A 56,812-nucleotide genomic window follows, 5' to 3' on the forward strand; every position below is an offset into this window, starting at 1 on the left:
CATGTCCCCGGCCATGTCCCCCGCGATGTGCCGGCGACGTCCGGCCGACACCGCCCGGGGCGTGAGCCGCGCCACCGGCGGGAACCGATCATCGGCGCGGGGCGTCGCTCCGGGTATGGGAAGCCCCAGCGACTGCCTCTCCGTGCTCCCTGCCGACCTGTACTCCGAACGTGCCGTCTCCCCGAGCCTGCTCCCGGAGCAAGGCATCCTCGATCATGTGTCCACCACCCTCGGCCTCGACATCGAGGACGCCGGCAGCACCGTGACCGTCCGGCTGCGCGGGGAGCTCGACCTCGCGACCAGCGGCCTGCTGCAGGGCGTCCTCGACCGGCTGCTGCGCCACCGGCGCGCCCCGCGGGTCGAGAGGCTGGTGGTCGACACGGCGCAGGTGTCCTTCGTCGACGCCGCCGGCGTCTCCCCGCTCCTGCACGCCCGCGCGGTCCTCACCCGCCGCGGCGGCGTCCTCGAGCTGCCCGACGCGAGCCACTCGGTGACCCGGCTGCTGAGCCTGCTGGGGCTCGGCGGCCTGCTGCTCGCCCCTGCGGCCGAGCCCGCAGACGGGGCGCGCCGGCCCGGGCGCGGCTGACCTCGTGCAGCCCGTGCCGGCGGGGCCGCCCGAGGTGCGGGCCGTGCCATCGGGGCCGCCCGGGCCGCCGCTTCCCGCTCCTCGCGAGCCGGGCGGCTACCGTGGCGCCCCGTGCGTCTCGTCATCGCCCGCTGCAGCGTCGACTACGTCGGCCGCCTGACCGCTCACCTGCCCAGCGCCCCGCGCCTGCTGCTGCTCAAGTCCGACGGCTCGGTGTCCGTGCACGCGGACGACCGGGCGTACAAGCCGCTCAACTGGATGAGCCCGCCCTGCACCCTGCGCCAGGAGGTCCGGGACGACGGGACCGGCACCTGGACGGTCGAGAACAAGGCCGGCGAGCGCCTCGTGATCACGGTCGAGGAGGTGCTGCACGACAGCTCGCACGAGCTCGGCATCGACCCCGGGCTCACCAAGGACGGCGTCGAGGCCCACCTGCAGGAACTGCTCGCCGACTCCCCCGAGGTGCTGGGCGACGGCTGGCGGCTGGTGCGCCGCGAGTACCCGACGGCGATCGGCCCGGTCGACCTGCTCTGCCGCGACGCGGACGGCGGCACCGTCGCGGTGGAGATCAAACGCCGCGGGGAGATCGACGGGGTCGAGCAGCTGACCCGCTACCTCGACCTGCTCAACCGCGACCCGCTGCTGGCGCCCGTCCGCGGGGTGTTCGCCGCCCAGGAGATCAAGCCGCAGGCGCGGGTGCTGGCGACCGACCGCGGCATCTCGTGCGTGGTGCTCGACTACGACCTGCTGCGCGGGATGGACGACCCGAGCTCGCGGCTGTTCTGAGCCGCGGGCCCGCGTCAGCTGACCACCTCGTCGGCGTAGCACCAGCGCCAGTCCTCCCCGGGCTCGAACGAGCGGATCACCGGGTGCCCGTCAGCCTGCCAGTGCCGCGTCGCGTGCCGCCGGGGCGAGGAGTCGCAGCAGCCGACGTGGCCGCAGCCGAGGCAGAGCCGCAGGTGCACCCAGGCCGTCCCCTCCCGCAGGCAGTCCTCGCACCCCTGGGTGGTGGACGGCGAGGTGTCGGCCGGCGCGCTCGCCAGGTGCTCGCAGGCGTTCCTCAGCACCGTGGACTCCTGCCGGCTGCCGCCCCTGCGCTCGTCCACCCCGCTGAGCAGCGTCTCCTCCAGGTCGAGGTCGCGCAGCACGGCCTGCATCACCTCGTGGTCGATCCGCCCCTCGTCCCGGGCCTTGACCAGCACGTCCCGCTCCGCGACGAGCATGGCGTGCCGCACCCGGCGGTACGCCTCGGACGGCGTCTCGGCAGCCGTCTCCCCCGACGCGTGCGAGCCGCCGCCGACGCCGAGCCGCTCCCAGGCCGCCATCGCCCGGTGGTCGGCGCCCTGGCGCAGCCGCTCCTCCACACCGTGCGGCAACGGGTGCTCGGCGACGAGCCGGTCCAGCGCCTCCTCGGCGGCCCGGACGGCGTCCTGCTTGACCGACGCCTCCTGCAGCGCGTCCTGCACCGGGTCCGGCCCCTCGATGCGCAGCATGCGGATCAGCAGCGGGAGCGTCGACCCCTGCCCGATGAGGGTCACGGCGATCACGACGAACGTCACGAAGACCAGAAGCTCGCGGTGCGGCGTCTCCTCGCTCAGCGACAGCGCGGCGGCGAGCGAGACCGCCCCGCGCATCCCCGCCCAGGAGATGACCGCCGGGAACTTCACCGTCGGCGGCGGGTCGCTGTGGCGTATCCGGGGGACCAGCCGGGTCAGGTAGGTGGCCGGGAAGACCCAGACCGGGCGTGCGACCACGACGACCGCGACCACCACGGCGGTGGCGGTCAGGACCGTGGGCAGGTCCTCGTCCAGCTCCTCGACCAGGAGCGGCAGCTGCAGCCCGACGAGCGCGAACAGCACCCCCTGGAGCAGGAACTCGATCGTCTCCCAGATCGCCCGCTGCTGCAGGCGCGCCTCCGCCGAGAGCAGGCGCGGCGACTTGTGCCCGAGGATGAGCCCGGCGACGACGACGGCCAGCACCCCGGAGGAGTGGATCTCCTCGGCCAGCGCCCACGCCGCGAACGGCGTCAGCAGCGACAGCGTGGAGCTCATGAGCGGCTCGTCGACGTGCCGGCGCACCAGGGCGACGACGTACGCCACCGCGACCCCCACCGCTGTCCCGCCGACGCTGGCGACGAGGAACTCGCCCGCGACGTCGACCGGCCCGGGCGTCCCCGGGTCCGCGATCGCCGCCGTCGCGACGCTGAGGATCGTCAGCGCGGTCGCGTCGTTGACCAGGCTCTCGCCCTCGAGCAGGCTGACCAGCCGGCGCGGCAGCCCGGTCCGGCGGGCGACAGCGGTGGCGGCGACGGCGTCGGGCGGGGCGACGACGGCGCCCAGGGCGAGCGCCGCGGCCAGCGGGATCTCCGGGAGCACCCAGTGCAGGGTGAACCCGACGGCCAGGGTGGTGAAGACGACGAGGCCCACCGCGAGCAGCCCGATGGGGCGCAGGTTGCGCGTGAAGCCCGGCAGGGAGGTGGAGATCGCCGCGGCGTAGAGCAGCGGCGGCAGGAAGAGCGCGAGGACGACCTCGGGCTCGAGGTGGTACTCCGGGACGCCCGGGACGTACGACGCGACGACGCCGACCACGGTCAGCAGCAGCGGGGGCAGCACTCCCACCCGTCGCGCCAGCCCGTACGCGGCGGCCACGCCGACCACCAGCAGCAGAACGTCGCTGTGCGCACCCATCCCGACCTCCCCGCGCGGCCGTCCGGCCGGCCGCGCCCGGGGGCATCCTGCCCGAGGGGTGTCCCGCAGCCCAGGCGGGAGCGCCGGGAGTGCCCGGCGGGTCAGGTCAGGGCGTAGTCGGCCACGCGCAGGATGCGGTGCAGGCGGGTGGCCCGGAGCAGCCGCTGCAGGCGGGGCGGGACGCCGCGCAGCACGAGCGAGCGCTCGAGCCGCTCCGCCTTGCGGTGGGCACCGACCAGCACGCCGAGCCCCGTCGCGTCCGCGACCTCGACCTCGGTCACGTCCACCACGAACTGGCCCGTACCCGCGTCGAGCGCCCGGTGCAGCGCGGTGCGCACGTCCCCGACGGTGGAGACGTCGAGGCGGCCGGCCAGCACGACCTCGCTGCCGGTGCAGACCCGGATCTGCATGCTCGCTCCTCGCCGCTCTCCCACACCTGATAGACGCGCCGGGGGCACGTGAGGTTGCATTCGACGGTACGCCGGGTGCGCCCACATCCGTCCCACCGCGCCTCACGGCGTGTCGCGCGACGCCCGGCCGCGGTTCCGGTAAGCGCTCCGGGCCTACCGGGGCGACAATGTGGGCGTGCCGGCATGGCAGAGCTACTCGTTCCTCTTCGGCCCCGTGATGTCGTTCGTCGTCGTCGGGATCCTCGCGCTGCTGCTGCGCTGGGCCTTCGGCCGCGGCAAGTCCGTCGTGGCCCGCCCCGCGCGCCCCGGTGCCGCGGGCGACTACGGCCTGCTCGTCGCGGTCGCGGCGCCGCAGACCTACGTCGAGGGCGAGATGCTGCGGCGCACGCTCGACGACGCCGGGCTGCGGGCGACGCTGGCCACGACGACCGACGGGCCGCGGCTCATGGTCTTCGCCACCGACGAGCGCACGGCCCGCCGCGTGCTGGCCGGGCTGTCGAACTGACGCGCCGGCCCGGGCGGCTCAGCCCTCGAGCATCGCGTCCGGGTCGGGCTCCCGGCTGACGTCGACGCCGAGCGAGCGCAGCTGGTCGGTGAACCCGGGGTAGCCGCGGTCGACGTGGTACGCGTCGCTGACCGTCGTCACGCCGTCCGCGACCAGCCCGGCCATGATCAGCCCGGCGCCGGCGCGGATGTCGTGGGCGCGCACGGGGGCGCCGGAGAGGCGCTCCTTGCCGCGTACGACGCAGTGGTGGCCGTCGGTGCGGACGTCGGCCCCGAGGCGGGCCAGCTCGTCGACGAACATGAACCGCGCCTCGAAGACGTTCTCCGTCACCATCGCCGCGCCGTCGGCGACGCTGTTGAGCGCCAGCACCATCGGCAGCAGGTCGGTGGCGAACCCCGGGAACGGCAGGGTCACCACGTCGACGGCCTTGGGGCGCTGCTCCATGCGTACGCGGAAGCCGCCCTCGCCGCCCCCCTCGGCGGCGACCCGCTCGACCGTCGCGCCGGAGCGGACGAGCTTGTCGAGCGCAATCTCCAGGTGCTCGGCCCGGCCGTTGCGCACGAGCACGTCGCCCCGCGTCATCGCCGCGGCGTACGCCCAGGTCCCGGCCACGATGCGGTCCGGCACGCTCACGTGCGTGGTCGGCGTCAGCCGGTCGACGCCCTCGATCTCCAGCGTGGACGTGCCGGCGCCGCCGATCCGCGCGCCCATCTGCTCGAGCATCAGGCAGAGGTCGACGATCTCCGGCTCGCGCGCCGCGTTGTCGATGACCGTCGTCCCTCTGGCCAGGACGGCGGCCATGAGGATGTTCTCGGTGGCGCCGACGCTGGGGAAGTCGAGCCACACCTGCGCGCCCGTCAGCCCGTGGGGCGCCTTGGCCACGATGAAGCCGTGCTCGGTCTCCACCGTCGCGCCGAGCCGCTCCAGGCCGGAGATGTGCATGTCCAGCGGGCGGGAGCCGATGTTGTCACCGCCCGGCCGCGCGACGCTCACCTGGCCGCAGCGGGCCAGCAGCGGCCCGAGCACGCAGATGGAGGCACGCATGCGACGGACGAGGTCGTAGTCCGCCTCGTGCCCCGGCACGTCCGGCACGTCGATCCGCACCGTCGACGCCGCCGTCTCGTGCACCACGCCACAGCCCAGCCGGCGCAGCAGCTCGGCCATGATCTCGGTGTCGAGGATCGCGGGGACGTCCACGATCGTCGACTCGCCCTCGGCGAGCAGCGCGGCCGCCATCAGCTTGAGGACGCTGTTCTTCGCCCCGGTCACGCGGACCTCGCCCTGCAGCCGGCCGCCGCCTTCAACCCGGAAGCGTTCCACGCCCGGCATCGTAGGCTCCCGTCCGTGGTGCACCTGACGCGGATCTACACCCGGACCGGCGACACCGGCACGACGGCGCTCGGCGACGGCACGCGGGTCGCGAAGACCGACCCGCGGCTGACGGCGTTCGCGGACGTCGACGAGGCGAACAGCGCCCTCGGCGTGGCGCTGGCCCTCGGCGGGCTCTCCCCTGACGTCGTCGAGCTGCTGACGGCCGTGCAGAACGACCTGTTCGACGTCGGGGCGGACCTGTGCCGCCCGCTGTCGGACCCCGAGCCGGCCGACGGTGACCCTGCCGCGCCGCTGCGGGTGCGGGCGGCGTACGTCTCCGCGCTCGAGGAGGCCTGCGACCGCTACAACGAGCCGCTGCCGCCGCTGCGGTCCTTCGTCCTTCCCGGAGGCACCTCCGGGGCCGCCCTGCTGCACGTGGCCCGCACCGTCGTCCGGCGGGCCGAGCGCTCGACGTGGGCCGCGATCGAGGTCCACGGGACGGGGGCCGACGGCGTGTCACACCTGGTGGCGCAGTACCTCAACCGGCTGTCCGACCTGCTGTTCATCCTCGCCCGCCACGCGAACCTCGAGCGCGGGGACGTGCTCTGGACGCCGGGCGGCTGAGCCCGCCGCCCCGCTCGCCGCGGAGTCTGTGCAGCAGGGCTCCCCCTCGCGCACCCTTTGGCAGCAGGACGCGCACGGCGTCGGAGACGATGCCGGGCGCGCCGTCGGCGCCGGCGGCCCGGGGTGGCGCGCTCTCCTGGTCTCGTGCGGTCCCGTGGGGACGTCGCACGAGGCCGGGCACGGTGTGCCGTCGCCCTCGCGCGGCGTGAATGCGGCACCGGCCCGGCCTGTACCAGCGCGAGGCGGCACGCGCGGCCGTAGTCAGCGTGCTTGCGGCGCTCAGTCGGGGTGAACGCGGCACGCGCTCAACCGCCGTCAGCGTGAATGCGGCATCGTGCCGATAGGTCCGCACCCATGCCACATCGTGGCAGTGGAGCGACGGCACGCCGCACGTGGCCGCGCGTGAGGACGAGCCGGGGCGCCGCAGGTCAGGCGACGACGGGGTGCTGGCCGGGCGGGGCCGCCTCCAGCCAGGCGAGGAACCCGGTGAGCGCGTCGGGGCTCATGCCGAGCTCGAGGACCTCTCCCCCGGAGCTGCACTCGACGATGACCGCGCCCGGCAGCAGGGCGAGCGCCTCTGCGGCGTCCGGTGCGCGGCGGGACAGGACGACGAGGTCGCGGCGCTGGACCACCTGGCGGGGGCGCGGTGAGTAGCTGAAGACGCGGTACCACTCCACCGTGTCCGTGGCGTAGCGGCCGACACCGAGCATCCATCCCTTGGGGGCGGAGCGCGAACGGTTGCGCAGCGAGCAGTCGAACGTGCCGCCGCGGCGTTGGATCACCCGGCGGCGGACGGCCAGGGCGGCCAGGCCGAGGACGGCGAGGAGCAGACAGGCCCCGAGGACGTCGAGTACGAGGAGAAGGCTCACGTCCCGCGTCCTTCCAGCCCTTCCCCAGAACGCCTAGTCGTCGCGCCTCAGGCCGCGCCCGAGGCGGCGGCGATCAGCGCCCGCGCCCGGTCCGCGGCGTCCGCGTCGCCGGACTGCTCGGCGTCGCGCAGCTCGGACTGGGCCGTGGCCAGGTCGACCTCGTCCGCGGGCTGGGACCACTCGGCGAGGATCGACACCCGGTCGTCCGCGACGCTCAGGAAGCCGCCGAGGACGACGGCGCGTACCTCCGGGCCGTTGTCGGCCACGATGCGCACCAGCCCGTTGGACAGCACGGCGAGCAGCGGGGCGTGGCCGGGCAGGACGCCGATGTCACCCTCGATCGTGCGGGTGATGACGCGGGACGCCTCGCCGGACCAGATCGATCGTTCGGGCGAGACGAGCTCGACGTACAGGGCCACGACAGCTCCTTCAGCGGTGTCGGAGTGGATCGCAGCCTACCCGGGCCGGGATGCGGCGCGCCGAGGGTAGGCGGCATTGATGTAGTGGTCGCAACTACACCGAGCGCCGGCTTCCGGCCCGCCGTAGGGAAGGGCGGGCCGGGAGCCGGCGCGTCGGGGCCGGGTGGGCGAAGGCCGTCAGGCCTTCTTCAGCTGGTCGGCGTTGCGCTGCAGGTCCTCGAGGCCACCGCAGAGGAAGAACGCCTGCTCCGGCACGTCGTCGAAGTCGCCGTCGGCGATCCGGGTGAACGCCTCGATTGTCTCCGAGATGGGCACGAACGAGCCCTCGAGGCCGGTGAACGCCTTGGCCACGAAGGTGTTCTGCGACAGGAAGCGCTGGATCCGGCGGGCCCGGTTGACGAGCAGCCGGTCCTCCTCGGACAGCTCGTCGATACCGAGGATCGCGATGATGTCCTGGAGGTCCTTGTAACGCTGCAGGATCTCCTTGACGCGCTGCGCGGTGTTGTAGTGCTCGTCACCGACGTAGCGCGGGTCGAGGATCCGGCTGGTGGAGTCCAGCGGGTCCACGGCCGGGTAGATGCCCAGCTCGGAGATCGGGCGCGAGAGCACCGTCGTCGCGTCGAGGTGCGCGAAGGTCGTGTGCGGCGCCGGGTCGGTGATGTCGTCGGCGGGGACGTAGATCGCCTGCAGCGAGGTGATCGAGTGGCCGCGCGTGGAGGTGATGCGCTCCTGGAGCACGCCCATCTCGTCGGCCAGCGTCGGCTGGTAGCCCACCGCGCTCGGCATGCGGCCGAGCAGCGTCGACACCTCCGAGCCCGCCTGGGTGAAGCGGAAGATGTTGTCGATGAAGAGCAGGACGTCCTGCTCCTGCACGTCGCGGAAGTACTCCGCCATCGTCAGCGCCGACAGCGCCACGCGGAGGCGGGTGCCCGGCGGCTCGTCCATCTGGCCGAAGACGAGCGCGGTCTGGTTGATGACCCCGGTCTCGGTCATCTCACCGATCAGGTCGTTGCCCTCACGGGTGCGCTCGCCGACGCCGGCGAACACCGACACGCCCGAGTGGTTGTTGGCGACGCGGTAGATCATCTCCTGGATGAGCACCGTCTTGCCGACGCCCGCACCACCGAACAGTCCGATCTTGCCGCCCTGGACGTACGGGGTGAGCAGGTCGATGACCTTGATGCCGGTCTCGAACATCTGGGTCTTGGACTCGAGCTGGTCGAACGCGGGCGCGTGACGGTGGATCGGCCAGCGCTCGGTGACGTTCAGCGACGCCTTGGGGACGTCGAGCGGCTCGCCCAGCGCGTTGAACACGTGGCCCTTGGTCACGTCGCCGACGGGCACCGAGATCGGGCCTCCGGTGTCGGTCACCGCGGCACCGCGGACGAGCCCGTCCGTCGGCTGCATGGCGATGGCGCGGACCAGGTTGTCGCCGATGTGCTGCGCGACCTCGAGCGTGAGCGTCTTGGACAGCTCGCCCAGGGTCACGTCGACCTGCAGCGCGTTGTAGATGTCCGGCATCGTGTCGGCGGAGAACTCCACGTCGACGACAGGGCCGATGACTCGGGAGACGCGCCCGGTGGCTCCGCCGGTGGCAGAGCCCGTCGGCGCATCGAGGGTGGCTGTCATGGGGGTGTCCGTCCTCTTCTTCCTGCGCTCTACTTGGCGGCCGTCGCGTCGGCGAGCGCGTTGGCGCCGCCCACGATCTCGCTGATCTCCTGGGTGATCGCCGCCTGCCGCGCGGCGTTGGCCTCGCGCGTGTAGGCCTTGACCAGTTCCTCGGCGTTGTCCGTCGCCGCCTTCATGGCGCGCCGGCGTGCGGCGTGCTCGGAGGCGGCCGACTGCAGAAGGGCGTCGAAGACACGGCTGACGACGTACTTCGGCAGCAGTGCGTCGAGGACCCGCTCGGCCGAGGGCTCGAACTCGTACAGCGGCATCGGCTGGTCCGGGGCCTCGGTCGTCTCCTCGACGACCAGCGGCAGGATGCGGCGGGCGACCGCCTGCTGCGTGCCCATGTTGACGAACTCGGTGAAGACGATGTGGACCTCGTCGACCCCGCCCTCCTCGGTCGGCGCGAGGAAGCGCTCGACCGCCGCGTCCGCGACCTCACGGGCGTTCGCGTAGTGCGGGTTGTCCGAGAACCCGGACCACTCGCCACCGATCTCGCGGTTGCGGAAGCGGTAGAAGGACACTCCCTTGCGCCCGATGAGGAACGGGACGACGTCCTTGCCCTCGCTGCGCAGCAGCCCGGCCAGCCCCTCGCCCTCGCGGATCGCCGTCGAGGAGTACGCGCCGGCCAGCCCGCGGTCCGAGGTCACCACGATCATGATCGCCCGCTTGGCCGAGGCGTGCTCGGTCGTCAGCGGGTGGTCCACCGTGGCCTTGGACGCCGCGGCCGTCAGCGCGCGGGTCAGCTCGTCCGCGTACGGACGGGCCTCGTTCACGCGGGCCTGCGCCTTGACGATCCGCGACGCGGAGATGAGCTCCATGGCGCGGGTGATCTTCTTGGTCGCCTGGACGGAGCGGATCCGCCTCCGGAGGACGCGTACCTGTGCGGGCATGCGATCAGCCCGGCGTGATCTCGGAGCCGCCGCGGCCGACCGGGCCGGAGGCCTGGCGGACCTGCTCCTCGGTGCGGACGTGGCGCTTCACGCCCTCGCGCGAGACGTCGCCCGCGCCCAACGGGGTGACCGGCTCGTCCTTGACCAGCTGCTCGCCCGAAGAGGTCGTGAACTGCTTCTTGAAGTCCCCGACCGCCCGCTCGAGCAGGTTGACGGTGTCGTCGGACAGCTCACGGGTCTGCGTCAGCGAGTCGAAGATCTCCTTGCGCTCGCGGCCCACGAACTCGAGCAGCTCGCTCTCGAAGCGGCGGATGTCCTCCACCGGCACGTCGTCGAGCTTGCCGGTGGTGCCGGCCCAGATCGAGACGACCTGCTGCTCCATGGAGAACGGGGAGTACTGCGGCTGCTTGAGCAGCTCGACCATGCGGGAGCCGCGGGCCAGCTGGGCCTTGGAGGCCGCGTCCAGGTCCGAGCCGAAGGCGGCGAAGGCCTCGAGCTCGCGGTACTGGGCGAGGTCGACGCGCAGTCGGCCGGCGATCTTCTTCATCGCCTTGGTCTGCGCGGAGCCACCGACGCGGGAGACCGAGATGCCGACGTTGATCGCCGGGCGGACGCCCTGGTTGAACAGGTCGGTCTCGAGGAAGCACTGGCCGTCGGTGATCGAGATGACGTTGGTCGGGATGAACGCCGAGACGTCGTTGCCCTTGGTCTCGATGATCGGCAGACCGGTCAGCGAGCCGCCGCCGAGCTCGTCGGAGAGCTTGGCGCAGCGCTCGAGAAGGCGCGAGTGCAGGTAGAAGACGTCGCCGGGGTAGGCCTCGCGGCCCGGCGGGCGACGCAGCAGGAGCGACACGGCGCGGTAGGCGTCGGCCTGCTTGGACAGGTCGTCGAAGACGATGAGCGACGCGTCGCCCTTGTACATCCAGTGCTGGCCGATGGCCGAGCCGGTGTAGGGCGCCAGGTACTTGAAGCCCGCCGGGTCGGACGCGGGAGCCGCGACGATGGTGGTGTACTCCAGGGCGCCGGCAGCCTCGAGGGCGCTGCGCACCTGCGAGATCGTCGAGCCCTTCTGGCCGATCGCGACGTAGATGCACTTGACGCGGGCCTTCTGGTCACCGGCCCGCCAGGCCTCGCCCTGGTTGATGATCGCGTCGATCGCCACCGCGGTCTTGCCGGTCTGGCGGTCGCCGATGATGAGCTGACGCTGGCCGCGGCCGATCGCGGTCATCGCGTCGATGGCCTTGATGCCGGTCTGCAGCGGCTCCTTGACCTCCTTGCGCTGCACGACCGTCGGGGCCTGCAGCTCGAGCGCGCGGCGCCCCTCGGCCTCGATCGGGCCGAGGCCGTCGATCGGGTTGCCGAGCGGGTCCACCACGCGGCCGAGGAAGCCGTCACCGACCGGTACGGACAGGATCTCGCCCGTCCGCTTGACCGGCTGGCCGGCCTCGATGCCGGCGAACTCGCCGAGCACCACGACGCCGATCTCGCGCTCGTCGAGGTTCAGCGCCAGGCCGAGCGTGCCGTCCTCGAACTGCAGCAGCTCGTTGGCCATGACCGAGGGCAGCCCCTCGACGCGCGCGATGCCGTCGCCGGCCTCGATGACCGTGCCGACCTCCTCGCGCGTCGTCTCCGGCGCGTACGCCGAAAGGGTGCGCTCGATCGCGTCCCGGATCTCCTCCGGCCGGATCGTCAGCTCCGTCATCGGTGTTGCTCCCGTTTTCTTCGGTGCGAAAGGGGTCGGCGGTACTTCTACGTCAGGTCCGGCAGGCCCGGAGGCCTACCTCGTGAACGCCCGGCGGGCCTGGTCCAGCCGGTGCAGGACGGTCCCGTCGACGACCTCGTCGCCGACGCGTACGACCACCCCGCCCAGGACGGACGGGTCGACCTCCACCTGCAGGCGCACGGCGCGCCCGTAGATGCGGGCGAGGACAGCGGTGAGGCGGGCCTCCTGCTCCGCGGTGAGCGGGGCGGCGACCGTCGCCTCGGCCACGACCTCGGAGCGCCGCGCCGCGGCGAGCTCGACCAGCGTGTCGAGCGCCTCCTCGATGCGTCGCCCTCGCAACGAGCCTACGACGTGTTCGAGCAGTGCCGTGGTGGTCGGCGTGGAGCGCGACCCGAGCAGGTCGCGCACCAGGGCGACGCGCCCCTCGACGGGGAGCGTCCCCCCGCTCAGGGTGCGTCGCAGCTGGGCTTCGCCGACGACCAGCCGGGAGAAGCGGAACAGCTCCTCCTCGACCCGGTCGAGGGTCCCGGCCGACTCGGCCTCGGCGAACGCGGCCTCGGCGCCCAGCGCCTCGAGCGCGTCCGGCAGGTCGGCAGCGCGCGACCACCGGGAACGGGCGGCAGCCCGTGTGGTGTCGAGCGCGACCGGCCCGAGCCGGCCGCCGAGCAGCGCGTCGACCAGCCCGGCCTTTGCGTCGGCGTCGGCCGACGGGTCGGACAGGGTGGCGCGCAGCGCCGTCTCGCGGCCGAGCAGCGCGGCGACCGCGAGCAGCTCGCGCGACGCCGTGGCGCGGTCCTCCCCGGGGAGCCGCCCCTGCAGCTGCTCGCGCAGCTGCTCGAGGGCGGCCCGGCTGGTGCTCAGCACGTCAGGCCTTCCCGAGCGAGGTCGTGCCCTCGGCCCGCTCCTCGAGGTCGGCGATGAAGCGGTCGACGGTCCGCGTCGCGGCGTCGGAGCCGGCGAGGGTCTCCCCCACGATCCGGCTCGCCAGCTCGACGGCGAGCTCGCCCACCTGGCGCGAGAGCTCGCCGCGCGCCTGTGCCACCTCGGCGGCCAGCTGCGCCCGGCCTCGCTCGGTCTCCCGGGCCGCCGCTTCCGCGGCCTCGGCCCGGGCGGCCTCGACGATGGCCTTGCGCTCGGACTGCGCCTCGGCACGGATCCGCGCCGCCTCCCCGCGGGCCTCGGCCAGCTGGGAGCTGTACTGCGCACGGGCCTGCTGGGCCTCGGCCTGGGCCTGCTCGGCCTTGGCGATGCCGCCTTCGATCGCCTCCGAGCGCTCCTTGTAGAGCTTCTCGAAGGAGGGAACGACCTTCTTCGCCACGACCCAGTAGAGGACCGCGAAGGCGAGGAGGCCGACGATCAGCTCCGCGGGGTGCGGGATGATCGGGTAGGCGTCCTCCCAGAAGCCGCCGTCCTCGCCGCTCTCTTCGGAGGCGGCGAGCAGCGTGGTCGCCAGGAACATCTGTCTCTCCCGGGGTCCGGCGGAGTAGGGGCGTCGGTCAGCGGAAGACGAAGGCGAGCGCGAGACCGAAGATCGCGAGCGCTTCGGCGAGCGCGAAGCCGAGGAACGCGATCGGCTGGAGCAGGCCGCGCGCCTCGGGCTGGCGGGCGACACCGTTGATGTAGGCGGCGAAGATCAGGCCGACGCCGATGCCCGGGCCAATGGCCGAAAGGCCGTAGCCGAGGATCGCGATGTTGCCTTCCATGAACCTGGGTTCCTCTCGATCGGACGCTTTGCGTCGCTGCGGTCGGGGGGGTGGGTCAGTGCTCGTCGGCGAGGCTGCCGGCGATGTATAGGGCCGTCAGCAGGGTGAAGATATAGGCCTGCAGAACCTCGACCAACAGCTCGAACGCGGTCATCACGAACGAGCCGGCGAAGGAGCCGACGGACAGCACCTGCAGGACGGGGGCGTCACTGTGCAGGAGCATGTACTCGCCGCCGAGGGTGAACAGCAGCAGGAGCAGGTGTCCGGCGAACATGTTGCCGAAAAGACGGAGGGCGAGCGTCACCGGGCGGGTGAAGAAGTACGTCACCAGCTCGAGCAGGAAGATGAACGGCACGAGCCAGCCCGGCAGGCCGGGCGGGACCAGCGACTTCAGGTAGGGCACGAAGCCCTTCTTCTTGATCGCCACGTAGTGGAAGACCACGAAGACCACGAGCGCGAGCGCGGCGGGGAAGCCGACGCGGCTCATGGTGGGGAACTGGATCACCGGCACGATCGCGAACACGTTGTTCACGATGATGAGGAAGAACAGCGTGACCAGCAGCGGCAGGAACCGGAGGAAGTCCGGGCTGCCGATGACCTCGCGGCCGAGGCCGTTGCGGACGAGGTTGTAGCCCGCCTCCGCGGCGAACTGGGCCTTGCCCGGCACGACGGTCAGCTTGCGCGCCACGGCCGTCATCACCCAGGCGAGGAGCACGACGCTCAGCACCATGAGGAAGCTGGCGCGGGTGATCGCCCAGGCGCCCTCACCGATCAGCGGCTGCCAGAAGTCGGTGACCCCGGGGGACTCGAAGCCCTCCCCCGACGACGCCGCGAGCGGCACGGACGACGGGTTGCTCCCGGCCGACTGCCCGAGGGCCATGGCGAGGAGGCTCATCGGCGGTCCTTTCGCGGTCGTGGTTCGAGCGGTCGTGGTTCGAGCGGTGCGGTGCAGAAGTGCCACGCGGACGCGGTCACGGCGGTCACGGCGGGTCTGGTGGCCCCGGTGCCCGGTTGTAGCGCGCGTAGATCGTGACGATCGACAGCGCAGAGCCGCCGATCATGCCGACGGGCAGCAGGAACGCCGTCCCGAGCAGCCGGTCGCCCAGCCATCCGAGGCCGCCGAAGAGGAAGACCCCGGTGAGCAAGGTCGACAGGACCCCCCAGCCGTCGCCGACCGGGACCTGCGGTGATTCCTGTGCCATGGCGCGGCGCACGATAGCAGCACGTCACGACGGTCCCGACACCCGCGCGCCGGGGACCGAGGGGACCGGGTCCACGGAGAACAGCCGGAGCCGGGAGAACACCCGGACCCGTGCCGACAGCCACGTGGTCGTCACGGCGAAGACCGTGACCCCGAAGACGGTGCCGTCCAGCGTGGAGCTGCTGCCCACGAGCACCAGGAGCAGCCCGAGGGCGAGCACCTTGGCGGCGTAGGTCACGAGCGCGATCGCCATGACGGCGCTCGGCGCCACGTCCCCCAGCCGGCTGGACACCAGGTGCCCGAGGCCGAAGTAGGCCGTGACCACTGCACCGGCAGCCAGCGCGCTCCCCGCCCCGTCCGCGCCGCCGGCCAGGCCGGCGAGCAGCGCCGCCCCGACGGTGACCGCGCCCGCAGGCAGCGCCGCGCCGCGGAACTGCTCCGCGTCGTGCGTCTGCATCGGGCCGTCCTGCTCGTCGGTAGGGCGTCAACGGGGAAGAAGTTGCGCTGGCGTACAGGTACGCGCGGCCCGGGTCCGGGCCGCGCGGGGATGCCGGAACGTTAACAGGTCTTTGCGGCGACGCGAGCCGCGGAGTTGCCCGAAACGGACAGGGGCGGCGTGGATGTGCCCAGGCTCACCCGGGCGCGCTCACCCGCCGCGGCGTACCCAGCGCCGCCGGTCCAGGCCGAGCGTGGCGGCGAGGGCCAGGGCGAGCACGACCCCGACGGACACCTTCGGCCAGGGGCCGTCGATCAGGCTCAGCACGACGACGCCGAAGGCGACGAGCGCCGACCAGGCGTACATGATCGTCACGGCCCGCCGGTGCGAGTGGCCGATCTCGAGCAGCCGGTGGTGCAGGTGCTGCTTGTCCGGCGCCCACGGGTTGCGCCCCGCGCGGGTACGCCGCACGACGGCGAGCGAGAGGTCGAGCAGCGGCACGAGGATCACCACCACCGGCAGGACCAGCGGCAGCACCGCCGGGCCGAGCTGGCTGGCGCTCACGACGCCGGGCTCGACCTGCCCGGTCAGGCTCACCACCGAGGCGGCCAGGAGCAGCCCGAGCAGCATCGAGCCGGTGTCCCCCATGAACACCCGGGCCGGGTGGAAGTTGTGCGGGAGGAACCCCGCGCAGACGCCCACGAGCGCAGCGGTCGTCAGGGTGGACGTCCCCGCGCGCTGCACCCCCTCCTCGACCCACAGCAGGTACGAGAAGACGAAGAACGCGCCGGCGGCGATGAGCACGATCCCGGCCGCCAGGCCGTCCAGGCCGTCGACGAAGTTGACCGCATTGACCATGACGAGCACGACGAGGACGGTGTAGATCGCCGCCTCGTCAGGGCGCAGCACGTAGGTCGTGCCGTTGGGCAGCGGCAGCCACTCCAGCTCCACGCCCTGCATCACCATCACCCCGGCCGCGAGGCACTGGCCCGCCAGCTTGGTGAGCGGGTCCAGTCCCCAGCGGTCGTCGACGGCTCCCAGCACGCAGATCAGCACGGCTCCGCTGAGCAGCGCCTGGGGGTCGCTGGAGCTGGTGAAGACCTCTCCGGTGAGCGGCAGCCGCTGGGCGACCAGCAGGGCCGCCGCGAACCCGGCGAGCATCGCCGCCCCGCCCATCCGCGGGATCGGGGTCGCGTGGACGTCCCGGTCGCGGACCGGCGTCATGACCTTGCCCCGGACCGCCAGCCGTCGGACGGGCGGGACGAGCAGGTACGTGACGGCGGCCGCGACCAGGACCGTCAGCAGGTAGGCGCGCACTCCGCGGGCGCTGCCGCCGCCGGCCTACGCCCGCGGGTAGGCCGGGCGCCGCTCCACGAGCGCGCGGACGCCGGCGCGGATCTCCGCGCTGGCGCTGCCGTCGGTGTCGCGCACGGCACGGCCGATGAGCGACGCGATCTCCTTCATGTCGCCTTCGACCAGCCCCTGGGTCGTCACCGCGGCGGTGCCGACGCGGATGCCCGACGCGACCATCGGGGGGCGCGGGTCGTAGGGGATGGCGTTCTTGTTCAGCGAGATGCCGGCCGCGTCGCAGCGCGCCTCGGCCTCGGCGCCGGTGGCACCGGTCTGGCTGAGGTCGAGCAGCGCGAGGTGGTTGTCGGTGCCGCCGGAGGTCGGTCGCATCCCCTCTGCGGCGAGCGCCTCGGCCAGCGCCTGGGAGTTGGCGATGACCTGGCGGGAGTACTGCTGGTAGGCGGGGCTCGCCGCCTCCTTGAGCGCCACGGCCTTCGCCGCCACGGCGTGCATCAACGGCCCGCCCTGCGCGAACGGGAACACCGCCTTGTCGATGCGCTGGGCGAGCTCCTGCTTGCAGACGATCATGCCGCCGCGCGGGCCGCGCAGCACCTTGTGGGTGGTGAAGCTGACGACGTCGGCGTAGGGCACCGGCGACGGGATCGCGCCACCGGCCACCAGGCCGATGAAGTGCGCGGCGTCGACCATGAGCCAGGCCCCGACCTCGTCGGCGATCTCGCGGAACTTCGCGAAGTCGATGAGCCGCGGGTACGCCGTGGCGCCGGCGATGATCATCTGCGGGCGGTGCTCGCGGGCGAGGTCACGGACCTCGTCGTAGTCGATGAGCTCGGTGTCCTTGCGGACGGTGTAGGGCACCGGCTCGAACCACTTGCCGGAGAAGTTGACCTTCGAGCCGTGGGTGAGGTGGCCGCCGTGCGGGAGCGACATCGCGAGCACCTTGTCGCCGGGCTTGAGCAGCGCGGCGTAGACGGCGAAGTTGGCCTGTGCGCCGGAGTGCGGCTGCAGGTTGGCGTGCTCGGCGCCGAAGAGCTCCTTCGCGCGGGCGATGCCGATCTCCTCGGCGCGGTCCACGACCTCGCAGCCGCCGTAGTAGCGCTTGCCGGGGTAGCCCTCGGCGTACTTGTTCGAGAGGGTCGACCCCAGCGCCGCGAGCACCGCCGGGGAGGTGAAGTTCTCGCTCGCGATGAGCTGCAGGCCCTCACGCTGGCGGTCGAGCTCGTCGAGGAGGACCTGCGCGATGTCGGGGTCGGTCTGCTGCAGCGACCCGAAGTCGGGCCCGTAGAACGGCTCCCCGCTGGTTGCCTGCGATGCGGTCGCGTCGGTCATGGTGTCCTCCTCGTACGGCCCCCAACAGCAGGGGCAACCCTAACGGCGCCGCCGGCAGCTGCCTGCCTCGCGACGGTGGCGGTGCTGCGTGGAGCGGTCAGAACCGCTCGATGCCCAGCGTCGAGACCGGGGCGAGGTCGACGTCGGCGCCCGCGTGCACGTAGTCCCACGAGGCCAGCGCGATCATTGCCGCGTTGTCGGTGGACCACTTGAGCGGGGGGAGGCTCAGCCGGACGCCGAGGCCGTCGCACATCCGCCCTGCCCGCTCGCGCAGTTGCGGGCTTGCCGAGACGCCGCCGACGACGACGAGCGACTCGGAGGGGTACGCCGTGAGCGCGGCCTCCGCCTTCGCCAGCAGCACGTCCATGCAGGCCTCGACGAAGGACGCGGCCACGTCCTCCGGCTTGGCGTCCGGCTCGGCGGCCAGGAGCATGCGGACGGCCGTCTTGAGCCCGGAGAAGGAGAAGGTGAACCCCTCGCGCAGCATCGGGCGCGGCAGCGGGTAGCGCGCGGTGCCGGTCTTGGCCAGCCGGTCGATGACCGGGCCGCCGGGGTAGCCGAGCCCCAGCATGCGCGCGACCTTGTCGTACGCCTCGCCCACCGAGTCGTCGCGCGTGGACCCGATCTGCTCGATCTGCTCCGGCGAGGTCATCCGGGCCAGGAAGGTGTGGCCGCCGGAGACGAGCAGGATCATCGCGGGGTACTCGACCCGGCGCTCGTTGAGGTCCGCGCTGCGCAGGTGCCCGCGCAGGTGGTTGACGCCGCGGACGGGCAGCCCCCAGCCGTCGGCCAGCCCACGGGCGGTGTCGACGCCGACCATGAGCGAGCCGATGAGCCCCGGCCCGCGGGTGACGCCGATCGAGTGCAGGTCCGCCGGGCGGATCCCTGCGTCCTCGAGGGCGATGCGGATCGCCGGGATGACCTTGTCGATGTGCGCCCGGCTCGCGAGCTCGGGCCAGACGCCGCCGTAGCGGTTGTGGATCTCGGCCTGCGAGACGATCACGGAGGACAGCACCGTGCCGTCCTCGGCGACGACCGCGGCGGCGGTGTCGTCGCAGGAGGACTCGATGCCGAGAATCAGCTCACGCGCCATGGAGGATCCTTTCGACCGTCTCCGGTGCGGCCGCGCCGACGCGCTCGACGACCGGGGGGACGGGACGGCAGTTGACGAGCGTGGACGGCGTCGAGGAGAGCTGCCCGCCGTCCAGGACGAGGTCAGGGGCCTGCAGCAGCGAGGCGAGGATGGCCTCGAGGTTCTCCCCCGTGGGCTCCCCGCTGCGGTTGGCGCTGGTGACGAGCAGGGGGCCGGTACGCCGCAGCAGCCCACGCAGCAGCTCGTGGGCGGGGATGCGGACGGCGACCTCCTCGCGGCCGTCGAGCCACGCCGGCCGCAAGGCGCCCTCGCGGAAGCCGAAGGCGATCGTGAGCGGGCCCGGCACGAGCTCGGAGTCGAGCAGCCGGCGGGCGGACTCGTTGATGTCGACGCCGAGCGCGGCGATCGCGCCGGGGTCGCCGACCATGACCGGCAGGCTCTTGCTCCCCGGCCGGCCCTTCATGACGAAGATGCGGTCGACGGCCGCGGGGGTGAGCGGGGACGCCGCGAGGCCGTAGACCGTGTCGGTGGGGACGAGCGCGACCCCGCCGCCCAGCAGGACGTCGGCCGCCTCGTCCATGCGGTCCTGCGTGATGACCGTCGTCACGACGGGCCCTCCAATCGAGCCTGCTCAGGCGGCGCCGGCGAAGGGCGCCGACTCCTCGGTGACCGGGGCGACGGGCCCGTCCGCCGCGCGTAGCCGGCCCTGCTCCAGCATCGCGGCGAGCCCCTCAGAGGTCGGCGCGTCGACGCCCGAGTCGTGCAGCGCGGGGCCGTCCAGCCCCTCGAGCGCGAACCGCCGGTTGGCCCCCGCCACCACCAGCTCGGTGATCCCGGCGAGGCGCTCAACCGCCTGCTCGACCGGCCCGAACCAGAGCTCCGGCGCGGCGCCCGGGGTGAACAGGCCGAGGTAGCTGACCGGGCTCTGCGCGCCGCGGGCCGGGTGCGCGGCCAGCACCGGCCGGCCCGCCGCCACGTCCGCGGCGAGGAAGGCCAGCACCTCCAGCGTCGAGGCGTGGTGCACCGCGATGCCCGTGGCGAACGCCAGCCCGTTGACGTAGGACAGGCCGGCGCGGACCGAGGTGAGGTTGCCGGGGCCGGCGTTCACCGCGATCGCGTCGACCTCGGCCACCGGGCACCCGGCGGCCGCGAGAACGCGGCGCACGAGGCCCGAGATGCCGTCGAAGTCGGCGTCGAACCTGCTGGTGCTGTCGGTCCGCAGGGTTCCCGCGCGCGCGACGGTGACGGTGTAGGTCGAGCGGGAGGTCTCGACCGCCAGCACGGTGCGACCGCTCACGGCGTCACCTGCAGGGTGCTGCCGTCGAGGTCGGCGAGCCCGTCGAGCAGGGCCGCCCAGCGCGGGGCCGCCGACGAGAGCGTGAAGACGCGGGCGTCGTCGGCGTCGGGCACGAGGGCCAGCTCGACGAGCAGGTGCCCCGGGTACTCCTCCGCGACCAGGTCGCCCCACTCGACGACCGTCACGCTGCGCTCGGCGTAGTCCACGAGGCCGAGGTCGCGGAACTCCCCGACGCTCTCGAGACGGTAGGCGTCGATGTGCAGCACGGTCACCGTGGGGCTCTCGTAGAAGTTCGCCAGCGTGAACGTCGGGCTGGTCACCGGCCCCTCGTGCCCGAGTGCCGTCGCCAGGTCCTGGACGAGCGCGGTCTTGCCCGAGCCGAGCGTCCCGCGCAGCAGCACCGCGTCGCCGTCGCGCAGCTCGGGCGCGAGGCGGGCCGCCAGCCGGGTGGTGCCGGCACGGTCGGCGACCCGGTAGGTCAGCTCGTGCACCCCAGCTCCTGCATGCCGTCGTCGTCCGGGACCCGCCCGGCCAGCCCGGGCCGGAGCGCGCCGAAGTCTACCGCCGGCCGTGCGGGCCACCGCGTACGCGAGGTCAGACCGCCGCGCCGATGTGCGGGACGACCTCCTGGAGGAGCTCGACCGGGAGCGCGCCCTCGCGCAGCACGCGCGGCACCACGCCGGTGACGTCGACGATGGTGGAGGGGACCGACTGCTCGCTGCGGCCGGCGTCCAGCACGACCGCGACCGAGTTCCCGAGCTGCTCGCGGGCGTCGTCGGCGGTCAGCGGCGCGGGCATCCCGGGGCCGTTCGCAGCCGTGACGGCCATCGGCCCGACGGCCGTCAGCAGCTCGATCGCCACCGGGTGCAGCGGCATGCGGACCTGCACGGTGCCGCCGGTGTCGCCGAGGTCCCACTGCAGCGACGGCTGGGCGGTGCAGACGAGCGTGAGCGCGCCGGGCCAGAACGCGGCGACGAGGTCGCGCGCGACGGGGCGCAGGCCGTACGCGATGCCGTCGAGCGCCTTGGGCCCGGAGACGAGCACCGGCAGCGGCATGTCCCGCCCACGCCCCTTGGCCTCGCGCAGCTTGGCCACCCCGTCGAAGGAGAACGCGTCGCAGCCGACGCCGTAGACGGTGTCGGTGGGCAGCACGACGAGGTCCCCGCGCTTGACGGCGGCCGACGCGGCGTCGAGCCCGCGCTTGCGCATGCCCGCGTCGTCGGTGTGGAAGCGGCGGCTCACCGCTCGCTCCCGGGCTGCTCGGCGCGGCGGGCGCGGACGTAGCGCGGGCGGCCCGTGAGGTCGGGAAGGTCGGTCACGTCGCGCCATGCTGCCGTAGCCCGCAGCACGGCGGGCGCCGACTCCCCCTGGCTGTCGGCGTGCTCGATGACCAGCAGGCCGCCGGGCCGCAGCAGCCGGCGTGCTGTCCGCTCCACGGCGCGCAGCGCGTCGAGGCCGTCCTCCCCGCCGCCGTAGAGCGCCAGCTCCGGGTCGTGGTCGCGGACCTCGGGGTCGATCGGGGCCGCGTCCGGCGGAATGTACGGCGGGTTGCTGACCACCACGTCCACCTCGCCGTCGAGGTCGGCGAAGGCGTCGGCCAGGTCGCCAAGCCGTAGCTCGACGCCCGTGCCCTCGACGTTGCGCGCGGCCCACGCGTGGGCGTCCGGGCCCTTCTCGACCGCGAGCACGCGGGCGCCGGGGGCCTCGGTCGCCACGGCCGCCGCGATCGCGCCGGAGCCGGTGCCGAGGTCGACCACGACGGGGCGGCCGCCGTCGCGTACCAGCCGAAGGGCCTCGTCGACCGCCTCCTGGGCCACGACCTCGGTCTCGGGGCGGGGCACGAACACCCCCGGCCCGACGGCGAGCTCGAGGTGGCGGAACCAGGCGCGGCCGGTGAGGTGCTGCAGCGGGACGCGGCTCGACCGCTCGGCCACGAGCTCGCGGTACGCCGCCTCCCCGGGCACCTTGTCACCCGCGCCCAGCGTGAGCAGGCGAGCCCGCTCGAGCCCGCTCGCGTGCAGGAGCAAAGCCTCGGCGTCGTGGCGCGCCGAGGCCACCCCCGCGTCGGCCAGCAGGGAAGTGCCCCACCGGAGCAGGTCCCGGGCCGAGCTGCCGGTGGGGGTCATGCTCCGGCCGCGGCCAGCTTGGCGTTGGTGTCGGCGTCGACGAGCGCCTGCACCACGCCGTCGAGGTCCCCGTCGAGCACCGCGTCGAGGTTGTGCGCCTTGTAGCCCACCCGGTGGTCGGAGATCCGGTTCTCCGGGAAGTTGTACGTGCGCACCCGCTCGGAGCGGTCGACCGTGCGCACCTGGCTCTTGCGCTCCGCGGACGCGGCCGCGTCCGCCTCCGCCTTGGCCTTGTCCAGCAGGCGGGCGCGCAGGATGCGCAGCGCCTGCTCCTTGTTCTGCAGCTGGGACTTCTCGTTCTGGCAGCTGGCGACGACGCCGGTCGGCAGGTGGGTGATGCGGACCGCGGAGTCGGTCGTGTTGACGCTCTGCCCGCCCGGGCCGGAGGACCGGTAGACGTCGATCCGCAGGTCGTTCATGTCGACGTCCACGTCGACGTCCTCGGCCTCCGGGAGCACGAGGACGCCCGCGGCCGAGGTGTGGATGCGGCCCTGGGACTCGGTGACGGGGACGCGCTGGACGCGGTGGACACCGGCCTCGTACTTCAGCCGCGCCCACACGCCCGCGCCGGGCTCGACCTGGCCGCGCGACTTCACCGCGACCTTGACGTCCTTGTAGCCGCCGAGGTCGCTCTCCTCCGAGTCGATGAGCTCGGCCTTCCAGCCCTGCCGCTCGGCGTAGCGCAGGTACATCCGCAGCAGGTCGCCGGCGAAGAGCGCGGACTCCTGCCCGCCCTCCCCCGCCTTGATCTCGAGGATGACGTCGCGGTCGTCGTCGGGGTCGCGCGGGAGCAGCAGGTGACGCAGCCGCTCCTCGGTCTCGACGCGGCGCTGCTCGAGCTCGACCGCCTCCTGGGCGAACGCCGGGTCCTCGGAGGCCAGCTCCCGGGCGGTGGCGAGGTCGTCCTCGATGCCGGACAGCTGTCGCATCGCCTCGACGACGGGGCTGAGCTCGGCGTAGCGCCGCCCGAGCCGGCGCGCCTCGGCCTGGTCCGCGTGCACGGCAGGGTCGGCCAGCCGCTTCTCCAGCTCGGCGTGCTCGAACGCGAGCGCGTCCAGCGATGCCGGGGCCGCGGTGTCGCTCACGGGAAGCGCCTCCTCCGTAACAGGGACAGCTGGATACAGCGTCGCACCGGCGCCGGAGTGCCGGTCGGGGCACCGGCGGGTGCGGGCATGCGAACGGCGCCGGCCGGGCGGGCTGCTGCCCGCCTGACCGGCGCCGTGGTGTCGCTACTTCGAGGGGGCCTGGGCGCCCTTGCCGCTCTTGCCGAAGCGCTGCTCGAAGCGGGCCACGCGGCCGCCGGTGTCGAGGATGCGCTGCTTGCCGGTGTAGAACGGGTGGCAGGCCGAGCAGGTGTCGGCGTTGATCGCGCCGTTCTTCGCCGTGCTGCGTGTCTGGAACGTGTTGCCACACGTACAGGTCACGGTGGTCACGTTGTACTCGGGGTGGATGTCGGGCTTCATGGCCGGACCGCCTCTCTAGGGTTGGGGTCGCCGGGTCGGCGGGTGTGACCGGCGCGCTCCTCGCGCCGCCTCGCCGTGGACCGGAACCGTCAGCACAGTGTGCCAGACGACTCAACACGACCGCCGGGGTGACGATTCCCGGGCCGTCCGGGCTCGGCCGCGGCGTCGTCGGGGCGGCCGCCGCGGCTCAGCGTCACTGCTCGGACGCCCTCTCGTCACCGGTGCGCCGCGGGCGCCCGCGGCGCGGCACCGGGCGTACGTCTCCCGGCAGCCGGCCGGCCTCGCCGAGGGCGCGGCGCAGCAGCAGCTCGATCTGGGCGTTGACGCTGCGCAGCTCGTCCCCCGCCCAGCGCACGAGCGCCTCGTGGACGGCCGGGTCGAGCCGGAGCAGCACGCTGTGGCGCGGCCTGGGCCGCTGCCGGCCGGCCCCCTCCGGGGACGGCCCGCTCTCCTGCTCGGCCACGGTCAGGAGTAGAGGGTGCCCGTGTTCACGACCGGGGTGGCCCGGCTGTCACCGCAGAGCACGACGAGCAGGTTCGACACCATCGCGGCCTTCCGCTCGTCGTCGAGGTCGACGATGGCCTCGTCGGCGAGCTTGTCCAGCGCCATGCGGACCATCCCGACCGCGCCGTCGACGATCCGCTCCCGAGCGGCGACGATCGCCCCCGCCTGCTGGCGCTGCAGCATCGCCTGCGCGACCTCCTGGGCGTACGCGAGGTGGCTGATGCGCACCTCGAGGATCTCCACGCCGGCGACGGCCACCCGCTCGGCGACCTCGACCGCGAGCTCGCCGGCCACCTCGTCGGTCGAGCCGCGCAGCGACGTGGCGGCCGGGTCACCGCTGTCGTACGGGTGCGTCGTGGCCACGTGGCGCAGGGCGGCCTCGGCCTGGATCTCGACGAACGCCGTGTAGTCCTCGACCGCGAACGTCGCCTTGGCGGTGTCGGCCACCTGCCAGACCACGATGGCGGCGATGTCGACCGGGTTGCCGTCGGCGTCGTTGACCTTGAGGTGGCTCGTCTCGAAGTTGCGCACGCGCACGCTCATCCCCCGCCGGGTGGTCAGCGGCAGCAGCCAGACCAGCCCGGTGCGCCGCGCGGTCCCGACATAGCGGCCGAAGAACTGCACGACGTTCGTGCGGCCGGGCGCGACCACGGTCAGCGAGCCGAGGACGAGGAGCGCGAGCAGGCCGCACACACCGGCGAGGACCGCCGCCGGCACGACGTTCGACGGGGTCTGCTCCTCGAGGCTGACGATCCGGATCACCTGCCAGGCCGCGACCCCGGCCAAGGCGGAAGCGCCGAGCAGGGCCCACAGCCCGCTCACCTGCCAGGCGGTGTGCTCGTCGATCTCGACCCGGGTGCCCGCATGCCCGACGGGACGGTCCTTGGGTGGCGCGGCGACGGGCGGGACGCTCCCCTGGCCGGCCGGAGCGGGACTGGTGGCGGTCATCGACTACCCCTCTGCGGTCGTACGGCTTCGATAGCAAAGTGATATCACTTTTTGCCCGCCGACGCATCCGCTCCCGTCACCCACGCAGGCGCGCTCCCGCGCGCGACGTCCCCCGAGCGCCGACCAGCGCCGACCCGCACCAACCCGCACCAACCCGCACCGCACGCGGAACGGCCGGGTCCCCCGTCATGGGGGACCCGGCCGTCCGGTGCCGCAGTGGCGCGTCAGTCGTGGTCGGCGCCCGGCGTCGTCTTCTGGATCTGCAGGAGGAACTCTGCGTTGCTCTTGGTCTCGCGCAGCTTGCCGATGACGAGCTCGAGGGCCTGCTGCTGCTCCAGGGCCGACAGGACCCGGCGCAGCTTCCAGACGATCTGCAGCTCGTCGCGGCCCATGAGGATCTCCTCACGGCGGGTGCCGGAGGCGTCGACGTCGACGGCGGGGAAGAGCCGCTTGTCCGCGAGCTTGCGGTCGAGCTTGAGCTCCATGTTCCCGGTGCCCTTGAACTCCTCGAAGATGACCTCGTCCATGCGGGACCCGGTCTCCACGAGCGCCGTGGCGAGAATCGTCAGCGAGCCGCCGTTCTCGATGTTGCGCGCCGCGCCGAAGAACCGCTTCGGCGGGTAGAGCGCCGCGGAGTCGACACCACCGGACAGGATCCGGCCGCTGGCGGGAGCCGCGAGGTTGTACGCCCGCCCGAGGCGGGTGATCGAGTCGAGCAGGACGACGACGTCGTGGCCCATCTCGACCAGGCGCTTCGCCCGCTCGATCGCCAGTTCCGCCACCGTGGTGTGGTCGTCGGCCGGCCGGTCGAACGTCGAGGCGATGACCTCGCCCTTGACCGAGCGCTGCATGTCCGTGACCTCTTCGGGGCGCTCGTCGACGAGCACGACCATGAGGTGGACCTCGGGGTTGTTCACCGCGATCGCGTTCGCGATCGACTGCAGCACCATCGTCTTGCCGGCCTTCGGCGGGGAGACGATGAGCCCGCGCTGGCCCTTCCCGATGGGCGCGACGAGGTCGATGATCCGGGTCGTGAAGACGCTCGGGTCGGTCTCGAGGCGCAGCCTCTCCTGCGGGTAGAGCGGCGTCAGCTTGTTGAACTCGACACGGGCCCGCGCCTTCTCCGGGTCGCCACCGTTGACGGTGTCGAGCCGGACCAGAGCGTTGAACTTCTCGCGGCGGGCCTCGCCGTCGCGCTGCTGGCGGACGGCGCCGGTGACGGCGTCGCCCTTGCGCAGGCCGTGCCGGCGCACCTGGGCGAGCGAGACGTAGACGTCGTTCGGGCCCGGCAGGTAGCCGCTGGTACGCAGGAAGGCGTAGTTGTCGAGGATGTCGACGACGCCGGCCACGGGGACGAGGACGTCGTCCTCGCCGACCTCGGGCTCGGGGCTGTCGAGCAGCTGGCCGTCGCGGCCGCGCCGCCGCCCACCGCGGTCGCGGTACCGGCCGCGCCGGCGACGCCCGCGCCCACCGTCGAGGTCGTCGTCGTCGTCGTCCACGGCCGGGCCGCGGTCGTTCCGGTCCCCGCGCGGCTGGCGGTCCTGCCGGTCGCCACGGTCCTGCCGGTCGCCACGGTCCTGCCGGTCGGAACGGTCGGCGCGGTCACCGCGGTCGGCTCGCTCACCGCGGTCGGCTCGCTCACCGCGCTCCTGGCGGTCACCGCGCTCCTGGCGGTCACCGCGCTCACCGCGCTCACCGCGGTCGGAACGGTCACCGCGCTCACCGCGGTCGGCACGGTCACCGCGCTCCTGGCGGTCACCGCGCTCACCGCGGTCGGAACGGTCACCGCGCTCCTGGCGGTCACCGCGCTCCTGGCGGTCGCCGCGCTCACCGCGGTCGGAACGGTCACCGCGGTCGGAACGGTCACCGCGCTCACCGCGGTCCGAACGCTCACCACGGTCGGCGCGCGGGGCGGCCTGCTGCGGCTCCTGCGCCGGCGCCGCCTCGACGTCGGCGGCTCGGGCGGTCTGCGCCGTGCCGCCCTCGTCGCCGTCAGCGGGCGCGGACGGCGTCTCGACGGCGGGCACGCTGTCGGTCGTGCCGTTCGACAGGTCCAGAGCAGGCTGCTCGGCGGCACGGTCGCCGCGAGCACGCCGGGCACGGGTCCCGCGGGTGGGCGCGGCCGTCTCGGTCGAGGCGGCTGCCTCACCGGTCGCCGAGCCGGCGTCCGCGGCGGCCGGGGCCTGGGCGCCGTTCGCGCCCGAGGCCTGCCGCTCACGGATGGCCTCGATCAGCTGCGGCTTGCGCATCCGGGCGGTCCCACCGATGCCGAGCTCGGCCGCCAGCGACTGGAGCTCGGGAAGCACCATCCCGGCGAGCCCGGGGGCGCGGCGACGGCCGCGAGCGGCGGGCTGCGCGGGGACGTCGGCGTCGGATGCGGGTGCGGAGCCGGCCGGGGCCTGTGCTCCGCGGGGCTCCTCGGCGCGCTCACCATCGGGCGCTGTGAGGAGATCGACTGTGTCGCTCACGAAGGGTCCTTCCCTTGACGAGCTCGGCCGGGAATGGCGTCCCTGCCCCTGGCGGGGAGGGTCCCGGTCAGCGGCCCCGGGGTTTGCGGGGCATTCCCGCCGGGATCGGCGGGCTGATGTGGGGGTGAAACCGTCGCCGGACAGCGACGACGGGTCGAAGGGCTCGCGGCTTCCGCGGACGAGAAGCGAGCGACAGCCCGGGGGGCGGCACGGGCCAACAGCACACTTGAGACCAGTGTGTCGCGAGCGTCACACCAGGGCGGAAGCCGTCGAGACGGTCGAATACACCGGGAGCCCGAAGGTCGATCGGTGCACAACGACTATAACGCGGAGGAGCCGCGTCATCTGCCGTGACACGAGGATACCGTGTCGCGCCGACTACCGGTCGGTGCTCGCGGCGCTCAGCGTCCGTCGTGGCGCACGCGGGCACCCTGCCGCTCGAGCGGCAGCACCAGCGCACGGAAGCCGGGCTCGCCCTCGGCAGCCAGGGCGGCGGCGGCGGAGGGGGGCACGAGCGCGAGGACGGTCGGGCCTGCACCGGAGATCACGGCCGGGACGCCCGCGGACCGCAGCCGGGCGACCAGCGCGGCCGAGCGCGGCATCGCCGGCTCCCGGTAGCCCTGGTGGAGCCGGTCCTCGGTCGCGGTCAGCAGCAGCCCCGGGTCCGCGGTGAGGGCGTGCACGAGCAGCGCGGCGCGGCCGGCGTTGCGGGCGGCGTCCGGGTGCGGCACCGCAGCGGGGAGCAGCGAGCGCGCGTACTCCGTCGCGACCGGCTCGCTGGGGACGTACGCGACGGCGGCGAGGCCCTCGACGGGCTCGAGCCGGACGGCTCGGCTGCGGCCGTGCTCCTGCCAGGCCACCGTGAAGCCGCCGAGCAGGCAGGGGGCGACGTTGTCGGGGTGCCCCTCGAGCCGGGCGGCGACCTCCAGCGCCGCCGCGTCGGGAAGCCGGTCGCTGCCGTCGGTGACGAGCGCGCGCGCCGCCAGCACTCCCGCGACGATCGCCGCCGACGACGAGCCGAGGCCTCGCCCGTGCGGGATGCGGTTGACGCAGGTGAGCGCGACGCCGGGCATGCGGACGCCCATGGCGTCGAACGTCTCCGCCATGGCCCGGACGATGAGGTGCCGCTCGTCACGGGGCACGTCGACGGCGCCCTCCCCCTCGACCTGCACCTGGACGCCCGTCTCGAGCGCCTGCACGGTGACCTCGTCGTGGAGGCCGACGGCGAGGCCGAACGCGTCGAAGCCGGGACCCAGGTTCGCGCTGGTGGCCGGCACCTGCAGCGCGACGGCGCCGCGGACGAGGGACGCCTCGGCCGGGGTCTCCCCCACCCGGGTCAGGCCAGCCCGAGCGCGGCCGCGGCCGCGGACGCGTCGACCGGCACGGCGACCGGCGCGACGCCCTCGGGCATCGCCCACTGCGGGTCCTTGAGGCCGTGGCCGGTGACCGTGCAGACGATGCGCTGGCCCGGGTCGACCTCGCCGCGCTCGGCCCGGGCGAGCAGGCCGGCGACGCCGGCGGCCGAGGCCGGCTCGACGAAGACCCCTTCGCGGTCGGCCAGCAGGCGCTGGGCCGCGAGGATCTGCTGGTCGGTGACCGCCTCGACGACGCCACCGGACTCGTCGCGCGCGGCGACGGCGAGCGCCCAGGAGGCCGGGTTGCCGATGCGGATGGCGGTGGCGATGGTCTCCGGGTTCGGCACCGGCTGGCCCGACACCAGCGGTGCGGCGCCGGCGGCCTGGAAGCCCCACATGCGCGGGCGCTGCGTCGCGTTGCCGGCCGCCTGCTCCTCCGTGTAGCCGATCCAGTACGCGGAGACGTTGCCGGCGTTGCCGACCGGCAGGCAGTGGATGTCGGGGGCGTCGCCGAGCGCGCCGACGACCTCGAACGCCGCCGTCTTCTGCCCCTGCAGGCGGACGGGGTTCACCGAGTTGACCAGCGCGACGGGAAAGCGCTCGGACAGGTCGCGGGCGAGGACGAGGCACTCGTCGAACCCGCCGTCGGTGACCTGCAGGATCGTCGCCCCGTGGATCACGGCCTGCGCGAGCTTGCCGGTCGCGATCTTGCCCTGCGGCACCAGGACGGCGCTGCGGACGCCGGCCCGGGCGGCGTACGCGGCGGCCGACGCGCTGGTGTTGCCCGTGGAGGCGCAGATGACCGCCTTGGCGCCCTCCCCGATCGCCACGCTCATCGCCACGGTCATGCCGCGGTCCTTGAACGACCCGGTCGGGTTCGCGCCCTCGACCTTGAGGTGGACGTCGCACCCGGTGCGGGCGGACAGCTCACCGGCGGGGACGAGCGGCGTGTTGCCCTCGAGGAGGGTGACGACCGGGGTGTCGGCGGTGACGGGCAGGCGGTCGCGGAACTCCTCCACGACACCCCGCCACGGGGCGGTGCGCGCGCTCACGCGGGCCTCCAGATGCGTGGGGATGCGGACAAGCGTAGGGGACGGGAGCCGCCGGGCCCCCGCTTCTGACGAGGTTGACCGGCAGGTGAGACGCCGGGTCAGGCCCCTTCGACCCGCATGACGCTCGTGACGTCACGGACGATCTCGAGCGCGCGCAGCTCCTCGACGGTGGCTGCGAGGTCGGCGTCGCGCGCGGTGTGCGTCACGAGGACGAGCACCGCGTCGTCCGCGTGCCCCTCCTGCCGCACGGTCTGGATCGAGACGCCGTGGCGGGCGAAAGCCGTCGCCACGGCGGCGAGCACACCCGGTCGGTCGTCGACGTCGAGGCTCACGTGGTAGCGGGTGAGCGTCTCGCCCATCGGGCGCACCGGCAGGGCCGCATACGCCGACTCCCCCGGGCCGAGCGCGTCGCCCGTGCGGTGGCGGGCCACCGCGACCAGGTCGCCGAGCACCGCGCTCGCCGTCGGCGCACCGCCGGCGCCGCGGCCGTAGAACATGAGCTCCCCGGCCGCCTCGGACTGGACGAAGACGGCGTTGAACGCGTCGCGCACACCGGCAAGCGGGTGCTCGCGCGGGATCATGGCCGGGTGGACGCGGACGGCGACCGCCCCGTCCACGAGCTCGGCGATGGCGAGCAGCTTGACCACGTGCCCCATCGCCTTCGCGCTGGCCACGTCCGCTGCGGTCACCTCGGTGATGCCCTCGCGGTGCACCGCGCCGAGCGGGACCCGGGTGTGGAACGCGAGCGAGGCGAGGATCGCCGCCTTGGCCGCGGCGTCGAAGCCCTCGACGTCCGCCGTGGGGTCGGCCTCGGCGTACCCGAGCGCAGTCGCCTCGTCGAGCGCCTCGGCGAAGCCGGCCCCGGACTCGTCCATGCTCGAAAGGATGAAGTTGGTCGTGCCATTCACGATTCCCAAGACGCGCTGCACGTGATCGCCGACGAGCGACTCGCGCAGTGGGCGCAGGATCGGGATGGCACCGGCGACGGCGGCCTCGTAGTAGAGGTCCACGCCGTGCTCCTCGGCCGCCGCGAAGAGGGTCGAGCCGTCCTCGGCGAGCAGCGCCTTGTTGGCGCTGACGACCGACGCGCCGTTCTTCATCGCCGCGAGGATGAGCGACCGTGCGGGCTCGATCCCGCCGATCACCTCGACGACGATGTCCACGTCGTCGCGCGTCACCAGGCCCATGGCGTCGGTGGTGAACAGCTCCGGGTCGACGGGGAGGCCGGGGCGCTCGCGCTTGCGGCGTACGGCGATCCCGGCGAGCTCGATCGGGCGGCCGACGCGGGCGGCCAGGTCGTCGGCGCTCTGGACGAGCAGGCGCGCGACCTCGCTCCCGACGACGCCGCATCCCAGCAGAGCGACACGCAACGGCGATTCCACGTCAGGCCCCTTCTTCCGTGCCGGCGCCCCCGGAGGGCAGCCCCGTGTCGAAGCGCAGCAGGTCCTGCTCGGTCTCGCGGCGGATCAGCACCCGCGCGGCGCCGTCGCGCACGGCCACCACGGGCGGACGCGGGACGTGGTTGTAGTTGCTCGCCATCGAGCGGCAGTAGGCGCCCGTCCCCGGGACGGCGATCAGGTCGCCGGGGCGCACGTCCGCCGGGAGGTACTCGTCCTTGACGACGACGTCGCCGCTCTCGCAGTGCTTGCCGACGACCCGCGAGAGGACCGGCCCGGCGTCGGAGCTGCGGGAGGCCAGGGTCGCCGAGTAGCTCGCGTCGTACAGCGCCGTGCGGATGTTGTCGCTCATGCCGCCGTCGACGGCGACGTAGGCGCGCCGGCGGCCGCCGTCGAGCGCGACGTCCTTGACCGTGCCGACCTCGTAGAGCGTGAAGGTGGTCGGCCCGGCGATGGCGCGCCCGGGCTCGATCGACAGGTGCGGCACGTCCATGCCCAGGGCGGCGCACTCGCGCTCGACGATCGCGCGCATGCTCTTCGCGAGCACCGCGGGCGGCTGCGGGTCGTCCTGGGTGGTGTAGGCGATGCCGAACCCGCCGCCCAGGTCCACCTCGGGCAGCTCGATCCCGTGCTCCTGGCGGAGGCTGTGCAGCAGGCCGAGCATGCGGCGCGCGGCGATCTCGAAGCCCGCCGTGTCGAAGATCTGCGAGCCGATGTGGCTGTGCAGGCCGACCAGCTCCAGGGACGGCGCGGCGAGGATGCGGCGTACGGCCTCGTGGGCAGCGCCGCTCGCGAGGGACAGGCCGAACTTCTGGTCCTCGTGGGCCGTCGCGATGAACTCGTGGGTGTGGGCCTCGACCCCGACGGTCACGCGGACGATCACCCGCTGGCGGATGCCGCGCTCGGCCGCGACCCGCGCCACGCGCTCGATCTCGTCGTAGGAGTCGACCACGATGCGCGCGATACCGGCGTCCATCGCCCGGCCCAGCTCGCCCACCGAGCGGTTGTTGCCGTGGAAGACGAGCCGATCCCCGGGCACGCCCGCGGCCAGGGCGACGGCGAGCTCGCCCCCCGTGCTCACGTCGACGTTGAGCCCCTCCTCGAGGAGCCACCGCGCGACCGTGACGGAGAAGAAGGCCTTGGCGGCGTAGTAGACGGTCGCGGGCGCGAACGCGTCCCGGAACGCCCGTGCACGATTCCTGAAGTCCTCTTCGTCGAGGATGTACGCGGGGGTGCCGAACTCCTGTGCCAGCGCGCGGACGTCGGCGCCCGCGACGCGCAGCGCGCCGTCCTCCGCGCGCGAGACGTTGTCGGCCCAGAGGACCGGGACCAGCGCGTTGACGTCCTCCGGGCGCTGGAGCCAGGCCGGGCCGTGGTCGCCGGCCTGCCCGTGCAGGGCGCCGGCCTCGTGGGCGCGCATCGGCTACATCCGCTCCGGGGCGGCGACGCCGAGCAGGGCCAGCCCGTTGGCGAGGACGACGCGCGTCGCCTCGCAGAGCCAGAGCCGGGCACGGTTGAGGTCGGTCGGCTCCTCGTCCCCCATGGGCAGCACCCGGCAGGCGTCGTAGAAGCGGTGGTACGTCCCGGCGAGCGCCTCGAGGTAGCGCGCGACCCGGTGCGCCTCGCGCAGCTCGGCGGACGTCGCGACCACGCGCGGGAACTCGCCGAGGGCGCCGAGCAGGTCGGCCTCCCGCTCGTGCGACAGCAGTGACGGGTCGAAGCTCTCGGCGTCCCCCCGCTCGATCCCGAGGTCGCGCGCGTTGCGCAGCACCCCGCTGATGCGGGCGTGGGCGTACTGCACGTAGAACACCGGGTTCTCGTTGGCCTGCTTGGTGAGCAGGTCGATGTCGAGCACCAGGGTGGAGTCGGTGGAGGACCGGGCGAGGGCGTAGCGGACGGCGTCGACGCCCGCGAGGTCGACGACGTCCTCCAGCGTGACGACGTTGCCGGCGCGCTTGGAGAGCTTGAGCTCCTCACCGCCCTGCACGACCTTGACGAACTGCCCGATGAGCACCTCGACCGTCTGGTCGGGGTCGTCGCCCGCGCACGCCGCGATGGCCCGCAGCCGGTTGACGTAGCCGTGGTGGTCGGCCCCGAGCATGTAGACGAGCCGGTCGAAGCCGCGCCCCCGCTTGTCCAGGTAGTAGGCGCAGTCGGCGGCGAAGTAGGTGAGGCTGCCGTCGCTCTTGACCAGCACCCGGTCCTTGTCGTCGCCGAAGTCGCTGGTGCGCAGGAAGACCGCGCCCTCGGAGTCGTAGACGTGGCCCTGCTCGCGCAGCGTGGCGAGCGCCTTCTCGATGCCGCCGCCGGCGTGCAGCGTGCGCTCGGAGAACCACACGTCGAAGTGGGTGCGGAACGACTCGAGCGTGCGCTGCTGCTCGGCGAGCTGGGCCCTGTAGCCCTCCTCGCGGAACGCGACGGACTGCTCGTCCTCCGGCAGCTCGAGGATGTCCGGGCGCGCCGCGAGCACCTCGCGGGCGAGGTCGTTGACGTACGCCCCGAGGTACCCGCCCTCCGGCGGCTCCTCGCCCAGCGCGCGGGCGCGGATCGATGCGCCGAACTTGTCCATCTGGGCCCCGGCGTCGTTGACGTAGAACTCGCGCGTCACCTTCGCGCCCGACGCGTCGAGCAGCCGGCCCAGGCAGTCGCCCACGGCGGCCCACCGCACGTGGCCGAGGTGGAGCGGGCCGGTCGGGTTGGCCGAGACGAACTCGAGGTCGATGCGCTGGCCGGCGAGCGAGTCGTTGCGCCCGTACGCCTCCCCCGCCTCGACGATGCGGCGGGCGGCGACGCCTGCGGCCGCGGCTTCGAGCCGGACGTTGAGGAAGCCGGGCCCGGCGATCTCGACCGCCGAGATGCCCGCCACGGCGCGCAGCCGGCCGGCGATCAGCTCCGCGACCTGGCGCGGGGGCCTGCCCGCGGGCTTGGCGAGCTGGAGCGCGACGTTGGTCGCGTAGTCGCCGTGCTCCTTCTGCTTGGGCCGCTCGACCGTCACCGCGGACGGAGGCGTCACCGCCAGCTCACCAGCGTCGACCGCCTCGCGTACGGCGCGGAGGACGGCGTCGGCGAGATCGGTGGGAGTCACCCGTCGAGGGTACCGGGATGGGCCCCGGCCTCCTCGACCGTCAGGCGTGCTGCAGCCGACCGGCGAGCGAGTTGTGCATGAATGTCGCCCCCGCACCCGGGGACCGCGGGCACTGGGCCGACGTCCCGATGCAGCGGGAGTAGGCCGAGCCGGACAGACGCGGGTCGAGGCGACGCAGGAGCTTCTCGGCACCCGCGCGGTCGTCGTACCGCCCGAGCGCCACGGCCCACCACCCGGGCCGCAGGGACGAGAACTCCGAGGACCAGAGCACCATCGGGGTCAGCCCCCGCACCCGGCGGACGTCGCGCAAACGGTCCGGGCCGTCCTGTGCCGGCCGCCAGCTCTTGACGATCACGGTCCAGAAGGGCGTGCGCACGGCGAGGCCGGGTAGGGAGGACGCCGGGCTCGGCGCCGTCCTCGGCGGGGCGGGCTGGGACGACGCGGTCGGGGCGGGGGTGGCCGGCGTGGTCGCTGCCGGGGTGGCCGCTGCCGGCGCAGGAGCCCTGCCGGGCCGCGCGCTCCCCGGGGTCGGTGAGGCAGAGGCAGAGGCGGCCGGTGACGTCGCGGCCGCCGCGGCCCGGCTCGGCGTCGGCTGGACCGCCGCGGCGCCCGGCGCACCGGCAGCCGCCACGGCGTCCGGGCTCGGCCCGCGGTCCCACGCCAACGACAGCACGAGGCCGACCGCGGCCAGGAGGACCACGACCCCGACGCCGGTCAGAGCGGCGCGCGTGCGGCGGCTGACGGGGCGGGCGGCGCGGTCGGGCGCGGCCATGTGCTGCGGTTGCGGGCGTGCCCGTGGCCGGCTGTGGTCGCCGTACGGCCCTCGCCGCTCCCCCGCGCTCACCCGCGGCCCAGGGGCGAACGCTCGCAGCAGCGGCCGGCCGCCACGGGACCCCGGCGTCGTGGTGGCCCACCACCGGCCGCGGGCAAGCCCGCTGCCCGCTGTCCGTCGACGCCCATCTCAGCCCCCGCGACTCGGCCCGCTCCGCGTTCCGCACGCTATCGCCCGCTCGGCGCAGCCGGACGGGCTTCCCGACACATCGCGCGGGGGCGCGTCGCGGCAGCGGAAGCACCGCGCGGAGCTACTCCTCCAGCGCCCTGGGCCCGGCGTCGACCAGCGATCGCACGACCCTGACCAGCTCGTCGGGGTCGAAGGGCTTCGTGACGTACGCGTCCACGCCGGTCGCCTCGCCGCGCCGGACGTCGTCGGCCTGGGCGGACGCGCTCACCATGGCGATGGGGATGTTCCGGGTACGCGGGTCGGCGCGCAGCCGCTCGACGGTCTTGAAGCCGTCCAGCCGAGGCATGACGACGTCGAGGGTGATCACGTCGGGGTCGGCGTCCACCACCTTCTCCAGGGCGTCCATCCCGTCGACCGCGGTGACGACCTCGAACCCCTCGAGCGTGAGGTTCATGACGATGAGCTCTCGGATGTTGTCGGTGTCGTCGACGACGAGGACGCGCGCCACCGGGCAAGGCTAGCGGCGGCCTCCCGGCCCCGCGCGGCGATCTAGAAGCACGGGTCGCCCCAAGGTGGCGCCCACCTCACCTGGTACCGTCTACGAACCCGAGCCCCCGTAGCTCAGGGGATAGAGCATCGGCCTCCGGAGCCGTGTGCGCAGGTTCGAATCCTGCCGGGGGCACCCATTTCAGGACCGCAGCAGGATCTGCTGCGGGTTCGCGGCGGCTATGTCGGAGCGGTGCGGGAGCGATCACCGGACCGCGAGGCGGGCCAATCCGTACGTCGAGCGCTGGCTGTCCGTTGGGCAACCTGTGCGCTCCGTCTTGGGCGATGGGATCCAGGGGCGAGAGCTTCCCATCGATCTGGCGCTCGGGCCCCTGCTGTTCATCCCTCGCCGCCGTCCAGCCACGGCAACCCCACGTCCTCGTCCTGACGACGAGCGCCCCGCGACGAGTCGTGCCGCTCGGCCGCACCAACGTGCGGACATCAACGGGCCCCGTCGAGAACCTGCCACCCACCTCGCCGAGCCCGTGCCGACCCCTCCGGCAAGGAGATCGGCCTCGACCGGTGAAGCAGGACCCTCCCCTAACCCGACCCGGCCTCCTCCTCGATCAGCGCCCGCAGCCGCAACGGCATCTCCTCCTGCAGCGAGATGGTCGTGCTCGTACGCACCACCTCGGGAACGGTGAGGAACTCGCCGGTGAGCCGGTGCAGGTCGGCGGGGTCCCGCGCGACGACCTTCAGCAGCAGGTCGGCCTGCCCGGTCGTCGAGTGGATCTCGACCACCTCGGGAAAGGCGCGCAGGGCGAGGGTGGCGCGCCGGCCGGTGGTCTGGCTCAGCTCGACCGACACGAACGCCACGATCCCGCGCCCGAGGGCCGCCGGGTCGACCCGGCGGCTGAACTCCCGGATGACCCCGCTGGTGCGCAGCCGCTGCAGCCTGGCCTGCAGCGTGTTCCGGGCGATGCCGAGCCGCTTGGCCAGCGCCAGGGACGTCGCGTCCGGGTCGTCGTCGAGCGCGAGGAGGATTCGGGCATCCAGCCTGTCCACGCGAGCATCCTGCCACCGGATTGCAGCAGGATCGAGCGGATTGCTCAACGCCGCAGCGGTCAGTTGCGCGGGCTGCCGTGACCTCGACAGGCTTGCGGACGTGAGCACCGAGACCGTGGAGCGCCCCGTCGCCCTGTCCCCCGAGGCCGAGCCACAGCTGCGCCACACGGCCGTGGAGAACGTGGCGGGCCTGGTGACGGGCTCGTTCCTCGCCTCGCTGGGGCTGTTCCTCATCGACCGCGCGGACGCGGTGACCGGCGGGACCGCGGGCGTCAGCCTGCTGCTGGACCGGGTGCTCCCGGTGCCCTTCGCCGTCGTCTTCCTCGCGACCAACCTGCCGTTCATCCTGCTGGCGGGCATGCGCAAGGGGTGGGGCTTCGCGGCTCGCTCGGTGACCGCGACCGGGCTGCTGGCGGCGTTCTCGCTGCTGCACCCGCGTGCGGTGGAGCTCGAATCGCTCGCCCCGGCGTACGGGACGCTCGTCGGCAACCTGGCCGCGGGGGTGGGGATGCTGATCCTCTTCCGCCACCGCGCCAGCCTCGGCGGGTTCAACGTCGTCGCCCTGCTCGCGCAGGAACGGCTGGGCTGGCGGGCGGGCTACGTGCAGCTCGGGCTCGACACGGCCGTGCTCGCCCTGTCGGCGCTCGCCCTCCCCGCGGGCACGGTGCTGCTGTCCGTGGCCGGCGCGGTGGTCCTCAACGTCGTGCTGGCCATGAACCACCGGCCGGGGCGGTACCTCGCGACCTGACTCAGCCGCGCGGCACGTACTCCTCGAGGAAGGCATTGCGGAACTTGCCGTCGGGGTCGAGCTCCGCCGACAGCCGCGCGAAGTCGGGCATCCGCTCGTAGAGCGAGCTGACCGTCCTTCCCGGCATCTCGAAGACCTTGCCCCAGTGCGGCCGCGCGTCGAACGGCGCCAGCTGCTCCTCGACGGCGCGCACCACCGGCGTGACGCTGGCGGTGTCCTTGATCCAGGTGAAGTGGAAGGCGACGCAGTCGCGCTGGTACGCCGGGCTCAGCCACAGCTCGTCGGCCGCGATCGTGCGGATCTCGCTGATCTGCAGCACCCCAGCGATCCGCTCCCGGATGGTGTCGAGCGCGTCGAGCGCGGCGCGCGCGTCCTGCCGGCGTACGAACCACTCGCTCTGCAGCTCCTCACCGCTGCTCGGGGTGAACCCGCGCTTGAAGTGCGGCAACCGCTCGTGCCACGCGCCGGGGGCGCCCTGCTGCTCGGTGCAGTGGACCGGCGACATCTCCGGCACCGGGTTGCGCGGGCCGTCGGCCAGCACGGCGCCCATCCAGTCGGGCTCACCGACTGCCGACGCCGGCTCGTCGACCCGCTGCTTGAGCCAGGCCTGGCGCACGTCCCGGCCCCGCCAGTCGGTGAACAGGCTCACGCTGTACGCCGCCGCCAGCACCTCGTCGAGCCGCTCGCGCAGCACGTCGCCGGTGAGCCCCTCGTAGACGAACTGGCGCACCTCGTACGTGGGCTCGAGGTCGAGCGTGACACCGACGACGACGCCGAGCGCACCGAGGCCCACCACCGCGCCGGCCAAGCGCGGGTCGCTGCGGTCCAGCCTGAGCAGGTCGCCGGACGCCGTCACGAGCTCGAGCCCGGAGACCGCCGTCGCGAGCCCCCCGTTCGTCACGCCGGAGCCGTGGGTGCCGGTCGCGCAGGCGCCGGCCACCGAGATGTGCGGGAGCGAGCCCAGGTTGTGCAGCGCGAAGCCGGCCTGCTCCAGGTGCCCGGTCAGCTCGGCGTAGCGCACGCCCCCGCGGACGGTCGCGGTCGGGCGGCTACCGTCGGTGGTGACCTCGACGCTGCTCGGAAGGCTCTCGACGGCCAGCTGGAGGCCGTCGGTGTCGGCGATGCGGTTGAAGGAGTGCGCCGACCCGCGGGCTCTCACCCGGCCTGCCCCGGCGACGAGCCGCTGCAGCTCGGCCACGGACGTGGGCGCGGCGTAGCGCTCCGCGCCGAACACGATGTTGCCGGCCCAGTTCATCTCCAGGTTCGCCATCGCCGTCCGTCCGCAGCCGAGGAAGAGTCGCTCCACGCTAACCGTCGTCGCGCGGGCTCCTGGGGGGCGGAGCGGTCCACTGCCCGCGGATTGGATCTCGTGGCGGCGCGCCGCCACTGGCACTGTCGCTACCCGTGAGCACCGTGACCGACGACGCCCGACCGACGACGACCCTGCCGCCCCTGCCCTCGCCGCTCGCCCAGCTGCGCGCCGGCCGGCTCACCCGTCGCCTCGTGCAGCTGCAGGCCGGGCTGGTCCTCTACGGCGCGTCCATGGGGCTGATGATCCAGGCCGGGCTCGGGCTCGACCCCTGGGACGCCTTCCACCAGGGGGTCGCCGAGCGCACGTCCCTGTCGTTCGGCACCGTCGTCATCGTCACCGGTGTCGTGGTGCTCCTGCTCTGGATCCCGCTGCGGCAGTGGCCCGGCGTCGGCACCGTGAGCAACGCGATCGTCATCGGGCTCGCGGTCGACGCGACCCTGGCAGTCGTCGAGCAGCCGGAGCCCATGTGGGCCAGGGTCACGTTCCTGCTGGCCGGGGTCGTGCTCAACGGGGTCGCGGGTGCGGCCTACATCGGCGCGCAGCTCGGCCCCGGGCCGCGCGACGGCCTGATGACGGGGCTGGTCCGGCGGACCGGCCGCTCCGTCCGCCTGGTGCGCACGTCGCTGGAGCTGACGGTGCTGGCCATCGGGTGGGCGCTCGGCGGCACCATCGGCGTCGGCACCGTGCTCTACGCCCTCAGCATCGGCCCGCTCGTCCAGGCGATGCTGCCCCGGTTCGAGGTCCGAACCCGCACCTGATCGCTGATTCAGGAGTCGAGTGCGGGCGGGAACACGCAGAACTCGTTGCCCGCCGGGTCGGCGAGCACGTGCCAGCCCGCCTCCCCGTCCGGCTCGGCGAGCACACGCGCCCCGCGGTCGACCAGCCTCCCGACGTCGCCGGTGACGTCCCAGTGCACCCGGTTCTTGACCGTCTTCGGCTCGGGCACCCCGACGAACTTCATCAGGTCGAAGGGAAGCTCCGGTATGCCCGCGACCCAGCGCGGCAGCCCGCCCGGAGCCGGCACCGGTGTGCCGCCGAGCACCGCGGCCCACCAGGCGGCGTCGGCCACGGGGTCGTTGCTGTCGACGACGAGCGCGCTGGGCTCGTCGCCGGTGAACACGCAGAGCTCCGCCCCCTCGGGCGCCTGCAGCACGGCCCACCGGTGGCCCGCGTACGCATCGTCCTGCACGTGGCCGGCCCCGGCCTCGAGAAAGCGCGAGAGGCTCGGGGCCACCAGGTCGAGGTGGGCCCGGTTCTTCGCCGTCTTGGGCTCGGGGACCCGGTTGACCCACACCGTCTGCCCCGGCGCGTCCCCGCGCAGGACGCCGTCGCCGTCGTCCTGCACGTGGGGCGTGCGGCGAAGCGCCCGGGCCCAGAAGCCGGTGACGAGGCCGGGGTCGTTCGCGTCGAGGCAGAGGCCCTTCCAGCGCACCGGCTCCATGCAGCGGAGGCTAGCGGCCCGGTGCGCGCCGGGTCCGCGCCATTCGGCGCATGCGTTGGGCAACTACCCCGAATTCGTCCGCAAGGCTTTTTAGACAACTCCTCGTGTGCAGATACTTGCTCAGCGCTCACACCGGAGGTGGCGAATGCCTGCGCGCACACGTGACGAGCCGTCCTGTCCCGAGATCCCCGTCGCCGCCTTCTCCGACGCCTTCGAGCTGACGCCGAGCTGCCTGGCCCTCGTCGGGCGGGACGGCACGGTGATGCCCAACGCCGCGCTGCGGGCGGCGCTGCGCAGGTCCGGCACGGAGATGCTCGATCAGCTGGTGAGCAGCGTCGACTGGAGCTTCGCCTCACCGGCCCGCCCGCCCGACGGCTCCGGCCTGCGTGGGCTGCCCGTCGAGGACGGCCGTTCCGAGCTCGTCGTCCGCAGCATCCGCCCGCTCGGCGTCACGGACGGCGGGCCGGAGTGGCTGTTGCTGTGCCTGCAGGCCACCACCACTCGCCGCCGGGACGCGCTGTCGTCACTGCTGACCCGGGACCAGCTGCTGGACCGGCTCGAGCTCGTGCTCGCGGCCGGCGCCGAGGCCGTGGGCGCGGTGGGCGCCGTCGATGTCCTCGTCGTCGACCTGGACGACTTCAAGAAGGTCAACGACACGTTCGGGCACGTCGTCGGGGACGAGGTGCTGGCCGCCTGCGCCCAGCGCCTGCTCGAGAGCGTGCGGCCGGAGGACGCCGTGGCCCGCTGGGGCGGGGACGAGTTCGCGATCGTGCTCCCCGACGCCACCTGCCTCGACGGCCAGGCCGTCTCCGACCGGCTGGCCCGCCGACTGCGCGAGCGGGTCGCGACCTCCGCGGGGAGCATCAGCCTCTCGGCCTCGTGGGGATGGGTCAGCGCGCTGCCCGGTGAGGCGCCCGTGAGCCTGCTGAACCGCGCTGACCTGCGGATGTACGAGGTGAAGCGGCTGCACAAGCAGGCGGCCGCCGCGATCCCAACCGCCCTGCGCGAACAGCTCGAGCGCACGCGACGACGCTCCGCGGAGCTTGCCCAGCGGGCGGCCGACATGCGGCAGCTGACCGCGCGGCGCGCCGAGCTGCTCGCCGGCGTGCGGCTCCACCGCCCGTCGCTACGGGCGGAGGAGCCGCCGCGCGGCTAGCTAGAAGCGCTCCTCGCGGCCCCCGCCGAGGTCCTCCCACACCTGCTGGACGTTCTCGTACGTGCGCCCACCCGGCAGCCCGGCCAGCTGCTGCAGGACCCGGTCGGGCGCCTGGTTCTCCTCCGCCGTGGACCGCAGCACGTCCGCCGTCGCCGGCCAGACCTCCTTGCCGAGGAACGTCGCCAGCTGGCTGCGCCCCTCGATGTCCCCGCTGTCGACGCCGGCCGCGGTACCGCCGGTCAGCGTGCCGTTCGGGTTGAGGTCGACGTCCGGCTGGTCCTCGCCCGAGGGCTCGGGGTCCTTCCACTCCTGGGCGTGCGTGGAGCGGCCGGCGCGCATCGCGCCCTCCACCTCGCCGGCCAGGGCTTCGTCCGCGCGTGCCCCGTGCTTGTCACTGCCGCGCTCGATGGTCATGCTCCGCCGTCCTCCTCTGTCGGGTCGACCCTTCGGTCGTGCCGGAGCCGTACCCGGGAGGGGTGCTCGGTAACGTCCGGTTCCGGTCGGACAGCCCGGGGTACCCGATTCCTCATGAGCGCGCTCGAGTCCGACCTCATCGAGACGACGAAGGTCGTCGCGGTCACGCTGAAGAAGGCCCACATCCCCTTCGCCCTGGCCGGCGGGTACGCCGTCTACGCCCGGGGCGGGCCGCCGAGCATCCACGACACCGACTTCTTCCTGCGCGAGGCGGACGTCCCGCGGGCGATCGACGCCCTCACGGAGGCCGGCCTCAAGCACGAGAGCTGCCCCGAGGACTGGCTGGTCAAGGTCTTCCACGACGACCGCCTGGTCGACCTGATCCACGCCGCCAACGGGCGCCCGGTCACCGACGCCATGCTCGCCCGCGCCGAGGAGGTCGAGGTCGGGTCCGTGCGCATGCCGGTCCTGGACGCGAGCGACATCATGATCGGCAAGCTCCTCGCGCTGTCCGCGCACCACTGCAACATGTCCCCGCTGCTGGCGGTCGCCCGGTCCCTGCGCGAGCAGGTCGACTGGGGGCGGGTCCGCGAGGAGACGGCCGAGTCGCCGTACGCCCGGGCCTTCCTCACCCTGACCGACGGGCTCGGCATCACCGCCCCTCCGGAGGGGCAGGAGGGGGTCCAGCCCGTCCACGAAGGCGTCTACGCGCTGTCCGGGACCGGGAGCCAGCCCAACCGCAGCATTTCCGAGGAGGAGAGCGCATGACCCGCCTGTCCCACCTTCGCGACCTGTACTCCGCGAAGGGGCCGTTCGTGACCGCGTACCTCGACGCGACACGCTCAACCGAGACGGGCGCCCACGAGGTCGAGCTGCGCTGGCGCGCCCAGCGCGAGCAGCTCGCGGAGGCCGGCGCTCCCGACGCGCTGCTCGACGCGCTGGAGCCGGTCGCGACCGCTCCGACCGGCGTGCCGGGCGAGAACACCCTCGTCCTCGTCGGCGCCGGCACCGAGGTGCTGTTCTCCTCGGCCGTCCCCGGGCGCATCCAGGAGCGGGCCACGTACGCCCCGGTCCCCGACCTCGGCCCGCTGGCCCTGGCCCTCGGCCAGACGCTGCCGTACGTCCTGGTCCACATCGACCGCACCGGCGCCGACATCGACGTGGTCGGCCCGCTCGGCCAGTCCGAGGAGCACACCGAGGTCAAGGGCGGCGAGCACCACATCAGCAAGGTGCACGCCGGCGGCTGGTCGTACCGGCGCTACGAGCACCGGGCCGAGAACCTCTGGGAGTCGAACGCGAGCGACGTCGCCCAGCAGATCGACACGATCCTCGCCGAGAGCTCGATCCCGCTGCTCCTGGTGACCGGCGACACCCGCGCCAACGAGCTGTTCCAGCAGCACCTCGGCACGCGCGGCAAGGAGGCGGTCGTCACGCTCGACTCCGGCGGCCGGGCGGCCGGCTCCGACGAGCAGGCCGTGCAGGAGGACGTGCGCCAGGCGATCGCCGCCAAGGTGGTCCGCGACAGCCAGGACCAGGTCGAGCTGTTCCGCGAGCAGACGGGCGCCGGGCACGGCGGCGCGCTCACCGGGCGCGCGCAGATCGTGGGGGCGCTGCAGAAGGCGCAGGTGGACACGTTGCTCGTCACTGCGGACTTCGCCGACGACACCACGGTCTACGTGGGGCCGGACCCCTCCCAGATCGCGGTCGACGAGGCCGAGCTCAAGGCCATGGGCGTCGACGACGGGTTCGCGGCGCGCGCCGACTCGGCCCTGCTGCGGGCGACGATCGCCACCGACGCCGGCGTCGTGGTCGTGCCCAAGGGCCGGCTGCAGCTGGAGGACGGGGTCGGCGCCCTGCTCCGCTACTCCGACGAGTCGACCCCGTCGGCGTGACCGCTGTCGGCTCCGTCCTGCCGGGGACGCTGCAGGTCTGGAGCGACGTCGCCTGCCCCTGGGCGGCGCTCGCGGTCGTCCGGCTGCGGGCCGCGCGCGAGCGGCTGGGCCTCGAGCTCGACGTGCGCGTCGACCACCGGGCGTTCCCGCTCGAGCTGGCCAACGGCCGGCCCGTGCCGCCGCTCGCGGACGAGGCCGTCGAGGTCCTCGCCCGCGAGCCGGCCTTCGGGACACGCCCCTGGTCCGGGGAGCACGGGGACTGGCCGGGCAGCTTCCTCGACGCGCTCGCCGCGGTGCAGGCCGCCAAGGAGGAGCGGGCCGGAGGGCTGCCGGCGAGCGAGGCGCTCGACTGGGCGTTGCGCCGCGCCCTGTTCGCGCAGAGCCGTCCGATCGGCACCCCGGGCGAGGTCCTGGCCGTCGCCCGCGAGGTCCCCGAGCTCGACGTGGACGCGCTCGAGGGGCAGCTGGACGCGGGGCGGGACGCGGTGCGGCGCGACTGGGAGCTGACGGGCGAGCTCCGGATCGAGGGCAGCCCGCACGTACGCCTGAGCGACGGGTCGGCCGTGTTCAACCCCGGCATCGGGGACGACGGCAGCGACGACCCCGGGGTGTGGGACGAGCTGCTGCGCAGGGCGCTCGCGCCGGAGGGCTGAGGTCCGGGGCCTGCCTCCCGCCCCCCGCCTGCGCCGCAGGGGGCGGGAGGCCCGTATCGGACACAAGCAGATAGCCTGGCCTACCGGCAGCCCAGGCCAGTCGAGGTTCGAAAGTAGGCGAACACCGCCGTGTCGCAGTCTCCGTCCCCGCAGGATGACCCCACGGAGGGCTTCGGGCCCAACGAGTGGCTCGTCGCCGAGATGTACGAGAAGTACCTCCAGGACCCCGCCTCGCTGGACAAGGCGTGGATCGGCTTCTTCGAGGACTTCAAGCACACCCACGGGGACACGGGACCGAACGGCGCGAGCCGGCCCGCAGCGCCCGCGCCCTCGTCCAGCTCGTCGTCCAGCTCGGCGTCCAGCTCGGCGCCGGCCCAGCGCACCGCGCCGTCCCAGCGCCCGGCGCCGCAGGGCACGACCGCTCCCCCGCCCTCGGCCCCCGCCCCGACCCCGACGGCTGCGCACCCGGTCGCCCCCGGCGCCCGGGCCGACGCCCCGACGACGACGACCCCGGCGGCGGCCCCCGTCCCCTCGGCGACGCCGTCCGCGGCGCGCGAGGTGTCCACCACGCCGAACCAGCCGCCCCGCCCGGCGGCCACCCAGGCCAAGGCCGGCGGCTCGTCGGTGACCCCGCTGCGCGGCCCGGCCGCCCGGGTCGTGACGAACATGGAGGCCTCGCTCGAGGTCCCCACCGCCACCAGCGTGCGCGCGGTGCCGGCGAAGCTGCTCATCGACAACCGCATCGTCATCAACAACCACCTGGCCCGCGGCCGGGGCGGGAAGATCTCGTTCACCCACCTGATCGGCTACGCGGTCGTGCGCGCCGTCCAGGGCATGCCGGACATGAACGTCTCGTACGGCGAGGCGGACGGCAAGCCCGCGGTCATAGGCCCCGAGCACGTCGGGCTCGGCCTGGCCATCGACATCTCCAAGCCCGACGGCACCCGCCAGCTCCTCGTCCCGGCGATCAAGGCCGCGGACACGATGGACTTCGCCCAGTTCTGGGCGGCGTACGAGGACATCGTGCGGCGGGCGCGCGGCGGCAAGCTGACCGCCGACGACTTCGCCGGCACCACGATCAGCCTGACCAACCCGGGCACCATCGGCACCGTCCACTCGGTCCCGCGCCTGATGAAGGGGCAGGGCACGATCGTCGGCGTCGGGGCGATGGACTACCCGGCCGAGTACCAGGGCGCCTCTCCGGAGACGCTGGCCCGGCTCGCGGTCAGCAAGGTCCTCACCCTCACCTCCACCTACGACCACCGCGTCATCCAGGGCGCGCAGTCCGGGGAGTTCCTGCGTCGCGTCCACCTGCTGCTGCTGGGCGAGGACGGGTTCTACGACGACATCTTCCGCGCGCTGCGGATCCCCTACGAGCCGATCCGGTGGGCCGCCGACGTCGCGTGGTCGCACGAGAACGACGTCACCAAGCAGGCCCGCGTCCAGGAGCTCATCCACGCGTACCGGGTGCGCGGCCACCTCATGGCCGACACCGACCCGCTGGAGTTCCGCCAGCGCTCGCACCCCGACCTGGACATCACCAACCACGGCCTGACGCTGTGGGACCTCGACCGTGAGTTCGCGACGGGCGGGTTCGGCAAGAAGCCGATGGCGACCCTGCGCGACATCCTCGGGGTGCTGCGCGACTCGTACTGCCGCCGCGTCGGCATCGAGTACATGCACATCCAGGACCCGGAGGAGCGGCGCTGGATCCAGTCGAAGGTCGAGTCGCCCCACACCAAGACCGACACCCAGGAGCAGCTGCGCATCCTGCGCCGGCTGAACTCCGCCGAGGCGTTCGAGACCTTCCTGCAGACCAAGTTCGTCGGGCAGAAGCGGTTCTCCCTCGAGGGCGGGGAGTCGCTGATCCCGCTCGTCGACGCGCTGCTGTCCGAGGCTGCCGACGCCGGGCTCGACGAGGCAGCGATCGGCATGGCTCACCGCGGCCGGCTCAACGTGCTCGCGAACCTCGCCGGCAAGTCGTACGCGCAGATCTTCCGTGAGTTCGAGGGCAACCAGGACCCCAAGTCGGTCCAGGGCTCCGGCGACGTGAAGTACCACCTGGGCACGCAGGGCACGTTCACCGCCAACAGCGGCGCCAAGTGCAAGGTCTACCTCGCGGCCAACCCCTCGCACCTGGAGGCGGTCGACCCCGTCCTCGAGGGCATCGTGCGTGCCAAGCAGGACCGGCTGAACAAGGGCGGCGGCGAGTCCGGCTACACCGTGCTGCCCGTGCTCATCCACGGCGACGCGGCCTTCGCCGGCCAGGGCGTCGTGGCCGAGACGCTCAACCTCTCCCAGCTGCGCGGCTACCGCACCGGCGGCACCGTCCACGTGGTCGTCAACAACCAGGTCGGCTTCACGACCTCGCCCGCGTCCTCGCGCTCGTCGTTCTACTCGACCGATGTGGCGCGCATGATCCAGGCGCCGATCTTCCACGTGAACGGCGACGACCCCGAGGCCTGCGTCCGGGTCGCCCGCCTGGCGTTCGAGTTCCGGCAGAAGTTCCGCAAGGACGTCGTCATCGACATGGTGTGCTACCGCCGCCGTGGCCACAACGAGGGCGACGACCCGTCGATGACGCAGCCGCTGATGTACTCCCTGATCGAGCAGAAGCGCTCGGTGCGCAAGCTCTACACCGAGGCGCTCATCGGACGCGGCGACATCACCGTCGAGGAGGCGGAGCAGGCGCTGCGCGACTTCCAGGAGCAGCTCGAACGGGTCTTCAACGAGACCCGCGAGACCGGCGCGGCGGGCTCCGGTGCGCTCGAGGCCCCGGACGAGCAGCGCCAGACCGGGCACGCGCACGCGCTGCCCACCGCGGTGTCGCCGGAGGTCATCAAGCGGATCTCCGACGCCCACGTGGCGATGCCCGAGGGCTTCACCGTGCACCCGAAGCTGCGTTCGCTGCTCGAGCGGCGGGCGGCGATGTCGACCGAGGGCGGCATCGACTGGGCGATGGGCGAGCTGTACGCCTTCGGCTCGCTGCTGCTCGAGCGCGTCCCGGTGCGGCTGGCCGGCCAGGACAGCCGGCGCGGCACCTTCGTGCAGCGCCACGCCGTGCTGACCGACCGGCACACGGGCGACGAGTGGACGCCGCTGGCGAACCTCTCGACCAACCAGGGCCGCTTCTACGTCTACGACTCGCTGCTGTCGGAGTTCGCGGCGATGGGCTTCGAGTACGGCTACTCCGTCGTGCGCCCCGAGGTCCTCGTGCTGTGGGAGGCGCAGTTCGGCGATTTCGTCAACGGCGCCCAGACGATCGTCGACGAGTTCATCTCCTCCTCCGAGCAGAAGTGGGGGCAGCGCTCCTCCGTCGTGCTGCTGCTGCCGCACGGCTACGAGGGCCAGGGGCCGGACCACTCCTCCGCGCGCATCGAGCGTTTCCTCCAGCTGTGCGCCGAGGACAACATGACGGTCGCCGCCCCCACCACCCCGGCGAGCTACTTCCACCTGCTGCGCTGGCAGGCATACCACGAGCCGCGCCGCCCGCTGATCGTCGCGACGCCGAAGTCGATGCTGCGCCGCAAGGAGGCGGTGTCCGGGCCGGAGGAGTTCACGTCCGGCACGTTCCGCCCGGTCATCGGCGAGGAGGGGCCGGTCGACCCCGAGCGCGTGGACCGGGTGCTGCTCTGCGCCGGCAAGGTCTACTGGGACCTGGCAGCCGAGCGCACGCGCCGCTCGGACGACCGGACCGCCATCGTGCGCGTGGAGCAGATCGCGCCGCTGCCGGCCCGGGAGATCCTGGAGGCGGTCTCGCGGTTCCCCAACGCCGAGCTGGTCTGGGTGCAGGAGGAGCCGGGCAACCAGGGGGCCTGGCCGTTCGTGCTGCTCAACCTGCCGGACCAGCTGCAGGGTCGGCAGATCCGGCGCGTCTCGCGCCCGGCGTCTGCCTCGCCCGCGGTCGGCTCGCACAAGGCGCACGAGGCCGAGCAGCGCGAGCTGGTCGCGGCCGCGTTCGACCGCTGACGTGTACGCCAGCGACCGGGGGATCGAGGAGCTGGAGACCAGGAGGGGTGACGAGGAGGTCACCCTGGCCTGGCTCGCCGAGCGGCTGCGGCTCTTCGTGGACCTGAACCCCGAGCACGAGGTGCCGATCGAGCGGCTCGCCACCTGGCTGGCGCGCGCCGACGACGAGGACTGAGGCCTGCCGGCGCGCAGCGGCCGGGCGCCGTTCGACGAGCGGCCGGTGCGCCGGGTCGAGCGGTCTCCCGACGCGGTCTACGACCCCGCGGACTGGCCCTACACCCTGCCGCCCGTCGCGCAGCTGCTGCGCGACGGGCTGGACCTCGCCCCGGGGGTGACCTTCCTCGTCGGGGAGAACGGCTCGGGCAAGTCGACCCTGGTCGAGGCCGTCGCGGCGGCATACGGGCTCAACCCCGAGGGCGGGTCGCGCAACGCCCGGTTCTCGACCCGGGCCACCGAGTCCGGCCTCGGCTCGGTGCTGCGCCTGGTGCGTGGTGCCGGTGGTCGGCAGTGGGCGTTCTTCCTGCGGGCCGAGACCATGCACGGTCTCTACACGTACCTCGAGTCCGTCGGCATCGGCGGGCTGCACGAGCGCAGCCACGGCGAGGGTTTCCTCGAGGTGCTGCGCACGCGGTTCGACACGCCGGGGTTCTACGTGCTGGACGAGCCGGAGTCCGCTCTGTCGTTCTCCTCCTGCCTGGCGTTGATGGGCGTCCTCGACGACCTGACCCGCGCCGCTCGCAGGTGCTGTGCGCCACCCACTCCCCGCTGCTCACCGCGCTGCCCGGCGCGACGATCCTCGAGCTCGACGACGACGGGCTCCGGCAGGTCGAGTGGGGTGAGCTGGCGCTGGTCGACCACTGGCGGCGCTACCTCGGCGACCCGGGCGCGTACCTGCGGCACGTGCTGGGGGTGACGGGCTGAGCGAGCCGGTCGCCGGCCTCGCCGGAGCTTGGAGGCGGGACGCGGACCACTGGACGGACAGCGTTGTCGGACAGCCTTCGTCGCCTCGTAGCCTTTGCGTCACGATCCGTTGTCCTGCCGGTACCTCGGCCTGTTTGCGTGGGACGCGTTCCCTTCGCGCCCCTATGACGAGGTGTATGTGATCCCGCTCCGACAGGCCGCGCTGCGCGGCGTCGTCCCCCTCACGCTCGCCGGGCTGGCCGTCGGCGGGCTCACCGCTCCGGCGGCCCAGGCCGCGTACGACATCCCGGACCGCGCCGAGGACCTGGCGCAGTACGTCGACCCGCTCATCGGCTCGGCCAAGGACGGCAACACCTACCCCGGCGCCGTCCGCCCGTTCGGAATGATCTCCTGGAGCCCGACGAGCACGACCGGTGACCAGACGAGCACCGGCGCCGCCAACGGCTACCAGTACAACGTCACCCGCGTACGCGGCTTCAGCCTCACCCACGTCAACGGCGCCGGGTGCAACCCGGGCGCGGCCGGCGACGTCCCGATTATGCCCTTCGCCGGCGAGGTCAGCTCCTCCCCGACCGCGGACGTCCGCGACCAGGTCTACGCGTCGAACTTCTCCCACGCGGACGAGCTCGCCGAGCCGGGCCGCTACAAGGTGAAGCTCGCTTCCGGTGTCACCAGCGACCTCGCCGTGACGACCCGGGCGGGCATCGGCGAGTTCGACTTCCCGAAGGGCGCTGCGGCCAACCTGCTCTTCCGCGTGTCGAACTCGCTCAACGGCAGCGAGGACGCCGAGATCGACATCGACGTCGCGAACCAGCGGGTCACCGGCTCCGTCCTCACCGGCGCCTTCTGCGGCCGGCGCGCGAACGGCGGGGTCAACAACCGCAAGAGCTACTACCGGCTCTACTTCAGCGCCTCGTTCGACCGGGCGTTCTCCGGCACCGGCACCTGGGTCGACAGCACGCTCACCAAGGGCGGCACCACGGCCCGCGGCGGCGAGGGCTACGCCACCGGCGCCGCGCGGCAGGGCAGGGGCTCCGGCGGCTACGTCAGCTTCGACACCTCGACCGACACGGACGTGCAGATGCGCATCGGCATCTCGTACGTCAGCCTGGCCGGCGCGGAGCAGAACCTCGCGAAGGAGATCAAGCGCCGCGACACGGTGGCCAGCGTGGCCGCTGACGGCTGGGACGCGTGGAGCAAGGTGCTGCGCAGCGTGGAGGTGGCCGGCGGCTCGGACGCGGAGCTGACGAAGCTCTACACCGCGCTCTACCACGCCTACCTGCAGCCGAACGTCTCCAGCGACGTCGACGGCCGCTACCTCGGCAGCGACTTCCGCGTCCACTCGCTCGAGCCCGGCCAGGGCGCGCAGTACGGCAACTTCTCCGGGTGGGACCAGTACCGCGCCCACACCCAGCTGCTCGCGCTGCTGCAGCCGCGGATCGCCGGCGACTTCGCCCAGTCGCTCTTCAACCTCGCCAGGCAGAACGGTGGCGTCTGGGACCGCTGGGTGCACGTCAACGGCCCGACGCACGTCATGACCGGGGACCCGTCGGCCCCCACCCTCGCCGGCATGTACGCCCTCGGGGTGCGCAACTTCGACGTGCAGGGGGCGTTCGACTCGCTCGTGAAGCAGGCGACCGTGCCGCACCCGAGCGGCCTGTCGGACGCCGGCTGCCCCGGCCAGTGCGAGGGGCAGCGCCCGAACCTCGCCGAGTACCTCCGGCTGGGATACGCGCCGCAGGACACCTGCCACTGCTGGGGAGGCGCAGCGGAGACGCTCGAGGACGCGACGGCCGACTTCGGGCTGGCCGACTGGGCCAGGCGGCTCGGCCGCGCCTCCGAGTACTCCACCTTCATCGACCGGGCCGGCTGGTGGCGCAACACCTTCAACCCGTCGGCCGGCGCGGAGGGCGGCTATCAGCAGGCCCGCCGCTCCGACGGCAGCTGGCACTGGCCGTTCAGCCCCACGAGCGACGTCGGCTTCGCCCAGGGCACGAGCGCGACGTACACCTGGATGGTCCAGCACGACGTCTCGGGCCTGGCCGCGGCGATGGGCGGCAGGGACAGGGCAGCGGCTCGGCTGGACACGTTCTTCCACCGGCCCGACGGCTCCTGGGCGACCGGCGGCGACGCCTTCCGCTACGACCCGACCAACGAGCCGGGCATCCACACCCCGTGGCTCTACAACGCGCTCGGCCAGCCGTGGAAGACGCAGGAGACGGTCCGCGCCATGGCCCGCCTCGTCTACGGCACCGGCCCGACCGGCCTGCCCGGCAACGACGACCTCGGCACCATGTCGGCGTGGTACGTCTTCGCCGCGCTCGGCATCTACCCCCAGACGCCCAGCACCGCTGACATGCTCCTCTCGAGCCCCGTCTTCGAGCGCGCCTGGGTCCACCGCGCCGGCGGCCCGACCGTCACCATCACGGCGCCACAGGCGTCGGACGAGAACGTCTACGTCCAGCGGGTGTCGGTCAACGGCAAGCCGGGCTACACCCGCTCCTGGCTTCCGGAGTCGCTGTTCCTGAACGGCGGTACGGTGACCGTCGAGGTCGGCGCCACGGCCAACACCGCGTGGGGCTCGGGGGCGGCCGACCTCCCGGTCGACCGCGTGCCCAGCGCGCCCACGCCCGTGCCGAACCTCCCGGCCGCCTGCGTCGTGCAGGGCGACTACTGCCTGCAGTCCCTCGCCGGCCAGTACGACGTCGACGGCGTCACGACCGACGACGACATGAGCCAGGGCGTCTTCGGCACCAACGGCTGGAGCTGGCCCGCGGAGCTGCTGCCGGCCCCGGGCGTCGGCACGGCGGCGGGCCGGCCGTACCTCTTCCCCGATACCACGGGCACGGCCGGGAACTTCCTGTCCGCCCGCGGCCAGACCGTCTACCTCACACCGGGCCGCTACTCCGCGCTGCACGCGGTGACGGCCTCGCACAACGGCAGCTTCCGCGGCGACGTGACGGTGACGTACTCCGACGGCACGACCTCGAAGGCCTCGCTGCTGTCGACCGACTGGGCGGCGGCGAGCCCGGCGTACGGCGAGGAGACCGCCCTCGACGTCCCCACGCGTCACCGCAACACCGGCATCCACGACGGGCTCCGCGTCCGGATGTGGCACGTGCCGCTGGCGGTCGACAGCACCCGGACAGCGGTGTCGATCACGCTGCCGAGCCTGCCGAACCTCAAGGTCTACGCGCTGAGCGCCCGGACGGCCTGACGTCGCGACCCGACGGCCCGTCACGCCCTCGCGTGGCGGGCCGTCGTGGTCCCGGCGTCACGAGGGGGGAAGGGCAGCCCGGTCAGGAGCCGGAGCGGGCGCGCCACAGCGGCCGGTAACGCCAGAGGACGACCCCCTCGACGTCCTCCGGGGGCACCGGACGCCCGATCGACCAGGAGTCGGTCCCCTCCCCCGGGTTGTCGCTCTCCACCCACCAGCCGTCGGCGTCACGCAGACCCGCGCGCTTGACCGCGAGCGGCCGGCCCGGCAGCCGGACGACGACCAGGTCCCCCACCCGGGGAGTACGACCGCGCAGCACCAGCAGCCGGTCCCCCGGGTGCAGCGTCGGCAGCATCGAGCGGCCCGCCACCTCGACGCGCCACGGCCGGGGCAGGCGGCGGGAGGGGCGTACCGGCACGGCGTGATCCTCCAGGATCGATCGGCTGCGGGCAGGGGTAGTGTCGCGGAGTCAAGACTCTCCGAGCGGAAGGATGGGTGCCCGTGTTCGCGCGCCTGCTCGCCCCCCGCACCACCGTCTCCGCCCACTGCGACCTGCCGTGCGGCGTCTACGACCCGGCTCAGGCCCGCATCGAGGCCGAGTCCGTGAAGGCCATCTGCGAGAAGTACCAGCAGAACGAGGACCCGGTGTTCCGCACCCGCGCCCTCATCATCAAGGAGCAGCGCTCCGACCTGGTCAAGCACCACCTCTGGGTGCTGTGGACGGACTACTTCAAGCCGCCGCACTTCGAGAAGTACCCGCACCTGCACCAGCTGTTCAACGAGGCCACCAAGCTGGCCGGCGCCGCAGGCGGCAAGGGCACGGTCGACCCGGCCGAGGCGCAGAAGCTGCTCGACAAGATCGCGGAGATCGACACGATCTTCTGGGAGACCAAGAAGGCGGCCTGACCGCCCGGCAGCCCCGTCGTACGCCCTCCCGTCCCCGGACGGGAGGGCGTCGGCCTTCCCGGCGCCGGCCAGGACGGCCAGGACGGCCAGGACTTGGCCAAGCGCAGGACTTGGCCAAGCGCAAGCGAATGGCGCTTCCACCTACGCATTGACAAGCGTTCTCGAAACCGTTGTACTCCCCGGGTGAGCGAAGCCGGCAGCCCGCGACACGGAGACGACCGGCGCCCCCCGTCCGAGGACCGGCGCGGCGGGCTGCGGCGCGAGCGGATGCTCTCCATCATCCGCGACTGCGGCTTCGTGAGCGTGACCGACCTGTCGACGATGTTCGGCATCTCGACGGTGACGGTGCGCACCGACCTGGACCGGCTCGCGTCACGCGGCCGGGTGCGGCGCGTACGCGGCGGGGTGGTCGCCGAGGACCTCTCCCACTCCGAGCGTCCCTTCGAGGAGACGCAGTCGCGCGGCGCCCTGGAGAAGTCGGCCATCGCCGAGGCCGCGGCCGCCCTCGTCAGCAGCGGCGAGACCCTCGTCCTGGACGTCGGCTCCACCACCACGGCGCTGGCCCGAGCCCTGGTCGCGCGCGAGGAGCTGCACGACGTCGTGGTCGTCACCAACGGCCTCACCATCGCCACGACCCTCGAGCCGGCCATCCCGCGCTTCACCGTCGTCCTCAGCGGAGGCACGCTCCGCCCGCTCCAGCACTCGCTGGTCGACCCGCTGGCCGACGCCGTCTTCGACCGTGTCCACGCCGACACGGCGTTCCTCGGCTGCAACGGCGTCCACGCCGACGCCGGCATCACCAACGTCAACCTCCCCGAGGTGGGCGTCAAGGCGCGCGCCCTCCAGTCCGCCCGCCGGCGCATCTGCGTCGCCGACGGCTCGAAGATCGGGCACGTCGCGCTGGCCCGCATCTGCCCCGTCACCGACGTCGACCTGCTCATCACCGGCCCCTCCGCTCCCGAGGACGTGGTCGAGGCGCTGCGGGCACGGGGCGTCGACGTCGACGTCGTCGACATGCCCTCCTCGCTGCTGGCCGGGCTGCCGGCTCCGGCCGCCGAGCCGGCCGGCGCGTCGGCGCACGCGGTCCTCAAGGCCCGGGACGCGCCCGACGGGTGACCGGGCGAGCCGGTCGGCCGTCGCCCCGCCGGGCTCCCGCACGGTGCGCGCGGGGGCCACGCCCCGTCCGGCCGTCACACCGTGTACGGCAGCTTGAACGGGTTCCCCCCACGCTCCTCGAGCGCGAGCGTGAGCGTGTAGCCGACCAGCAGCACCATGTGCAGGACCCACAGCCAGAGCCCGACGGCGACGACCGCGCCGATGACGGTGAGCCCGCCGAAGGGCGCGCCGAGATCGAGCGGCAGGGCCAGGAACAGCACGAACCCCTGCAGGAAGCCGCTGATGAACGACGCCGTCGTGAAGCCGGACCACAGCGCGGACGCCCAGGTGCGGGTCGACCGCCCCACCACCCGGTACGTGTAGCTCAGCGGCAGCGACAGCACGAGCCAGTCGGCGACGAGCGCGATGAAGACACCGAGCGCGGTGGGGCCCGGCCGCCCGCTGTCGAAGAGCCGGGCCAGCCAGGGGGTGGTGAGCAGCACGCCCATGACCGCCAGCGGGGCGAGGAGGAGCAGGGGCAGCGCGCGCAGCCGGCCGCGCCAGCCGGCGAGCGCCTCGGTCCGGCGCTCGAGCGCGAGGAAGCTGCGGCGCAGCCCCTCCCCGTAGAGCGAGGCCGGGAACGCGGCGATGACCGCCCCGAGCACGGACAGGTCGAGCGCCGCCTCGACGAGCGCGCGGGCGGCGTCCGGCGCGCCCAGCGCCTCGGGCAACGCCTCCCCCAGCGTCCGCGCCCACTCGTCGAGCTGGGCGTTGCCCACGGCCAGGCTGGCGGCCCAGACGGCGACCAGCAGGGACGGCACCACCGCGATGCCCGCGTAGAACGTCAGCCCCGCCGAGACGAGCGCCACGTCACGGCCCCGCAGTGCCCCGAAGGCGTCGCGCAGCAGCATGCGCAGGGCGAGCAGCGGCGACGACACCGCCAGAGCCTCCCCAGCCCGCCGCGTCGTACGCTCCCGCCGTGCCCGAGACGCTGCCCGTCCGCGACGCCCGCCCGGAGGACTTCGAGCGCGTGGGCCGCCTGACGGTCGAGGCCTACCGCACCGACGGCATGCTCGACGCGGTCGAGGACGGCTACGCGCTGCGCCTGGCGGACGCCGCGCTGCGGGCGGAGCAGGCCCAGCTGCTCGTCGCCGTCGACCCGGCGTCGGACGAGCCCCTCGGCACCGTCACCTTCTGCCTGCCCGGCGGGCCGTGGGCCGAGATCTCGCGTGCAGGGGAAGCGGAGTTCCGGATGCTCGCCGTGGCGCCCGAGGCGCGTGGGCGCGGGGCGGGCCGCGCGCTCGTCGAGGAGTGCCTGCGCCGTGCAGCCGCCGCCGGCGCCCACCGGCTCGTGCTCAGCACCCAGCCGGCCAGCGTCGTCGCCCACCGGCTCTACGACCGGCTCGGCTTCACCCGGATGCCCGAGCGCGACTGGTCACCGGCGCCCGGCGTCGACCTGCTCGCGTACGCCCGCCCGGCTCCCTGAGTGCCGCGGGGGCACCGCATGCTCAGCCGAGGTGCGCCAGCTGCGGCCAGAGCTCGGCCCACGGCCGAGCGGTTGCTCGGCACAGGTGGACCGGGGCGCCCTGCTCCTCGTTGTCCACGCCCACCCCGTTGTCCACGCGTGCGGCCATGACGCAACCTGCGAAGTGCCGTGCCACGAAGCTGGCATCCCTGAAGCCGACCAGCACCACGGGCCCGGCCGACGAGGGCGGCCCCCACGTCGCATAGCCGACGTGGGGGCTGAAGGCGCGCGGGAGCCCGTGAGCCCTGCCGTAGCGGTCCAGCGCACCCGCCTCCCCGTAGTTCGCCGTGAGGAGGACCGCGGCGGGCCTCCCCCCTGGCCGGGACGCGCGCCCACACCTCCGCCACGGTCCGCGCCAGTCGCGGCCACCCGACCTGCTCGCCCGTGTCGGCGGACACCGCGGCCTGCACCCCGGACCAGCGGACGGCACGACGGGCAGGAGCAGCAGCGCCCCCACGACCCCCGTCACGGCGACCGCGCCGCCGAGCAGGCGACCCCGCCGCCGCCGTTGGAGCCCCCGGGCGCGGGCCAGCCAGGCCTCGGCCGACACCCCGCCGGCCGCCAGCACCGCCGCAAACACCCCGGCGGTGT

General features: G+C 73.5%; 56 protein-coding genes, 1 tRNA gene and 2 pseudogenes (1 of these 59 running past the window's edge). 18 read left to right on the top strand and 41 right to left on the bottom strand.

What is annotated here, in order from left to right; genetic code table 11:
• The first annotated feature begins 217 nt into the window (after positions 1-217).
• Positions 218-586: an STAS domain-containing protein gene (locus tag G9H72_RS05725; RefSeq protein WP_166168732.1), complete on the top strand. Its 369-nt coding sequence runs from the start codon at positions 218-220 to the stop codon at positions 584-586.
• Positions 587-697: 111 nt separating this feature from the next.
• Positions 698-1,372 (top strand): endonuclease NucS, encoded by a 675-nt coding sequence (gene nucS / locus G9H72_RS05730; protein WP_166168735.1) that lies wholly within the window; start codon positions 698-700, stop codon positions 1,370-1,372.
• A 14-nt stretch (positions 1,373-1,386) separates the two neighbouring features.
• Here the strand turns inward: nucS and G9H72_RS05735 are convergent, their stop codons facing one another.
• Together G9H72_RS05735 and G9H72_RS05740 are read right to left on the bottom strand one after the other, a co-directional pair.
• The gene (locus G9H72_RS05735; protein WP_166168738.1) at positions 1,387-3,273 is read right to left on the bottom strand and encodes a Na+/H+ antiporter; all 1,887 of its coding nucleotides are present in this window, start codon (positions 3,271-3,273) and stop codon (positions 1,387-1,389) included.
• 101 nt (positions 3,274-3,374) lie between these two features.
• Entirely contained in the window at positions 3,375-3,683 is a 309-nt protein-coding gene (locus G9H72_RS05740; protein ID WP_166168741.1) for an STAS domain-containing protein, read from the bottom strand.
• A gap of 175 nt (positions 3,684-3,858) precedes the next feature.
• Here G9H72_RS05740 and G9H72_RS05745 point away from each other — a divergent pair, with 175 nt between their 5' ends.
• Positions 3,859-4,188 (top strand): hypothetical protein, encoded by a 330-nt coding sequence (locus G9H72_RS05745; RefSeq protein ID WP_231126444.1) that lies wholly within the window; start codon positions 3,859-3,861, stop codon positions 4,186-4,188.
• A gap of 18 nt (positions 4,189-4,206) precedes the next feature.
• Here G9H72_RS05745 and murA read toward each other — a convergent pair whose 3' ends face one another.
• A complete protein-coding gene (gene murA, locus G9H72_RS05750) occupies positions 4,207-5,508 on the bottom strand; it encodes a UDP-N-acetylglucosamine 1-carboxyvinyltransferase (protein ID WP_331272017.1) in 1,302 nt (433 codons plus the stop codon).
• A gap of 24 nt (positions 5,509-5,532) precedes the next feature.
• Here murA and G9H72_RS05755 point away from each other — a divergent pair, with 24 nt between their 5' ends.
• On the top strand, positions 5,533-6,123 hold the full coding sequence (locus G9H72_RS05755; RefSeq protein ID WP_166168747.1) for a cob(I)yrinic acid a,c-diamide adenosyltransferase: 591 nt from the start codon (positions 5,533-5,535) through the stop codon (positions 6,121-6,123).
• Positions 6,124-6,551: 428 nt separating this feature from the next.
• Here the strand turns inward: G9H72_RS05755 and G9H72_RS05760 are convergent, their stop codons facing one another.
• From G9H72_RS05760 to G9H72_RS05910, 31 genes are all read right to left on the bottom strand, one after another.
• A complete protein-coding gene (locus G9H72_RS05760) occupies positions 6,552-6,992 on the bottom strand; it encodes a DUF2550 domain-containing protein (RefSeq protein WP_166168750.1) in 441 nt (146 codons plus the stop codon).
• A 47-nt stretch (positions 6,993-7,039) separates the two neighbouring features.
• Positions 7,040-7,411 (bottom strand): F0F1 ATP synthase subunit epsilon, encoded by a 372-nt coding sequence (locus tag G9H72_RS05765; RefSeq protein WP_166168752.1) that lies wholly within the window; start codon positions 7,409-7,411, stop codon positions 7,040-7,042.
• Positions 7,412-7,588: 177 nt separating this feature from the next.
• Positions 7,589-9,040 (bottom strand): F0F1 ATP synthase subunit beta, encoded by a 1,452-nt coding sequence (atpD, locus tag G9H72_RS05770; RefSeq protein WP_166168755.1) that lies wholly within the window; start codon positions 9,038-9,040, stop codon positions 7,589-7,591.
• A 29-nt stretch (positions 9,041-9,069) separates the two neighbouring features.
• On the bottom strand, positions 9,070-9,972 hold the full coding sequence (locus G9H72_RS05775) for a F0F1 ATP synthase subunit gamma (RefSeq protein WP_166168758.1): 903 nt from the start codon (positions 9,970-9,972) through the stop codon (positions 9,070-9,072).
• A gap of 4 nt (positions 9,973-9,976) precedes the next feature.
• A complete protein-coding gene (atpA, locus tag G9H72_RS05780) occupies positions 9,977-11,674 on the bottom strand; it encodes a F0F1 ATP synthase subunit alpha (protein WP_166168760.1) in 1,698 nt (565 codons plus the stop codon).
• Between the two features lie 75 nt (positions 11,675-11,749).
• Positions 11,750-12,559, bottom strand: a complete 810-nt coding sequence (locus G9H72_RS05785; protein ID WP_166168762.1) for a F0F1 ATP synthase subunit delta — start codon at positions 12,557-12,559, stop codon at positions 11,750-11,752.
• 1 nt (position 12,560) lies between these two features.
• A complete protein-coding gene (locus G9H72_RS05790; protein WP_166168764.1) occupies positions 12,561-13,154 on the bottom strand; it encodes a F0F1 ATP synthase subunit B in 594 nt (197 codons plus the stop codon).
• A 37-nt stretch (positions 13,155-13,191) separates the two neighbouring features.
• Complete coding sequence (gene atpE / locus G9H72_RS05795) at positions 13,192-13,398, bottom strand: ATP synthase F0 subunit C (RefSeq protein WP_166168766.1); 207 nt, start codon at positions 13,396-13,398, stop codon at positions 13,192-13,194.
• A 55-nt stretch (positions 13,399-13,453) separates the two neighbouring features.
• Positions 13,454-14,293 (bottom strand): F0F1 ATP synthase subunit A, encoded by an 840-nt coding sequence (gene atpB, locus G9H72_RS05800; protein WP_166168768.1) that lies wholly within the window; start codon positions 14,291-14,293, stop codon positions 13,454-13,456.
• Between the two features lie 85 nt (positions 14,294-14,378).
• Positions 14,379-14,600: a hypothetical protein gene (locus G9H72_RS05805; protein ID WP_166168770.1), complete on the bottom strand. Its 222-nt coding sequence runs from the start codon at positions 14,598-14,600 to the stop codon at positions 14,379-14,381.
• A 24-nt stretch (positions 14,601-14,624) separates the two neighbouring features.
• Positions 14,625-15,056 carry a hypothetical protein gene (locus G9H72_RS05810; protein WP_166168772.1) on the bottom strand — a complete coding sequence of 144 codons (432 nt, stop codon included), beginning with the start codon at positions 15,054-15,056 and terminating at the stop codon, positions 14,625-14,627.
• A gap of 189 nt (positions 15,057-15,245) precedes the next feature.
• Positions 15,246-16,352: a glycosyltransferase family 4 protein gene (locus G9H72_RS05815; RefSeq protein ID WP_166168774.1), complete on the bottom strand. Its 1,107-nt coding sequence runs from the start codon at positions 16,350-16,352 to the stop codon at positions 15,246-15,248.
• A 24-nt stretch (positions 16,353-16,376) separates the two neighbouring features.
• Positions 16,377-17,672 carry a serine hydroxymethyltransferase gene (locus tag G9H72_RS05820; protein ID WP_166168776.1) on the bottom strand — a complete coding sequence of 432 codons (1,296 nt, stop codon included), beginning with the start codon at positions 17,670-17,672 and terminating at the stop codon, positions 16,377-16,379.
• Between the two features lie 97 nt (positions 17,673-17,769).
• Positions 17,770-18,765 (bottom strand): tRNA (adenosine(37)-N6)-threonylcarbamoyltransferase complex transferase subunit TsaD, encoded by a 996-nt coding sequence (gene tsaD / locus G9H72_RS05825; protein ID WP_166168778.1) that lies wholly within the window; start codon positions 18,763-18,765, stop codon positions 17,770-17,772.
• On the bottom strand, positions 18,755-19,372 hold the full coding sequence (locus G9H72_RS05830; RefSeq protein WP_331272019.1) for an L-threonylcarbamoyladenylate synthase: 618 nt from the start codon (positions 19,370-19,372) through the stop codon (positions 18,755-18,757). Before G9H72_RS05830 ends, tsaD begins: the two co-directional genes overlap by 11 nt.
• Before the next feature lie 24 nt (positions 19,373-19,396).
• Entirely contained in the window at positions 19,397-20,062 is a 666-nt protein-coding gene (gene tsaB / locus G9H72_RS05835; protein ID WP_166168780.1) for a tRNA (adenosine(37)-N6)-threonylcarbamoyltransferase complex dimerization subunit type 1 TsaB, read from the bottom strand.
• Complete coding sequence (gene tsaE / locus G9H72_RS05840; protein WP_166168791.1) at positions 20,059-20,553, bottom strand: tRNA (adenosine(37)-N6)-threonylcarbamoyltransferase complex ATPase subunit type 1 TsaE; 495 nt, start codon at positions 20,551-20,553, stop codon at positions 20,059-20,061. Before tsaE ends, tsaB begins: the two co-directional genes overlap by 4 nt.
• A 103-nt stretch (positions 20,554-20,656) precedes the next feature.
• Entirely contained in the window at positions 20,657-21,304 is a 648-nt protein-coding gene (locus tag G9H72_RS05845) for an L-threonylcarbamoyladenylate synthase (protein ID WP_166168793.1), read from the bottom strand.
• Positions 21,301-22,188, bottom strand: coding sequence for a peptide chain release factor N(5)-glutamine methyltransferase (gene prmC, locus G9H72_RS05850; protein ID WP_166168795.1), 888 nt, complete (start codon positions 22,186-22,188; stop codon positions 21,301-21,303). The genes G9H72_RS05845 and prmC overlap by 4 nt, the downstream gene beginning before the upstream one ends.
• The gene (gene prfA, locus G9H72_RS05855; RefSeq protein WP_166168797.1) at positions 22,185-23,273 is read right to left on the bottom strand and encodes a peptide chain release factor 1; all 1,089 of its coding nucleotides are present in this window, start codon (positions 23,271-23,273) and stop codon (positions 22,185-22,187) included. The genes prmC and prfA overlap by 4 nt, the downstream gene beginning before the upstream one ends.
• Before the next feature lie 144 nt (positions 23,274-23,417).
• Complete coding sequence (rpmE, locus tag G9H72_RS05860) at positions 23,418-23,651, bottom strand: 50S ribosomal protein L31 (RefSeq protein WP_166168799.1); 234 nt, start codon at positions 23,649-23,651, stop codon at positions 23,418-23,420.
• A 193-nt stretch (positions 23,652-23,844) separates the two neighbouring features.
• Positions 23,845-24,114, bottom strand: coding sequence for a hypothetical protein (locus G9H72_RS05865; RefSeq protein ID WP_166168801.1), 270 nt, complete (start codon positions 24,112-24,114; stop codon positions 23,845-23,847).
• 2 nt (positions 24,115-24,116) lie between these two features.
• Positions 24,117-25,103 (bottom strand): SPFH domain-containing protein, encoded by a 987-nt coding sequence (locus tag G9H72_RS05870; RefSeq protein WP_166168803.1) that lies wholly within the window; start codon positions 25,101-25,103, stop codon positions 24,117-24,119.
• A 224-nt stretch (positions 25,104-25,327) separates the two neighbouring features.
• Positions 25,328-27,412, bottom strand: a complete 2,085-nt coding sequence (gene rho / locus G9H72_RS05875; protein WP_231126537.1) for a transcription termination factor Rho — start codon at positions 27,410-27,412, stop codon at positions 25,328-25,330.
• Between the two features lie 560 nt (positions 27,413-27,972).
• On the bottom strand, positions 27,973-28,902 hold the full coding sequence (gene thrB, locus G9H72_RS05880) for a homoserine kinase (protein ID WP_166168805.1): 930 nt from the start codon (positions 28,900-28,902) through the stop codon (positions 27,973-27,975).
• 5 nt (positions 28,903-28,907) lie between these two features.
• A complete protein-coding gene (thrC, locus tag G9H72_RS05885) occupies positions 28,908-29,978 on the bottom strand; it encodes a threonine synthase (RefSeq protein ID WP_166168807.1) in 1,071 nt (356 codons plus the stop codon).
• A gap of 98 nt (positions 29,979-30,076) precedes the next feature.
• Entirely contained in the window at positions 30,077-31,360 is a 1,284-nt protein-coding gene (locus tag G9H72_RS05890) for a homoserine dehydrogenase (protein WP_331272021.1), read from the bottom strand.
• 1 nt (position 31,361) lies between these two features.
• Entirely contained in the window at positions 31,362-32,795 is a 1,434-nt protein-coding gene (gene lysA, locus G9H72_RS05895) for a diaminopimelate decarboxylase (RefSeq protein ID WP_166168809.1), read from the bottom strand.
• 3 nt (positions 32,796-32,798) lie between these two features.
• Positions 32,799-34,460: an arginine--tRNA ligase gene (argS, locus tag G9H72_RS05900; protein ID WP_166168811.1), complete on the bottom strand. Its 1,662-nt coding sequence runs from the start codon at positions 34,458-34,460 to the stop codon at positions 32,799-32,801.
• Between the two features lie 40 nt (positions 34,461-34,500).
• Entirely contained in the window at positions 34,501-35,232 is a 732-nt protein-coding gene (locus tag G9H72_RS05905; protein ID WP_166168814.1) for a hypothetical protein, read from the bottom strand.
• A 310-nt stretch (positions 35,233-35,542) separates the two neighbouring features.
• Positions 35,543-35,929: a response regulator gene (locus tag G9H72_RS05910; RefSeq protein WP_331272022.1), complete on the bottom strand. Its 387-nt coding sequence runs from the start codon at positions 35,927-35,929 to the stop codon at positions 35,543-35,545.
• A gap of 102 nt (positions 35,930-36,031) precedes the next feature.
• Here G9H72_RS05910 and G9H72_RS05915 point away from each other — a divergent pair.
• A tRNA-Arg gene (locus tag G9H72_RS05915) sits at positions 36,032-36,103 on the top strand.
• 404 nt (positions 36,104-36,507) lie between these two features.
• On the opposite strand, the gene G9H72_RS05920 is transcribed toward G9H72_RS05915, so the two are convergent.
• Positions 36,508-36,972 carry an Lrp/AsnC family transcriptional regulator gene (locus G9H72_RS05920; RefSeq protein ID WP_331272023.1) on the bottom strand — a complete coding sequence of 155 codons (465 nt, stop codon included), beginning with the start codon at positions 36,970-36,972 and terminating at the stop codon, positions 36,508-36,510.
• 100 nt (positions 36,973-37,072) lie between these two features.
• Here G9H72_RS05920 and G9H72_RS05925 point away from each other — a divergent pair, with 100 nt between their 5' ends.
• On the top strand, positions 37,073-37,720 hold the full coding sequence (locus G9H72_RS05925) for a YitT family protein (RefSeq protein ID WP_331272024.1): 648 nt from the start codon (positions 37,073-37,075) through the stop codon (positions 37,718-37,720).
• Between the two features lies 1 nt (position 37,721).
• On the opposite strand, the gene G9H72_RS05930 is transcribed toward G9H72_RS05925, so the two are convergent.
• Positions 37,722-38,990: a D-arabinono-1,4-lactone oxidase gene (locus G9H72_RS05930; RefSeq protein ID WP_166169038.1), complete on the bottom strand. Its 1,269-nt coding sequence runs from the start codon at positions 38,988-38,990 to the stop codon at positions 37,722-37,724.
• Between the two features lie 134 nt (positions 38,991-39,124).
• On the opposite strand from G9H72_RS05930, the gene yczE reads away from it, so the two are divergent.
• On the top strand, positions 39,125-39,790 hold the full coding sequence (gene yczE, locus G9H72_RS05935; RefSeq protein WP_166168818.1) for a membrane protein YczE: 666 nt from the start codon (positions 39,125-39,127) through the stop codon (positions 39,788-39,790).
• Between the two features lie 8 nt (positions 39,791-39,798).
• Here yczE and G9H72_RS05940 read toward each other — a convergent pair whose 3' ends face one another.
• Positions 39,799-40,473 carry a VOC family protein gene (locus G9H72_RS05940; RefSeq protein ID WP_166168820.1) on the bottom strand — a complete coding sequence of 225 codons (675 nt, stop codon included), beginning with the start codon at positions 40,471-40,473 and terminating at the stop codon, positions 39,799-39,801.
• Positions 40,474-40,618: 145 nt separating this feature from the next.
• Here G9H72_RS05940 and G9H72_RS05945 point away from each other — a divergent pair, with 145 nt between their 5' ends.
• Positions 40,619-41,629 (top strand): GGDEF domain-containing protein, encoded by a 1,011-nt coding sequence (locus G9H72_RS05945; protein ID WP_166168822.1) that lies wholly within the window; start codon positions 40,619-40,621, stop codon positions 41,627-41,629.
• Here G9H72_RS05945 and G9H72_RS05950 read toward each other — a convergent pair whose 3' ends face one another.
• Positions 41,630-42,043, bottom strand: a complete 414-nt coding sequence (locus tag G9H72_RS05950) for a DUF2795 domain-containing protein (RefSeq protein ID WP_166168824.1) — start codon at positions 42,041-42,043, stop codon at positions 41,630-41,632.
• A 114-nt stretch (positions 42,044-42,157) separates the two neighbouring features.
• Here G9H72_RS05950 and G9H72_RS05955 point away from each other — a divergent pair, with 114 nt between their 5' ends.
• The 7 genes and pseudogenes from G9H72_RS05955 to G9H72_RS05985 all read left to right on the top strand — a co-directional run.
• Entirely contained in the window at positions 42,158-42,811 is a 654-nt protein-coding gene (locus G9H72_RS05955) for a nucleotidyltransferase family protein (RefSeq protein ID WP_196790789.1), read from the top strand.
• The gene (locus G9H72_RS05960; RefSeq protein ID WP_166168826.1) at positions 42,808-43,935 is read left to right on the top strand and encodes a baeRF2 domain-containing protein; all 1,128 of its coding nucleotides are present in this window, start codon (positions 42,808-42,810) and stop codon (positions 43,933-43,935) included. Before G9H72_RS05955 ends, G9H72_RS05960 begins: the two co-directional genes overlap by 4 nt.
• A complete protein-coding gene (locus G9H72_RS05965) occupies positions 43,932-44,588 on the top strand; it encodes a DsbA family oxidoreductase (protein ID WP_166168828.1) in 657 nt (218 codons plus the stop codon). The genes G9H72_RS05960 and G9H72_RS05965 overlap by 4 nt, the downstream gene beginning before the upstream one ends.
• 129 nt (positions 44,589-44,717) lie before the next feature.
• Positions 44,718-48,557 carry a multifunctional oxoglutarate decarboxylase/oxoglutarate dehydrogenase thiamine pyrophosphate-binding subunit/dihydrolipoyllysine-residue succinyltransferase subunit gene (locus G9H72_RS05970; RefSeq protein WP_166168830.1) on the top strand — a complete coding sequence of 1,280 codons (3,840 nt, stop codon included), beginning with the start codon at positions 44,718-44,720 and terminating at the stop codon, positions 48,555-48,557.
• 1 nt (position 48,558) lies between these two features.
• Entirely contained in the window at positions 48,559-48,732 is a 174-nt protein-coding gene (locus tag G9H72_RS05975) for a DUF6104 family protein (RefSeq protein WP_166168832.1), read from the top strand.
• A 45-nt stretch (positions 48,733-48,777) separates the two neighbouring features.
• Positions 48,778-49,478: pseudogene (locus tag G9H72_RS05980) on the top strand (AAA family ATPase).
• A 181-nt stretch (positions 49,479-49,659) separates the two neighbouring features.
• A pseudogene (locus G9H72_RS05985) lies at positions 49,660-52,080 on the top strand (GH92 family glycosyl hydrolase); the annotation flags it as partial.
• A 697-nt stretch (positions 52,081-52,777) separates the two neighbouring features.
• Here the strand turns inward: G9H72_RS05985 and G9H72_RS05990 are convergent.
• The gene (locus tag G9H72_RS05990) at positions 52,778-53,113 is read right to left on the bottom strand and encodes a S24/S26 family peptidase (protein WP_331272028.1); all 336 of its coding nucleotides are present in this window, start codon (positions 53,111-53,113) and stop codon (positions 52,778-52,780) included.
• 83 nt (positions 53,114-53,196) lie between these two features.
• On the opposite strand from G9H72_RS05990, the gene sodN reads away from it, so the two are divergent.
• Entirely contained in the window at positions 53,197-53,601 is a 405-nt protein-coding gene (gene sodN / locus G9H72_RS05995; protein ID WP_166168834.1) for a superoxide dismutase, Ni, read from the top strand.
• A 183-nt stretch (positions 53,602-53,784) separates the two neighbouring features.
• Positions 53,785-54,717 (top strand): DeoR/GlpR family DNA-binding transcription regulator, encoded by a 933-nt coding sequence (locus G9H72_RS06000; RefSeq protein ID WP_331272029.1) that lies wholly within the window; start codon positions 53,785-53,787, stop codon positions 54,715-54,717.
• 74 nt (positions 54,718-54,791) lie between these two features.
• Here the strand turns inward: G9H72_RS06000 and G9H72_RS06005 are convergent, their stop codons facing one another.
• Positions 54,792-55,634 (bottom strand): YihY/virulence factor BrkB family protein, encoded by an 843-nt coding sequence (locus G9H72_RS06005; RefSeq protein ID WP_331272030.1) that lies wholly within the window; start codon positions 55,632-55,634, stop codon positions 54,792-54,794.
• Positions 55,635-55,675: 41 nt separating this feature from the next.
• Here G9H72_RS06005 and G9H72_RS06010 point away from each other — a divergent pair, with 41 nt between their 5' ends.
• Entirely contained in the window at positions 55,676-56,182 is a 507-nt protein-coding gene (locus G9H72_RS06010) for a GNAT family N-acetyltransferase (protein ID WP_331272032.1), read from the top strand.
• A 22-nt stretch (positions 56,183-56,204) separates the two neighbouring features.
• Here the strand turns inward: G9H72_RS06010 and G9H72_RS06015 are convergent, their stop codons facing one another.
• On the bottom strand, positions 56,205-56,812 hold the 3' portion of the coding sequence (locus G9H72_RS06015) for a glycosyltransferase family 39 protein (RefSeq protein WP_166168836.1). It continues 862 nt past the right edge of the window; only the last 608 of its 1,470 coding nucleotides appear in the window; its start codon lies off the right edge, out of view; its stop codon occupies positions 56,205-56,207.

The sequence above is a fragment of the Motilibacter aurantiacus genome (assembly GCF_011250645.1).
GTDB classification, from domain to species: Bacteria; Actinomycetota; Actinomycetes; order Motilibacterales; family Motilibacteraceae; genus Motilibacter_A; species Motilibacter_A aurantiacus.

What these genes read in the sequence shown, in the direction of transcription:
- atpA (WP_166168760.1), bottom strand. Translation starts at nt 11,674, where the DNA reads ATGACGGAGCTGACGATCCGGCCGGAGGAGATCCGGGACGCGATCGAG.
- G9H72_RS05945 (WP_166168822.1), top strand. Translation starts at nt 40,619, where the DNA reads ATGCCTGCGCGCACACGTGACGAGCCGTCCTGTCCCGAGATCCCCGTC.
- atpD (WP_166168755.1), bottom strand. Translation starts at nt 9,040, where the DNA reads ATGACAGCCACCCTCGATGCGCCGACGGGCTCTGCCACCGGCGGAGCC.
- G9H72_RS05735 (WP_166168738.1), bottom strand. Translation starts at nt 3,273, where the DNA reads ATGGGTGCGCACAGCGACGTTCTGCTGCTGGTGGTCGGCGTGGCCGCC.
- atpB (WP_166168768.1), bottom strand. Translation starts at nt 14,293, where the DNA reads ATGAGCCTCCTCGCCATGGCCCTCGGGCAGTCGGCCGGGAGCAACCCG.
- G9H72_RS05930 (WP_166169038.1), bottom strand. Translation starts at nt 38,990, where the DNA reads ATGGCGAACCTGGAGATGAACTGGGCCGGCAACATCGTGTTCGGCGCG.
- G9H72_RS05820 (WP_166168776.1), bottom strand. Translation starts at nt 17,672, where the DNA reads ATGACCGACGCGACCGCATCGCAGGCAACCAGCGGGGAGCCGTTCTAC.
- G9H72_RS05940 (WP_166168820.1), bottom strand. Translation starts at nt 40,473, where the DNA reads ATGGAGCCGGTGCGCTGGAAGGGCCTCTGCCTCGACGCGAACGACCCC.
- G9H72_RS05955 (WP_196790789.1), top strand. Translation starts at nt 42,158, where the DNA reads ATGAGCGCGCTCGAGTCCGACCTCATCGAGACGACGAAGGTCGTCGCG.
- G9H72_RS05870 (WP_166168803.1), bottom strand. Translation starts at nt 25,103, where the DNA reads ATGACCGCCACCAGTCCCGCTCCGGCCGGCCAGGGGAGCGTCCCGCCC.
- lysA (WP_166168809.1), bottom strand. Translation starts at nt 32,795, where the DNA reads ATGCGCGCCCACGAGGCCGGCGCCCTGCACGGGCAGGCCGGCGACCAC.
- G9H72_RS05960 (WP_166168826.1), top strand. Translation starts at nt 42,808, where the DNA reads ATGACCCGCCTGTCCCACCTTCGCGACCTGTACTCCGCGAAGGGGCCG.
- rpmE (WP_166168799.1), bottom strand. Translation starts at nt 23,651, where the DNA reads ATGAAGCCCGACATCCACCCCGAGTACAACGTGACCACCGTGACCTGT.
- G9H72_RS05740 (WP_166168741.1), bottom strand. Translation starts at nt 3,683, where the DNA reads ATGCAGATCCGGGTCTGCACCGGCAGCGAGGTCGTGCTGGCCGGCCGC.
- atpE (WP_166168766.1), bottom strand. Translation starts at nt 13,398, where the DNA reads ATGGAAGGCAACATCGCGATCCTCGGCTACGGCCTTTCGGCCATTGGC.
- tsaD (WP_166168778.1), bottom strand. Translation starts at nt 18,765, where the DNA reads ATGGCGCGTGAGCTGATTCTCGGCATCGAGTCCTCCTGCGACGACACC.
- G9H72_RS05810 (WP_166168772.1), bottom strand. Translation starts at nt 15,056, where the DNA reads ATGCAGACGCACGACGCGGAGCAGTTCCGCGGCGCGGCGCTGCCTGCG.
- G9H72_RS05775 (WP_166168758.1), bottom strand. Translation starts at nt 9,972, where the DNA reads ATGCCCGCACAGGTACGCGTCCTCCGGAGGCGGATCCGCTCCGTCCAG.
- G9H72_RS05905 (WP_166168814.1), bottom strand. Translation starts at nt 35,232, where the DNA reads ATGGCCGCGCCCGACCGCGCCGCCCGCCCCGTCAGCCGCCGCACGCGC.
- G9H72_RS05950 (WP_166168824.1), bottom strand. Translation starts at nt 42,043, where the DNA reads ATGACCATCGAGCGCGGCAGTGACAAGCACGGGGCACGCGCGGACGAA.
- rho (WP_231126537.1), bottom strand. Translation starts at nt 27,412, where the DNA reads ATGGTGCTTCCCGAGCTCCAGTCGCTGGCGGCCGAGCTCGGCATCGGT.
- prmC (WP_166168795.1), bottom strand. Translation starts at nt 22,188, where the DNA reads ATGACCCCCACCGGCAGCTCGGCCCGGGACCTGCTCCGGTGGGGCACT.
- G9H72_RS05790 (WP_166168764.1), bottom strand. Translation starts at nt 13,154, where the DNA reads ATGTTCCTGGCGACCACGCTGCTCGCCGCCTCCGAAGAGAGCGGCGAG.
- G9H72_RS05805 (WP_166168770.1), bottom strand. Translation starts at nt 14,600, where the DNA reads ATGGCACAGGAATCACCGCAGGTCCCGGTCGGCGACGGCTGGGGGGTC.